Raw genomic sequence first — 57,671 nt, 5'->3', positions numbered from 1 at the left:
TATTTGACTGGCTTTGCTGAGCCTGAGGCAGTTGCTGTCATTGAGACCTTCGAGGACGATGACTATAGCTATAGTCTTTTTTGCCGTGAACGTAATCGCGAGATGGAAATCTGGAATGGTTACCGTGCCGGCATTGATGGTGCAATTGAAGACTATGATGCAGATGAAGCATATGCAATTGATCTGCTTGATGAAGAGATTATTGAAAAATTATTAAATAAAGAGCGTCTTTATTATCGGATTGGGCACAATGCTGAGTTTGATGCACGGGTTAGCCAGTGGATTAAAAAAACAGATGACGAGCACCGACATGAGAGTGCTCCAGCTCAATTAGTACAGCTCGACCGTATTGTCGATGAAATGCGTTTAGTTAAGTCACCACAAGAACTTGAGCTGATGCAAATTGCTGCAAAAATTAGTGCCGAGGCACATACACGTGCGATGCAAATGGTACGTCCGGGGATGATGGAATATGCACTTGAAGCTGAGCTGAATTATATTTTTGGACAAAACGGCTGTGTCCCGTCTTATAACAGTATTGTTGGTGGTGGTGCTAATGCTTGTATTTTGCACTATGTTGAAAATAATAAGCCATTAAAAGATGGTGATTTAGTCTTGATTGATGCAGCTTGTGAATATGAGTTTTATGCATCGGATATTACCCGTACTTTCCCAGTAAATGGCAAATTTAGTGCTGAACAAAAAGCCTTATATGAAGTTGTATTGGCTTCTCAATACGCAGCCATTGACGCAGTTCGTATCGGTAACTCTTACCGTGAACCTCATGAAGTTGCAGTCAAAATTTTAACTGAAGGCTTAGTTAATTTAGGTTTGCTCAAAGGTGATGTTAATGAACTCATCGAAACCGAAGCGTACCGTCAGTTTTATATGCATGGCACAGGTCATTGGCTAGGCATGGATGTACATGATGTCGGGTCTTACAAAAAAGGTGAAGACTGGCGTCAATATGAAGAGGGTATGGTTGTTACAGTTGAACCTGGTTTATACATTGCGCCAGATGATGAAACTGTAGATGAAAAATGGCGTGGTATTGGTATTCGTATTGAAGATGATGTGGTCGCAACGTCGAAAGGGCCACGAGTTTTAACTGCTAATGTGGTTAAAGATATTGCAGATATTGAACATTTAATGGCGCAAGCTAAAGCATAATTAAACGTATTCGCCAAAGGAGCAAAACTCGATGCAACAACAAGTGATTATTGTAGGTGGGGGTATGGTTGGTTTGAGCCTTTCACTCATGCTAGCGAAGGCCAATATTGCAGTAAAGCTATTGGAAGCTGTGAAATACCCAAACTATGATGATCAAAATGTTGCCCCTTACCATTCGAGTTTTGATGCACGTAATACGGCTTTATCACGTCGTAGTGTGCAAATTTATCAGAAGCTAGGGTTGTGGGATGCATTACAGCAACATGCTACTCCAATTTTACAAGTTCACATTACTGAGCAAGGCAGTTTTGGTAAAGCACGTTTAATCGCAGAACAAGAAAAAGTCGAAAGCTTTGGGCAGGTGATTGAAAATGCTTGGCTTGGTCGTGTGCTGTTAACTCAAGTGCGTCAGCAACCTTTGATTGAGTTGATTGATGGCGTACAGGTTACAGCTTTAACTCAAGATGCTGAACAAGTACATATTGAAGCTCAGCGTGGTGAGGAAACCTTAAAGCTTGACTCAAAATTATTAATTGCAGCTGATGGACGTGATTCTTTTTGCCGTCAAGCAATTGGCGTCGGTGTTGATGTCCATGATTATGATCAGGTTGCAATTGTCACTACGGTACAAACTTCAAAACCGCATGAGCATGTTGGTTTTGAGCGTTTTAGTGCATTAGGGCCTTTAGCTTTATTGCCTTTACCTGGTGAGTACCGCCGTTCGGTTGTATGGCCTGTGAAAAAAGGCACCGAAAATGAATGGCTAGGCGAAGAAAATGACCAACACTTCTTAAGTGCCTTGCAACAAACCTATGGTGACCGAGCGGGTAAATTTGAAAAAACGGGAAAACGGTTTAGCTATCCACTTTCACAAGTGCTTGCACATAAACAAGCTGTTGGTCGCGTTATTTTAATGGGTAATGCAGCGCATACAATTCATCCTGTTGCAGGACAAGGCTTTAATTTATGCCTACGTGATGCAGATGTTTTAATGCGTTATTTAGTGAATCAGTTAAGCACTTCTGATGATCTGGGTAACCCTGATAATTTACTTGCTTATGAACAAGCTCGTTTATCAGATCAGCAGCGAGTAATTAAGTTCTGTGACACTGTCGTTCGTGGCTTTAGTAACCAAAATCCATTCTTAAAATTAATTCGTAATACGGGTTTAATCGCATTCGATGTCATTCCGGGTGTAAAACCGTTGGTGGCTAACTATGCAATGGGGTTAAAAGCATGAGTGAAGTGTTGGATGTCGTCATTGTTGGTGGTGGATTGGTTGGTGGTTTAACTGCTTTATTACTTGCGCAAGGTGGCGTACAACCCACAGTGCTTGATGCGGCTCCTGTACTTGATGTTGAGAAAACATTAAGCGTGATGAACCCGCGTGTTTTAGCGCTTAGCCAAGCGACCATTCATTTGCTTAAAACGGTAAATGTTTGGGATGATCTTGCGCGTCAAATGCCTTATACAGGCATGCAGGTCTGGAACCTCAATGGCTATGGTGAAATTAATTTTGGCCATGAGTCCATACAAAGACCAATGCCGGAACAAGCGTTAGGTTCTATGGTTGAACCGAGTGTATTAAATGTTGCCATTCAACAAAAAATGTTGCAGCAGCTTACAGATTACCGTACTCAAGTTCGTGTTACTCGTATTGAGCAGGGTGTTGGATGTTGGCATATTCAATTGGCAGATGGTACTACGCTTAAAACTAAACTGCTTATTGGTGCAGATGGCGCGAATTCGTTCGTACGTGAACAGGCTTTTATTGACCTCGATGTACTGGATTACAAACAAGCAGCGATTAGCTGTGCTATTCGAACTGCAAAACCCCATCATTATGTTGCCCGTCAAATTTTCTTACCTACAGGACCTTTGGCATATTTACCTATGGCAAGTCTTGAAGAAACTGAAAACGGATACTGGCAATCCATTGTCTGGACATTACCAGATGATTATGCCGATGAATATTCAGCTTTAAACGATACTGCGTTTATGCAGCTTTTAACTCAAGAAAGCCAACACATGTTGGGTGAGGTGTTAGAAGTTCGTTCCAGAGCACAGTTTCCACTCAAAGCTCGCGCTGCAAAACAATATGTAAAAGCAGGTTTAGCTTTGATTGGTGATGCCGCACATGTGATTCATCCACTTGCTGGACAAGGGGTAAATATTGGCTGTCTTGATGCAGCAGTACTGTGTGACGTGTTGCTTCACGATTTAAGCCGTGGTGTATGGGCACATGAACAAACTTTAATGCGCTATGAGCATCGCCGTAAAGGTCAGAATGATGCAATGATGCATAGCATGTCGGCAATTGGTTGGCTTGAAAGTAGTGAATTATTCCCAATAGTTTGGGCTCGTAATATGGGCCTTAAGCAAGTTGAGCAGATTCCGGTTTTAAAAGATAAATTTATGCAACAAGCAAATGGTTTAGGGGCTTTACAAAGTACCCGCTATAGGCATTAAAATATTTACTGGGCCTATACTCTACTAAGCGAATTAAATGCCAGTAGATATTTTTTGAACAATCATTTATATATCATTACCAATTTGGTCATAAAAGATACGGAATTGACCAAATTGGCTCTTTGCTAAATGCAAAGAGGTTGCTAAATTTCTGAGGTCTTGGGACCATAGCAATGATGCAATAAAAATCATTCTGGGGAGTGTGAAATGTCAGATATCAATGATTATGAAGATGCAGAAGATTCTGCTGTAGATGAAGATGAAGCGAAAGCAGCAGAAAGCGGTGCAGCTGATGAAGAAGCAGGCAGTATGAGTGATACTGATCTTGCTGAGGCAGAAACGCTGACTGTCACTGCTAAACAGAAACAGCGCCAAGCGCTGGAAGATGAAATCGCTGCATTTTTAGCTCGGGGTGGGAGAATTACCGAAGTTCCTCCTGATGAACATAGCGACCATTAATCTTAAAAAAGCATCACATGAGTGGTGCTTTTTTATTTGTATGAATTTACCAAAACAGGTTTAAGAAGAGCTTTGCAGTTCTTTTAAAATCCCACATTCATCTACTGTTCGATTGGTAGAGCAGTGCTGTTTTAAATCAATTAAAGATTCTTTTAGAAGCAATAATCGTTCAATTTTTTCTGATACTTCATTTAAGTATTTATCTACTAAATTATCAATTTTCGTACATGCCTGTTTAGGCTGAGTTTTCATTTCTTTTAACGTTTTAATATCACTGAGTGAAATATCTAATTCACGGCAATGCTTAATAAACAATAGGTCGCCAAGTGTTTGCTCGGTGTAAACACGATAGTTATTTTCTGAACGTTGGATACGATCAAGTACACCTACTTTTTCGTAATAACGGATCGTATCAATGGGGACATCCGCTTTTTTTGATAATTGACCAATAGAAAGACTCATAAGGCTTGACTCTGGAGCTACTCAAGGGTTTTTAATGACTATAAAAGAGTTTTAGAGGAAATGAAATGGCTGGATGTGGTTGTGCTTCAACATGTTCTCCTTCAAAGAAGGTGAGTCCACGATTTAGAAAAGCGCTATGGATTGCACTTATCATTAATGCATTGATGTTCGTAGTGGAAATCTTGGGTGGTTACAAAGCCCAATCAGTTTCATTATGGGCAGATGCTTTAGATTTTGCCGGAGATGCAGCAAACTATGCGTTATCGTTAGTTGTTCTTTCGATGAGCTTATATTGGCGTGCAACAGCGGCATTAATGAAAGGAATAACGATGACAGCTTTTGGCATTTTTGTCATTGGAAAAGTGGTCTGGTCATATTTTCATGGTGTTCCACCTGAACCTATGGTGATGGGCGCAATTGGCGTGATGGCTTTAATTGCGAATGTTTCAGTCGCGCTTATGCTCTATGCATTCCGTGATGGAGATGCCAATATGCGTTCTGTCTGGTTATGTAGTAGAAACGATTCTATTGCCAATGTTGCTGTAATTTTAGCGGCGGTTGGGGTATTTGGAACAGGCAGCGTATTTCCCGATTTATTTGTTGCCTTTGTCATTGCCTACTTAGGTGTATCTTCTGGTTATGCTGTTATAAAGCAATCACAGCAAGAAAGAAAACAATCAAAGCTGGTGTTGGGTTCTCAAGCATAATTTTGAGCACATAAAAAGTACCATTTAAACATGGTACTTTTTACTGTTTTAAGTGAACTAGATGAGAAGCGATATTGCGATACTCCACATAACGCAACCAATAATAAAGTCTAAAATTTTCCAAGCTTTTGGATTGATAAATAATGGTTTTAATAATCTTGCGCCATAGCCCAAACTGAAAAAGAAAATCCAAGAGGCAACAATGCTGCCCAAAGCAAAACTAACTTTGTCTTCTAGTTGGGTTGCAACTGAACCAATCAGAACGATGGTATCTAAATAGACATGTGGGTTAAGCCAAGTAAAGGCAAGACAGGTCACTAGGGCTTGGGTTAAAGTCTGTTTCTGGCTGCTATCAAGTTCCATACTCTGGGTGGTCTTAAATGCCGCATAGAATGCTTTCGCACCGTAGACGAATAAAAACGTTGCTCCTAAATATTTAGCGACCATAATTAAAATTGGTGATGCTGTCATAATTTCGGCAAAACCTAATACACCAAAAGCGATTAGAATCGAGTCGGACAGCGCACAGATTAAACATAACCAAAATACATATTGCTGTTTAAGGCCTTGTTTTAAAACAAAAGCATTTTGAGCGCCAATTGCTACAATAAGCCCGCTACCAATACCGAAACCTTTAAAAAATATACTAAGAGAGAACATAACAGTAAGGTGAAAAAATCAGTTGGGGGAATTATCTGACTTTTTCTTAAGAAATAAGTAAAATTAAGAATATTTAGGTTTGGATAAAAAAAATTTAGGTTTGATATGTTAGATAGCAAACAATGTGAAGCCTTTCTTGCAGTAGCAGAAGTGGGAAGTTTTGATGCGGCAGGAGAGTATTTATATATTACTCCCTCGGCAGTATCCTTGCGCGTGCAGGCTTTAGAAAAGTATTTAGGCCAAATTTTAATTATACGTGGGCGCCCATGTGTACTCACACAAGCTGGGCAAACGCTACTACAGCATTTACGTCATACACGATTAATGGAGCAAAACTTATTACAAGGTTTGATAGGTAAATCATCTGAATCAGAGTTCTACAAAATTGCTCTTGCTTCAAATGCAGACTCATTAGCAACTTGGTTACTACCTAGCATTCAACAAACGCTTTTTAAAGAAAAAATAGTATTAGAACTAAAAATTGATGATCAATCTCACACGCATACTTTATTAGAAACAGGACAAGTCAACGCCTGTATTTCGGCAGAAGAGCAGGTCATGTCAGGCTGTTTAGCTCAACCACTCGGAAAAATGCGTTATAAAATGTTGGCTTCGGCTGAATTTGCTGCTGATTGGTTTAAACATGGCGTAACCCGAGAAACTTTAAGAAATGCACCAGCTGTAATTTTTAACCATAAAGACCTTATGCATTCAGAGGTATTACTAAAATATTATGGCTTGTCTTTGCAAAGTTATCCCTATAGTTTTATTCCCGCAACAGATGCCTTTGTGAAAGCGATCCAATTGGGTTTAGGATATGGCATGGTGCCCGAGCTTCAGGTTCAATCTTTACTAAGCAATGGAACTTTAGTGGACGTTATACCTGAAGCTGAGTTCGACATTCCGTTATATTGGCACCATTGGAAAAGACAGTCTAAACAGTTAGATGTACTGACAGAGACAATTGTGCAGTCAGCGAAACACATATTGAGATAGTCTTTACATCTTTCTTCTTAAATGACGATTCGAAATATGCTGAATATAAAACTCTATATCTTGTTCTGAGTAACCTAAAAGCTGTCCAACTTTTCGGTCAAGTTCTATGCATTTTTCAAAATTAGTTTCTTTGAATAAAGTTTCAATACACATCATGAGTTCATTTAAATCTGCTAATGATGCATCTTTATAGATCAGCATAATTGAAAATGGTAAAGGTAGAGAAGTTTCAATATCTTTACTCAGCATAGATAAAGTACCTTGTTCGAGATACTTTAAAAAACTGACAGGTAGGATTTCATAAAAATAAGCAATCGGTTTCTCGCCTGAAAGTAATAATTCTAGCTCTTGCCCTTCTTGAGGGCCAAGTTTGCCAATTTGTTCAGTTATATTAGTACTCTTATTCTTATATTTTATTATGTAAAATTTAGGCCTGGTGATGACACAGACTATTCGTCATCACCATACTTAATTAAAAAATTACGATTGTGTTAACTCAAGCGCACGTTGATAAGCGACTTTCTTCTTAATTCCTGTTAAATCGGCAGCAAGTTGAGATGCTGCTTTAACAGATAAATCTTGAAGTAAACGCTTTAAAAGTTCATCTAGTTTTTCTTGCTCTAGATCTGTTTTTGCAGCTGCACCACCCACAACGACTACAATTTCACCTTTTTCTTGGTTATGGTCATTTTCAATGAAGCTGACCAAATCTTTTAACGTCATTTTTTTGATGGTTTCAAAGGTTTTAGTAATTTCACGTGCAAACCCTACAGGACGGTCTTCACCAAATACCTGAGCCATATCTTTAACAGACTCTAAAATACGATGAGGTGCTTCATAAAAAATTAAGGTCTGGGTTTCGTTTTTTAGTTTTTCTAATTGAGAAATACGTTGTGAAGCTCGAGATGGGAGAAAGCCTTCAAAGCTAAAACGATCACTCGGTAAACCTACAGCACTTAAAGCAGCAATCGCTGCACATGCACCCGGCACAGGAACGACTCTAATACCATGCTCTTGAGCAGCACGGACTAACTTAAAACCAGGGTCACTGATGAGCGGTGTACCTGCATCACTAATTAAAGCAACGCTATCGCCAGCAAGTAGTTTTTGAACTAACTGCTCAATTTTATTGCTTTCATTGTGGTCATGACATGCAGTAAGTTGAGTCGATATATTATAGTGTTTAAATAATTGTGCTGATTGGCGAGTATCTTCGGCAGCTACAATAGAAACTGATTTTAAAATATCAATTGCACGGAAAGTCATATCATCTAAGTGCCCGATTGGGGTGGCTACAACAAATAACTGAGCACTCATTTGGTTTTACTCCGTACAGATAAACAATTTTAATGGGGTAGTTTACCCGAAATTATGATTTGGGCGTGAACAATGTCTGCTAGCTTGAGCTTTTCGAAAATGATCTGATTTTCATTTGTTCAATTCAGATCTGATATGGCCGATGAATTTAAGAAAATAACTTACGCATAAAAACATCTAGAGCTATTTTTTAATTTGGGGGAATAAAAATGTTATTAGCACAGCAGTTGGGGAAATGGGCAGAGCAAACTGCGTTAAACCTTTTACAAGCACAAAACTATGTGTGGGTCACAAGTAATTACCATTCACGCCGTGGCGAAGTTGATTTAATCGTCAAAAGAGGGCAAGAGCTAGTTTTTGTTGAAGTAAAAGCACGCACTATAGGAAATTATGGGCAGGCTTGTGAAATGGTAACGTGGACAAAACAGAAGAAAATTATCAAAACTGCGATGCGTTTTTTACAGCGCTATCCATCTTATCAGGATTTTTATTGTCGTTTTGATGTGATTTGTTTTGATTTTCCACAGAAAATTGCAAAAACAGTACAGCAAGACTTTTCAAAATTCCATTATGATCTGCAATGGATCGAAAATGCATTTACTTTGGATTAAGAGTTCATTACTCTTTTGAGCAAATTTAAGTCTGATGCTTTATGATCAAGCCAAGAAATTGATAGGAGTCTGGTGGAGTGTTAAAACGTATTGCTGTAACAATGCTTTGTGTCGCAAGTTTATCAGGTTGCGCAAGTTTTATTTCTGGTGGAACAGGCACAGCTCCAGTGGGCACAGATAGCGGTGTCCGCAGTTTGGGCCAAGTATTCATTGACTCTTCAATTAAACGTACAGCCAATATCAACATTTATAAACTTGATCAACGTTTCAAGCAGTCACGTATTAATATTGAAAGCTTCCATAGTACAGTTTTATTAACTGGCCAAGTGCCAGACCCGTACTTGAAACAATTGGCAGAAGACAATCTTAAAGCCATGAGTGATGTGAAAGCCGTACATAACTATATTACGGTGGGTAACAAAGTTAGCTACAACACCATCATGCAAGATGCAGGTGTAACAGCAAATACACGTGCTCTTTTAATGAAGGCACCTGTGGTTTCAGATAGTAAGGTTTTGGTACATACCGAAGACGGCGTACTTTATGTAATGGGACGTTTAAATACAGCTGAAATTAATGATTTAAATAGCGTCTTACAAAACGTCGGTAACGTTACCAAAATTGTTACTTTAATTGATAACGTTGATTTGGCGCCTGCACCAGCCGCAAGTACGGGTAGTGCAACAACTACACCGATTATTAATAACGTCATTGCTCAACCAACAGTTCAAACACCTGTTGCAATTGATCCTGACCAAACAGATCCTGCTTCGACTGCACAGTAATATATGAATCTGATTGAACAACTACAAAGCAAAATTGAACAGGCGCGAACTCTCTATAAAGAGTTCCGCCTGTATGATTTGGGGAGTTTTGCTTTAAACCGTTTTACGCCAAAAGATGGTTTTGAACAGGTTCCAAATATTCGTTATGGCCTAAAGCCTCGCCACCGTTTGGATGTTTACCGATCTGTTAAAAAGCTAACTCATCAACCTCTCATTGTTTTTGTGCATGGTGGGGCTTGGCAGCATGGTAATAAACGAGATTATCTTTTTATTGGTGAGACATTTGCCAAAGAAGGTTATGACGTTGCTGTTATTAACTACCAGTTAGCGCCTAAAAATATTTTCCCAAGTTTTGTTGATGACCTGACTCAGGCATTGAATTATTTGCATCAAAACCAAGGGAAACTGGAAATTTCTACAGAAAATATTGTACTTATGGGGCATTCAGCAGGGGCATTTAATGTGATGTCTGCTGTTTATCACCCTGATTCAACTAAAATTGAGTGTTTAGGGAAAATTAAGGCAATAATCGGTTTAGCTGGCCCCTATCATTTTGACTATAAAGGTGACCCACTGGCCGAAGATGCTTTTGATCAAAGCACCTCTTATAAAGAAGTCATGCCATATTATTTCGTTAATCAAAATAATATTAAACATTACCTTTTGATGGCTGAAAATGATCAGATTGTAAAAAAACACAATACTTTAGATATGGATCAAGCGCTTAGAGAGAAGGGTAATCACAGCCATATCGCCGTGATTCCTAAAACTGGACATATTACAATTTTGGCCAGTCTCTCTAGTTTTATTAGTCATTATTTTAGGACTAAAAGAACGATCTTACATTTTCTTGAAGAAGTGTTTTAAACGAGAATATCGCTTAAAACACAACAGATTACCCAGCTTGGGTAATCTGCATAATCATTGAATGAGCAATACTACCTTTAAATGGAATTTCAGGTAATTGATCAATCTTGAAGAATTGTGCATCTGCAATTTCTTCTTCTTGCAGCTTAATTTCACCAGACTCATATTCTGCTCGAAACGCAACCATAAGGTTACTCGGGAAAGGCCAAGGTTGACTTGACATATATTGAACATTTTTGAGTCTTAGGCCTACTTCTTCAAAAGCTTCACGTTGTACCGCTTCTTCAAGAGTTTCACCAACTTCAACAAAACCTGCAATCAAACCATACATATTGGTTTTATTGTGGACTGACTTCGCCAGTAAGATTTCATCATCACCTCGAGTAATGACGGTAATAATGCACGGGTTTACACGAGGATATTGGTGATAGCGACAAGATGGGCACACCATTGCATATTCAGTTGGATGAACTTCTGTCGGATGTCCGCAGTGACTACAAAATTTATGATTGCGTCGCCATTCAAGTAACTGTACAGCACGGCTCGCTTGCAAAAACTGTTCTTTCGACCAACTTGTAATGAGTTGGCGAATTGGAACCAGTTGTAAGCCTTCTGGTATAGCTTCCTCAGCAAGCAAGTCACGTGCAATGACCTGCTCATCATGAGTGAAAAGTAAATCACTTGCTAACTTTTCGACTTTGGGTAGTTGAAGGTTTTGATCAACCAGTAATTGTTGATGATGGAAAATATAAGCAAGTGATAATTCAGACATTAAGCTGCCTTTTTTTGAAGTTGTTGACTACTCGACAATGCTACATTAAACATGGATTGTAGAACAGGTTGTTTATTTTTTAAATTGTCAACCAACATGTCAAGGCCTGCTAATACGTTAAAAATACAGTGAATTTGTTCTGTATTAAACGGCTGGTTTTGTTCAAGTTGTTGTTGAACAAATTGAGCAGTTTGAAGTAAAGCATCTTGTTGAATTGTACTTCCTAGAAATTCGGCTGCGCCAGCTAGCTCTTTTAATGAACCTGCAATTGCTTCAATATTTTGTGTCTGATCATTTGCATACAATGTAAGGCTCTGACAAATAAAATCAATTAAATTTTTTGTCTCGGTGAGTAAGGCTTGATGTGCCTCATCAAGACGATCTAAAGAAATATTTGTATTGTTCACATTAAGCTGTAAACGACTAGACGTATATTGGCGTACCAAAATACCAATTGAGTTCATGGCAGACAAAATGCTGTCCATAAGCTGCTGAGCATAGTTTTCATTACTTAATATATTGAGCTGACTTAAACTATTTGCCTGTTGAGAGAGTTCAGATGCAGCTTCATCAAGATTAAGCAGTTTAAATGTATAGGCTAATTGCAAAAGGCTCGTTTGTAATTGTTGTGCTTTTTCAGTCGACATATTTTGATAGTTATATTCAATATCGTTACGCACTTTGTTCATTTCGTTCAATATTAATTGGCTGACTGTGTGCATAGTGTCAAAGTCAGGCCCATAAAGATGACGGCTTAAAACGAGCAATTGAGTGTCTGTAGGTATTTCTTCACCGATATGGAGTTGGTTGCGAATATGGTGAGCAACCTCATCTTCTTGAGCGATAACTATACTTAAAATATCTGCAAGTGCAGCCAAATCAGGCTTAAAAGTTTCAGGGCTTGTTAAGAACTGACCAATATAACTTTCAATATTAATGAGTACACGTAGGCGTGAATCATTTAAAAGCAGGTTATCAATATGGCCGAAAGCATAATTTACGAGTTGCCAATATTGTTGGCTTGGCTGATGGTTTGCCATGCTGACCAAATAGGTCCCAATAAGTTTAAAAGCTTGAAAATTATGATTAGCTTCTGTCTTGTTTAAAAATTGATGTAGAGATAGCTTATAGAGTTGATGGATAAACTGAGTTTTTTCATTAATCAATACTTCTGGTAATGGGAGTTCAAGCGCAGTATTTGCAAGTAAAGGAGCAATCGCTTGTCCAGAAGATGTCAGTGGTTTATTTAAAGCTAATTCTAAATTGTTTAATGTATTAAGAAGAAACTGAGGTACTTGTAATTCACGCAAACAGATAAACTCAATATACCGTTTTACCATGGTCGTGCCTTCACTCAGTGCAACCACATCATTGGTATTAATTTGCGTTGGTTTCGCAATAATTTTTTGCATCAGCTCAGTTGAATATTGAGTGATTTTTGCAAGATAGGGGATATCAATTAAACGGAGGACTTGAGTGCATTGCTTAAATTGTTCTAATGCATCATCAATACCGAAAGGGAGTGTTTGTTCCTCAATTAAAGTACTTACTGCGCCTTCAACCAGTTTTATTGAACGATCAATTTCATGTTTAATGATGAGTAAAGCTGTTGGATCGAAATGAATCGAAGTATGCTCAGACATAAACGTTCCCCTTTGCAAAAAAAATCAATTGTTATATTCGTAGTGCTCGGTAATTTGAGCTAAAAATCTATGTGACTAATATAACTTAACTTACAAAGGGGAAAAGCTAAAAACGCTAAAGAATCAAAAATTTATTTTGCAAAAAGGCAAGGTTCTCCATGTTTTTTCTCAAATTCTTTGACCCAAGTCTCATGTGTATTTAGCTCTTCTTCGGAAGGAAGAATAACGGGTAGTTCAATTTGAACTCTGGTTTTATTTGCTGTGTTCAGGCTATTTTCACTTTGAGATAAGGCATCTATATCAAAAGAAACCTGTCCACCTGTCATTGCTAGGTAAACATCTGAAAGAATTTCAGCATCGAGTAAGGCACCGTGGAAAGTACGGTCACGTGCTGGAATTTCATAACGTCTTACGAGGGCATCAAGCGAGTTTTTTTGTCCTGGATGTTTGCTTTTCGCTAAAGCTAAAGTATCTGTTACCTCACATACTTCAGAAAGCGCAGGAAGGCCAGCGCGTCTAAACTCCATATCAAGGAAGTTCATATCGAAGGTCGCGTTGTGGGCAATAATCTCTGCGCCTTTTAGATAATCAAAGAGCGTATCGGCAATATCTGCATAGAGCGGTTTATCTTTTAAGAAATTATCACTGATACCATGGATATTTTCTGAGTCGCCCACTGGTTTTTGCGGGTTAATATAAATATGAATCGAGCTACCGGTGAGTTTCCGGTTAATCATTTCAATGGCGCCGACTTCAATAATGCGGTCACCATCTTGGAAATAGAAACCAGTGGTTTCTGTATCAAGAATCAGTTGTCGAGGCCCTTGTAATTGTAATTTGGCTTCGGTCACAACAACCTGAGGGTGAATGTTATTGATTGGCTGCTTACTTTCTGGCTCAGCAGCTTTAACTTCAATAACTTCTTCTTCCACAATAATCATCTCAACTTCTTCGGGCTGTTCAAGATCAATATTATCTTCTTCTGTTACTTCTGCTATATCAAACCCAAAAGGGTCATCAAGTAACCAATCCTCTTCAGGCTTTTTTATATCTTGCAGGGCAGTTGCTTGAACTGTTTTTTTTTGCAGGGCAGTTTGATCAGCTCCGATATTTGCAAGCTCATCGGCCATTTCGTTGCCTGCATGTCCAGCATGGCCTTTAATCCAATGCCACTCAATATTTCGACCGGCACAGACGGCATCTAATTTTTGCCAAAGGTCAGGATTTTTTACATCCTTCCAGTTTTTCTTTTTCCAGCCATGAATCCATTCAGTAATTCCTTGCTTCACATAATTTGAATCTGTCCAGATAATTAAATGAGCATCGGTTGGGCAAAATGAAACACCTTCAATAGCAGCAGTGAGCTCCATGCGGTTATTGGTTGTATCCGGTTCACCGCCAAATAATTTATGTTCACCCTGCTCGGTAATGACATATGCGCCCCAACCACCTAAACCCGGATTGCCACGACATGCACCATCAACATACAGTGTGATTGTTTGAGACATAAATCGAAACCTAAACTAAAAGAAAAAGAACTGAATATGGTGTATTGTATACGCAAAAAGTTCGGTTCCATCGTAACAAAGCAAGGTTTTTTTAATTTCTTGTAACATTTCCATGCAAATGACATCAAATTATTGCCTTGTCTATCTTGCACGCTTTAATACAATGGCATCGAAGACCTAGGGTTTGTGGCCAGACCCCAAAAAATATTACGCGAGTTGTTTGGAAGTTTTTATGTATAAACCAACCACATTTGTGTGGCAGCCATCTGCGGCATCATTGTTCAAAATTACCGTACTTAGCTCTGCTTTAGCTGCGTTGGGTATTACAACAGGCTGTTCATCGACTCCGCAATCTGCAAAAACCTCTAAATCGAAACAGGTCAGCGGTGCAGGTTATTTAGATGCAAGTAGTCTTGACTCTTTGGAAGACTTACTTTCAGCAACCGATATGCGTGCTGTAGAAGGTGATCGTCTGCTTATTTTAAAGCATGGTGATGTCTGGAAGCGTATGTCTGTTGGTTTCAAAATGGACTTGAATCACTGGGATTCACGTATTGAAGCTCAGCGTAGCTGGTTTATTTCTCGTCAGCCTTACCTTGATCGCTTGAGTGCTCGTGCCAGTCGTTATTTGTACCATACTGTGAAAGAAGCAGAACGCCGTGGATTACCGACAGAACTTGCATTATTACCTGTAATTGAAAGTTCTTATGACCCAGCTGCAACAAGTAGTGCAGCAGCAGCGGGGCTATGGCAGTTTATTCCAAGTACTGGTCGTATTTATGGCTTAAAGCAAACAGGTATGTATGATGGGCGTCGAGATGTCGTTGAGTCGACTCGCGCAGCTTATGAATTTTTAGGAAGTCTCTATAATCAATTTGGTTCTTGGGAACTTGCTTTGGCGGCCTATAATGCTGGCCCGGGACGTATTCAACAGGCGATTAACCGCAACCAAGCTGCGGGTTTACCGACTGACTATTGGTCATTAAAATTACCTCAAGAAACGATGAACTATGTTCCACGTTTCTTAGCTGTTGCTCAAATTATTAAAAATCCAAAGGCTTATGGTGTAGAACTACCGCCAATTGCAAATAGACCCCATTTCCGTGAAGTGACTTTATCAGCACCTTTAACATTAAATGAAATTGCTTCTACAGCAGGATTAAGCCGTGCAGAACTTTATGCATTGAACCCCGGATATCGTGGTGAAGCAGTAGACCCTGCGAGTCCAATGCGTATTTTGATTCCAGCAGATTTAAGTCCTTCAATTGATAATAAATTAAGAGGAACAAAATCGGGTGGTGGCTCAGGCTGGTGGGCAAATGTAACTTCACCGTCTACCCCTACAACGGTTAGTCCTTCTACTACAGTAACAACAAAAACAACACCAACAACACAAGTTCAGCCAGTTAAACCTTCTTCACCGGTGAAGAGTAGTTCAACTGCTTCAAAATCTACACCACGTGGTTCTGATGCGTTAGCTGCATTTGCAGCATCGGCAGATGTACCGAGTGCGCCGCGTATTCCTGTAGCTGTGACTAATGCAGCTAACATTAAGCAGCCTGTTAAGATGGAGCCACCAATTTCGGCTTCTGAACGTGAAAAGATTTTAGCTGCTGTTCGAGCTGAAGGTGCAAAAGAAACTGTAGATCAAGCTTTACAACCGCAAGCAACTCAAGCCGAGAAAGATCAAGTCGTTGCTGAGTTAAAAGCAATTGCGCCGCAAGGAACTGAAATTGTCGATCCTTATGATGGCAAAATTAGGTTAACTGCAATTCAGACGAGCCAGTCAGTTGCAGAGCAACAAGGTAAAGAGGTAAGTAGAGGTTTTGCTTATCCAAAAACTTTAGCTGAAGACGCGACTGTAGCTAACTCTGAAGATGGGCAACGTAATAAAGATAAACCTTATATCAGAACTGATACTGATGTCGTAGTTGTACAGCCTAAAGGTAAGCGTAGTACGTATACAATTCAGCCAGGTGACACTTTAGCCGTTATTGCCATGAAGAATGGTGTGAACTGGCGTGATGTGGCTAAGTGGAACCAGATTGATCCAGAAAAGACTTTGTTTGTAGGAACTAGTCTTTATCTCTATGATGCTAAACAACAAGAAACTCAAAGTACTTCGAAAAGTACGGCTAAACCAGATGTGTATGTGGTTCAAGCCAATGATAGCTTAAGCGGTGTCGCTAACCAGTTTAATTTGTCAGTAAAGCAATTAGCTGAATATAACGATTTATCAATAACGGATGGTTTATTTGTTGGACAAAAACTACAGCTAAAAGAGCCGAAGAATAGTCGCTCAAGTGCTAAAGCAGAGCCAAAAACAGTTCAAGCAAATGCGCGACGTATTGCAACTAAGAGCTATACCGTCAAACGCGGCGAATATCTTAAATTGATTGCAGACCGTTATGCACTATCTAATCAAGAGCTTGCTGAATTAACACCTGGTTTAACTGCTGGTAGTAACTTGATGGTGGGCCAAAAAATTAATGTGCCTACTCAAGATATTTCTGTAGATACAGTCGCTGATACCAAAATTTCTAGTAAATATGAGAAAGCGACGCTAAGTACTTCTTATAAAACAGAAAGCTATAAAGTGCAGCGTGGTGATACTTTATCAAGCATTGCAAGCAAATCTAAAATTAGTTTAGCTGAACTTGCCGAGTTAAATAACTTGAAGGCGAGTAGTGGTGTTCAGCTTGGGCAAACTTTAAAAGTACCTGCTACTAATACTGTTCCAGAACAATACGTTGTACAGTCGGGTGATAGCTTAAATGCGATTGCGAGTAAATATAACCTGCAAACAGGCTATTTGGCTGACTTAAATGGTTTGTCTCGCAGTGCTGGTTTACGTGCTGGTCAACGTTTAAAACTCACAGGTACAGTTGAAGAAGAAGCACCAACTAAGCCTTCTAAAAATACTAAAGAAGAAACACCTGAGAACTACACAGTTAAATCTGGTGATAGCTTAGGTAATATTGCTAACCGTTACCACTTACAGTTGGATTATCTTGCTGCATTGAATGGTCTTTCACGTAACAGTAGTGTTCGTGTAGGGCAACGTTTAAAGCTAACAGGTGATGTGCCTACAGTAGAGACAGCTAAAGCTGATAACAAGTCGTCAACTAAAACAGTTGCGGCTGGTAAAAACACTGAAAGATATACTGTTAAATCTGGTGAGTCTTTAAATAGTATTGCGAGCCGTGCGGGTATTTCAGTGCGTGAACTTGCTGAAATGAATGCATTAAAAGCGAGTGCTAATTTACAGCGCGGTCAAAATATTGTGATTCCAAAAACTGTTGTGGAATACAAAGTGAAGCGTGGTGATACGTTAATTGGCCTTGCCAGCAAATATGGTTTAGAAACCAATTTATTGGCTGAACTGAATGATTTGACGCCGTCTACTCAGCTTCGCATTGGCGATGTCATTAAAGTGCCTAATTTGTAAAATAATTAGTAACTTATGCATAAATCATATTTTCAACTGAGTCTGCTAGTCGGGCTCAGTGTCGTTTCTCATGCTGTTTTTTCTGCACAGCAAACCACTTCATATATAGCGATTCATTCCAAGCCTAAATATTTGGGAATGATGGCTATGCCATATGCAAACCCTAATGCACCTAAAGGTGGTTTGTTAAGTCAGGCAGCTCAAGGAACTTTTGATAACCTCAATAGTATGAATGGTAAGGGGAATGCGACAGAAGGTGTTAATTATCTTTTTGATACTTTAATGACCCAATCGCTAGATGAAGTCGGGGTTTTATATCCTCTTTTGGCAGAGAAAGTTACGTATGACCCAGAAAAAACGCAGTCTGTTACTTTCTATTTAAACCCTAATGCGCGTTTTAGTAATGGACAGCCAGTCACTGCGGCAGATGTTAAATTTAGTTTTGATGCATATCAGAGTAAGTCCAATTTAGGTTTGCAGATGTACCTTGCTGATTTGGCAAAAACAGAAGTAATAAATGCCCATCAAGTAAAGTTTAGTTTTAAGTCTACGCATAATCCTAAAATGCCTTTTATTTTGGCAACCTTGCCGATTTATTCAAAAACAGATTGGCAACAAAGAGACTTTAGCCGAATTACTCTACAACCTATTGTTGGCTCGGGACCTTATGTGGTTGAACGAGTTGATGCAGGTAGAAGCATTAGTTATAAAAGAAATCTGAATTATTGGGCAAAAGATTTGCCTATTAATAAGGGGCGCTATAATTTTGATCGTTTAAAATATGTCTATTATCGAAATTGGGATATTGCTTTTGAAGGGTTTAAATCTGGGCAATACACCTTGCATGAAGAAACTAACCCCAAAAAATGGGTAACAGATTATCGTTTTCCGGCAGTAAAAACAGGGTTAGTTACTCAATATAAGTTCCGTCACCATAACCCCATCGCCACCGAAAGTTATGTCTTTAACACACGACGAAAACCCTTAAATGATATTCGTTTTAGACAAGCCTTAACCTATGCCTATGACTTTGAATGGCAGAATAAAGCTTTGTTTTATGGTCAATATCAACGCCTTCAAAGTTATTTTGAAAATAGCGAATTGGCTGCAACGGGTCAGCCTTCGAAAACTGAATTAGCAATATTGAAACCATTGCTGCCTAAGTTATCTCCAATAATGCAAAAGGGTGTTTTAGCAGATTGGAAATACCCAGTGTCGGATGCGAGTGGATTTAACCGTCAAAATTTATTAATTGCGCGGCAGCTGCTTATAGAGGCTGGTTATAAAGTTAAAGATGGGCAGCTATTTACGCCTGAAGGGAAAAAAGTTCAGCTTGAGTTTTTAATTCAACAAGATGGTAAGCAACGAACATTAATGCCCTTTGTCCGTAATCTTAAAAAACTCGGTGTTCAAGTTAATTTACGTCAAGTCGACGCTCCTCAATATTTAGAGCGCACCCGCCGTTATGACTTTGATATGACTACGATCAATCTGCCGCAATCTCTTAATCCGGGCAATGAGCAAACTCAGTTTTGGGGGAGCATCGCGGCAGTACAAGATGGAAATTATAATTATGCGGGTATTCGCAACCCCGTAATAGATCAGGTCATTTTAAAATTAGTGGCAAGCAAAAATCGTGAACAACAGATTATTTATACTCGTATTCTCGATCGATTACTGAGGGCTGGTTATTATCAAATTCCGACCTATGGTAAAGGTGAAAACTGGTATGCTTATTGGAATATGTATCAACAACCTAAAACTAAACCAGCACTTTCGTCTGGAATAGATTATTGGTGGAGTGATGCAAACAAAGCCAAAAAAGTTGCTAAATATTTACATCAACAATAAAAAGCACCTGCCATAAAGGAAATCCTGTTATATGGGTTCATATATTCTCAAGCGACTTCTTTTAATGATTCCCACATTGTTTGTCATTTTATTGATTAACTTTGTGGTTGTGCAAATTGCACCGGGGGGGCCAGTTGAGCAAGCAATACATCAAGCTGAAGGTGATTTGGGAATTGGACGTGCATTAAGTGCAGAGACTTATTATCAGGGTGCTCAAGGTTTAAGCCCTGAAATGGTTGAACAAATTAAGGCGCAGTATGGTTTTGATCGATCTGCTCCGGAACGCTTTTTCCTCATGTTAAAAGGCTATTTAACTTTAGATTTTGGACAGAGTTTTTTTAAAGATAAACCAGTCGTGCAATTGCTGTGGGACAAAATGCCTGTTTCTATTTCGCTTGGGCTGGTAAGTACTTTTCTGATTTATTTAATTTCTATTCCGCTTGGTATTAAGAAGGCCAGACAGCAAGGTTCATGGTTTGATCGCTCCACTTCGTTAGTACTTGTGGTGGGATATGCCGTACCAAGTTTTGTATTCGCTATTTTGCTTGTGGTTTTTTTTGCAGGCGGCTCTTATTTTCAATGGTTTCCATTACAAAATCTTGTGTCAGATAATTTTCATCAACTCAGTCTTTGGGGCAAAGTTACCGACTATTTATGGCATATGACTTTGCCACTTATTACGATGGTATTAGGCGGTTTTGCCAGTTTAACGTATTTAACTAAATATTCGTTTTTAGAAGAACTCAATAAACCCTATGTTTTAGCTGCTTATGCAAAAGGATTGAATAGCCAGCAAGTCTTATATAAGCATGTATTTCGTAATGCTATTTTAGTCGTGCTCGCAGGGCTGCCAGAAGTATTGGCAGGTATTTTCTTTGTGGGTAATCTCTTTGTAGAAATTATTTTTCATTTAGATGGTGTGGGGTTGTTGGGCTTTGAAGCCATTCTCCAGCGGGACTATCCTGTTATTTTTGGCGTCTTATTTTTCTTTACTTTATTTAGTCTAATCTTACGTCTCATTTGTGATGTGTTGTACCAATGGATTGATCCTCGGATTCACTTTGACGCACAAGGAGGCAAATAATGTCTTTGATTGTGCGCACACGGTTACAACGTTTTAGACAACATAAATTAGGTTGGGCCAGCTTTATTTTATTTAGTCTAATTTTGCTTTTGTCATTAGCTGCGGAGTTGATTGCTAACGATAAGCCCTTACTAGTGAAGTATGAAGATTCCTATTATTTACCTGTGTTTAATACATATCCAGAAACGACGTTTGGTGGCGTGTTTGAAACAGAAGCAGATTATAAAGATCCGGCTGTGCAAGAACTTATTCATGCTCAAGGATGGGCAGTCTGGCCACTTATTAAATTTTCATATCAAACTCCCAATTTAGATTTAGCAGTTCCTGTGCCATCACCACCCTCCAAGCAGAACTGGTTAGGAACTGACGATCAGGGTAGGGATGTTCTTGCCCGTATTCTCTATGGTTTAAGAGTATCTTTACTTTTTGGTTTGGCCTTAACTTTTTGTTCCGCTTTGTTTGGCATTACTGTGGGCGCCATTCAAGGTTACTATGGCGGTTGGGTAGATTTATTGGGACAACGTTTGGTTGAAGTCTGGAATGGCTTACCCATGCTTTTTATGGTCATGATTTTGGTCAGCATGTTTGTTCCAAACGTATATTGGTTGTTTTTTATTATGTTGTTTTTTGGCTGGACAGTTTTAGTGGGGATTGTCAGGGCAGAATTTTTAAAAGCTCGCCAGCTTGATTATGTTCGTGCTGCTCAAGTGTTAGGAGTGACTGATCGCGTTGTTATTTTTAAGCATATTTTGCCGAATGCAATCAGTTCGAGCTTGTCCCAATTACCATTCATTTTAACAACTAATATTAGTGCCTTAACTGCTCTTGATTTTTTAGGCTATGGTTTACCACCCGATGCAGCATCGTTAGGGGAGTTATTGCTACAAGGTAAAAATAATTTAGATGCACCATGGCTAGCGATTTCAGGTTTTTTTAGTCTGGCTATTGTTCTTTCACTTTTAATTTATATTGGGGAGGCTGCTCGTGATGCTTTTGACCCAAGAAAATAATACAAATGTTACTTCTGCATTGTTGAAGATTGAACATCTTTCGATTCAAACGCTAGATCAAAAGATTTTGTTAGAAGACCTTAATGTGCAGCTTAATGAAGGGGAAACACTGGCTATTGTGGGCGAGAGTGGTTCAGGTAAATCGATTAGCTGTTTAGCAATCATGGGCTTACTACAAGAAAAATTAGAAATAACAGGTCGCGTTTGGATTGGTTCCCAAAATATTCTTGAGCTAGATGAAAAAGCTCAATCCAATGTCCGTGGCCAACAAATTGCCATGATTTTTCAAGAACCTGCCACGGCTTTAAATCCACTACATCAGGTTGAAAAGATTGTAGGTGAAAACCTTGTTTTATTAGGTTTGAGTAAAAAGGATGTTCGACAACAAGTCATTGAGTTACTCACAGATGTCGGAATTAGTGAGCCAGAACAGATTTTAAAACGCTATCCGCATGAGCTTTCTGGCGGTCAAAGGCAACGTGTCATGATTGCCATGACATTGGCACTGCAACCCAAAATTTTGATTGCTGATGAGCCGACTACAGCACTTGATGTAATTTTACAGATCCAGATTTTAGAACTCTTAAAATCTTTACAATCAAAATATGGAATGGCACTTATTTTAATTAGCCATGACTTAAATTTGGTACGTCAATATGCTGATGAACTGGTTGTATTGCAACGTGGGTGTGTTGTAGAGCAAGGTGAGCTTAGCCAGATTTTTGCAAATCCTAAATCCGCTTATACACAGCAATTATTAGAACATGATTTTGGAAATGCAGAATCTCTTGAAATAGAAAATAATATTTTGTCCGTTCAACAACTCAGCGTGCAATTCCCAATTAGAAAAGGTATTTTCAATCGCGTTCAGGGCTATGTGACTGCAATAGAGGGTCTAAGTTTTGATCTTGCTCAAGGTGAGTCACTTGGGGTCGTTGGTGAAAGTGGCGCTGGAAAGTCATCTTTGGCTCTGGCTTTAGTGCGGCTCATTAAAAGTGAAGGGCGGATTAATTTTTTAGGACAAGATTTGAATCAGTTGGCTCCCAAAGCTTTACGTTTGGCGAGATCTGATTTCCAACTTGTATTCCAAGATCCGTTTGGTAGTTTGAACCCCCGAATGACGGTTGGGCAGATTATTGCTGAAGGTTTAAAAGTAAAAGAAGTATTGAACAGTCAGATTCCAGAGCAAGTTAAATCTGTGCTTAATAAGGTTGAACTGCCTGAAGATTTTCAACATCGTTACCCACACGAACTCTCTGGAGGACAACGTCAACGGGTTGCTTTGGCAAGAGCTTTAGTGATTCAGCCGAAACTTTTAATTTTGGATGAACCCACTTCTGCATTAGATCGAACCACGCAAAAAGCTATCATTAAGCTTTTACGCCAATTACAGAAAACTGAACATTTGAGCTACATCTTTATTAGCCATGATCTAAATATAGTCAAATCGTTGTGCCATAAAGTCATGGTATTGCGCCATGCACAAGTTGTTGAATATCAGAAAACTGAACTGTTGTTTTCTAAGCCTAAAACTGAATATACAAGACAATTAATTAAAGCAAACTTTTAAATTAAATCATTAATCAATTGTTTTTAAATGGAATAATTTATTTTTGATTTTTATGCAAAAAGTTGCATATTTTTATATTCTTTAAAATTGACATATGCTATTGTCAGTTATCGATTATGACTTGACATGCCCTATAACTCATCTAAATTAGAGTAATTGCTCTAAAAACTAAAAAGAGATTAACCATGAACCAGATTGCTCAACCCATCACAATTCGCAATACCACATTCAAAAACCGAATTATTAAAGGTGCAATGAGTGAGGCGCTTGCAAATTATGAAGGTCAACCAAATGACTTACATTTAGGCTTATATGGGGCATGGGCAAAAGGTGGGCTTGGCTGTGCAATCACAGGCAACGTCATGGTCAATGTGGGTGCAAAAAATGAACCCGGTGTTGTTGTTATTGAAACCGAACGGGATTTAGAGCGCTTAAAAGAGTGGGCAGCATTAGGTAAAAAATATGGAATGGTGCAGTTGATTCAATTGTCCCACCCAGGACGTCAGTGTCCAAAAGGATTAAATAAAGAGACTGTCGCGCCGTCAGCAGTACCATTTAGTCCAGCTTTAGCGACTATGTTTGGAACGCCACGTGAATTAACTCATGATGAAATTCTAGATATCATTAATCGATTTGCAACCGCTGCACGTATTTGTGAAAAAGCAGGTTTTGAAGGGGTGCAATTACATGGTGCGCATGGGTATTTGATTAGTCAGTTCTTATCACCTTTAACGAATAAGCGCACAGACCAGTGGGGTGGTTCAGTTGAAAACCGTACACGCTTTTTATTGGAAGTTTATAAAGCTGTACGTGAAGCAACTTCCGAGAATTTTATCATTTCAGTCAAACTGAACTCTGCCGATTTCCAACGTGGTGGAATTACTGAAGAAGATGTGATTTCAGTATTTAAAGCGATCGATGAAGCTGGCATTGATTTGATTGAGATTTCAGGCGGCACTTATGAAGCACCTGCCATGGCTGGGGCTAAAGCTGACAAGCGCAAGACAAGTACAATTGCTCGTGAAGCATACTTTTTAGATTTTGCTGAAAAGATCCGCCAACACGTTAAATGTAAACTCATGGTGACAGGTGGATTCCGTACTGTAGAAGGAATGAATGCAGCACTCGCAAGTGGGGCTTGTGATTTTATTGGTATTGCGCGTCCGCTTGCAGTTGAGACTGATTTAACAGACCGTTTAATTGCAGGGCAGGACGTACGCTACGCAGTAAAACCAATTAAAACAGGCCTACCTTTTGTCGATAAAATGGCAATTATGGAAATTATTTGGTATGCCGCTCAATTTAAGACCATTGGTAAAGGCAAAAAGCCAAATCCAAAACTTTCACCACTAGTCGTCTTTTTTAATTATGCCAAAGGCAATATTAAAGCTGTGGTAAAAGGTCGCGTGAATTCACGTAAATCTGCATAAATTAATTACCATGCAATAGTCCAGTAAGCGTTAAATGTAGAAGCAGACCATTGACCTTTAATTAAAGCATTCTTAAAGGCAGGTCTGTTTTCTATTTGGGCAAGGTAACGTTGTATATGTTTAAACTGGCTGTAATTTTGTGAGCAAGCCAGTAATGGAAACCACATCAAAATATCAGCAATAGTAAACTGATCTCCAGCAAACCATAAGTGATGCTCTAAATGTTTATCAATCATGTTCATTTGTCGTTGTAATGATTGATTGAGATAGCCTTGATCAAATCCATATTTTAAAAGTTTAGGAATGAAACGGATTGGAAAAGGTGTACGTTGCGCAATTTGGTGAAAGATTTGTTTGAGTACCAAATCGGGAATGAATGTCGCCTCACAATAATTTTTCCAATAATAAAAATTTTGGAGATGCTGGCTTAATAAATTGTTCTGTCCCAATTGGGGATGTAAATGAGATAAGTAATCTAAGATTGCTGAGGTTTCAGCTAAGATTGAAATCTCTCCTTTTTCAATGATTTCGATAGTAGGAAATTTTGATAATTGGTGGGGTGAGTTTTTATTTTCGTCTACATCTGAATGATATTTAATAATGAGCTCATAATTGAGTCCTAATTCTTCTAAAAACCAAATAATGCGTTGAGAGCGTGAATTTTGTAGATGAAATAATCGAATTTGCATGTCATGTTCAAATTATAGTTTTGATCTACTCTTAGTATAGGACAGAAGACAACTTAAGTATAATAAAGTATTTATAAATCAAAAGATTATATTTTTATGAGAGAAGATCAATAAAAAGCCACTGCCTTAAAAATGCAGTGGCTTTTTAGAGTTTGACATCCTTATGGGATTAGAACTTGGGTTATCTCCGTGAAAGGATTTTTATATTTTCAAGTTAGAACGTATAGCTCATGCCAAACTGAACGGTACGTGGTTCGCCCGGATAAGCATATAAATTAAAGGCACTTTCATCATAAGTTCTATCAAAAATATTCTTCAAATCTAAGTTAAGACGAAGTTTTGGTGTTGCTTGATAATAAGAAACTAAATCTGTAACCGCATAGCCTTTCATTGTGTAGGTACTATTGGCTGTTTGTCCTGCACGCTTATCAATATATTTTTGATTAACCCCTAGACCTAAACCTTGTAAAGCTCCACCCTGAAATTCATAAATATTTAAAAGGTTAAAACTGTTCTTTGGAATATTGGCTAAAGACGTTCCTTTTTGCAAAGTGTTGTCTTTAATCACTTCAGCATCTGTATATGCGTATCCACCAATAATTTTCCAAGCAGGTGTAATTTGCCCTGCAATATTTAGCTCAATACCACGACTACGAACTTCACCAGCAGAAACCTTATAGGCTGAATCAATAGGATCGATAGTTAATACATTTTCTTTTTCAGCATAAAAAATAGCAGAGTCAACCGACAACATATTGTCTAATGCTTGCCATTTAAAACCTAACTCGTAAGCGATGCCTTCTTCAGGGTCAAAACCTTCTCCATTGCGACTAGCGCCAGTGTTTGGTTTAAATGATTTTGCAGCATTACTGTAGATTGAAAGATCATCACGGGCTTTAAAAACTAACCCTAAACGGGGAATAAAGGCATCATGACTGGTATTCCAATTTGTAGTATTCGGTAATAGGTTTTTATAGTCATGCTCATAGTGCTCAAAGCGTAAACCCAATAAAGCACTTAAACGTTCATTTAAATCGATTTGGTCTTGTACAAAAATGGCTGTTGTTTTTAAATTTTCACGATCATGGGTGGTCACACGATTAAGTTCAGGTAGAGGTTGTCCTAAAACAGGATCATTAATATTAATAGGGTAGCTACCGATATCTCCACTTGAGCGAATAATATATGACTTGTAATCATAGTTTTCATATTCAAGCCCAGTCACCAAGGTGTGTGCTAAACCTAAAAGTTGGAAATTACCAGTTAGGTTAATTTGTGCATCAGTGTCTTGCCATTTTAACTCACGGTAGTTGTAATTTCGGCCTAAAGTTTCGCCGTCATTTTGAATGCCATTTGCTTCTACTGCATAGCCATGCAATTTGCCATTTAAGTATTGCACACCCGCATTGAGCTTCCAGTCATTTCCAAGGTCATGTTCGACTCGTAATTGAGTCATGTTGTTATCATTGTAGATTCGGTTGTTATATTTACCTGTTTCCCACAAATAGGTTTCTGGTGAACTGTTAAAAGACTTTTGTGTAGGATAACGAGTATGCCCACGGTCAAGCGGATGCTGGTTGCGTAAAATATCGGCTTCAAAAGTGACTTTAGTAGCGTCAGTCGCTTGCCATTGAATGACTGGAGCAATTCCATAACGTTTGGATTCGACATGGTCACGATAACTATCACCACCTTCTGCAATCACATTTAGGCGATAACCGATATTTTCTGCATTTGGTATCGTACCTGTAGTGTCTACAGTGGTACGGTATAAACCTTCACTGTTAAGCTGAGCACCTAAAGTGGTTTGTTGCTCAGACTTCGGTGTTTTAGAAATTAAGTTAAACGTACCGCCAGGATCACCACGACCATATAAGCTAGAAGAGGGGCCACGTAAAACGTCTATACGTTCAATTGTGTTGCTATCTGGTGCATTTGGATAACCACGGTTAATTGGGAATCCGTTACGATAAAATTCACCACTGGTGAAACCACGAAGGTTAAAACCAGTTAAGCCTTGACCACCAAAGTTATTCGCTCGTCCAACGCCACCTGCTAAATCAAGGGCTTCAATTAAGCGTGTCGCACCAATATCTTCAATTACCTTTTGAGTTACAACACTCACTGATTGTGGCGTATCTTTTAATGCAATTTCACTACGTGTTGCGCTACTCGAGCTATCGACTTTGTACGTTTGGTCAGATGCTTGTTGAGCTTTAATTTTAATGGTAGCAAGAGTCGTTGAAGAACTATCTGTTTCTGCAAAAGCAGTTGATAAACAGCAGATTTGAGCAATGCTTAGGGAGAGGAGGCGAAGCTTAAGATCCATTTAAAACCTGTTTGATAATAAATATCAGTATAAAAATAAGAATTATTATATTGTAAATGTGTGTAAAAGAAATATTGAATCAGTGATATTTAAATACAAATGTATTTTATTTGAAAATAAGAGGGGTTAAAAAATAAATAGAATGTTAAGAAAATAAAAAGAAATTTTATAAGAATAGAATAATGGCGTCCCTACGGGGATTCGAACCCCGGTTACCGCCGTGAAAGGGCGATGTCCTAGGCCTCTAGACGATAGGGACGTTGAGGATGGCGGTATCTTAAGAAGCCGCCACCAAACTGTCAAGTAGGTAAGGAGACAGTTTGTTCAAAATATAGCAAAACAGTTCAGCAGTTTTCTGAGTATCGTATAAAGCAGAGTGTGCTTCTTTACCATCGAACTCAATTCCAGCTTGAATACAGGCTTTGGCAAGGACAGTTTGTCCAAACATAACAGCACTTAAAGTAACCGTATCCATGACTGAAAAACTATGAAATGGGTTCTGGTTTTTTGTGCTTGTACGAGCAATCGCTGCTTGAACAAAACCAAGATCAAAATGGGCGTTATGACCAACCAACACTGCATGGGTACAATGTTGTTGTTTACGAACGTCATTGACTGATTTAAAAATACGGCGTAATGCAGTTCGTTCATCTTCAGCCATTGCCATACGCATTGGATTGAATGGATCAATACCAATAAAGTCTAGCGAACGGCGGTCGAGGTTAGCCCCTTCGAACGGGTTAATGTGTGCATGAAATGCTGGACCAGGGACAAATTGCCCCTGAGCATCATACACAATTGGAATGCACGCAATTTCTAGCAATGCATCTGTCTGGGCATTAAAACCTGCCGTTTCAACGTCAACAACAACAGGTAAGAAGCCACGAAAACGTTGGCCAATGACCGGGACAGAGGTTTCTTGTGTCACACTTTTCTCCATTGCAGCGTTTTCCCGGCATGCAGCGGGATAATTTTTTGATCATCTAAATAATCAAAAGATTCTGGTACAAGATTATCTTCTTTTACCAAGGTAATAGTAGAAGTATTACGTGGTAGACCGTAAAAGTCTGCACCAAAGTGGCTTGCAAAGCCTTCTAGGCGTTCTAATTTGCCTACTTGGTCAAATGCTTGGGCATAAAGCTCAATTGCATTTGGTGCACTATAACAGCCCGCACAGCCACACGCATTTTCTTTTGCATCTTGCGAGTGCGGTGCACTGTCTGTACCTAAGAAAAATTTAGGATTACCACTCGTTGCAACTTCAAGCAAAGTTGTTTGGTGTGTTTGGCGCTTTAAAATTGGTAAACAATAGAAATGCGGTTTAATACCACCGACCAGCATGTCGTTACGGTTAAATAATAAATGCTGAGGCGTGATTGTTGCAGCAACATTACGGTCATGTTCTAAAACAAAATGAGCCGCATCGCTTGTGGTAATGTGCTCAAGCACCACTTTAAGTTTTGGAAACTGTTTTAAAAGCGGGTTGAGTACTTCATCAAGGAAACGTTTTTCACGGTCAAAAATATCGACGTGGTTATGAGTTACTTCACCATGAAGTAGTAACGGAACTTGATGCTCTTCTAATTGCTCAATAACTGCATAAACCTTACGAATGTCACTTACACCGTTATCAGAGTTGGTGGTCGCACCCGCTGGGTAAAGTTTAATTGCATTTACATGTGCAGATTCTTTAATTTTACGAACTTCGTCTGGGGAGGTGAAGTCAGTAAAATAAAGCACCATACGTGGGTCAAAATTGAGACCCTCTGGAACATGAGCAAGAATACGTTCACGGTAAGCCAATGCTTCTTCCACAGTTTTTACTGGCGGAACAAGGTTTGGCATACAGATCGCACGAGCAAACTGTTTAGCCAAATCAGGTACGGTACGTTTTAATGCTAAACCATCACGTAAATGTGCATGCCAATCATCTGGCTGGAGCAGGGTAATAGAGTCCAAGGCAGTTCAAACTTCGAAATAAAACAAATGATAATCGATAAAGTGTGAAAATGGTAACGAGAATTACGGACAAATGGCAAAATAAAGCGCAAGAGGCGTTAAAAAATAATGTTATATTTTGTTAATGTGTAAGAGGCAGGAAACGGGTAGTGGTAAATAGGGGAAATGTACATGAATTACTCAAAGCAAAAGAAGAAATAGAATATCTGGTAACTTTACATACCCATCGTTATGCCAATACACCTTTGCCTCATCAATTAGAAAAAAAATTCTGGTGCTTAAATCTTGAGCGAACAAAACAAAATATCTCAAAATTTTTAGCAAGTGGTGTTCTAACCTATCTTATTTTTATTTTGCTAGCGCTACCTACAGACTATTTGGTGATAGGTGTACCTTACATAACTTGGGATTTTATTTACTGCATATTAAGTGCAATTAATATTGCCGGTGCGCTACTGTTATTTTGGGTTTTTGCCAAGTTTAAAAAACTCTCTGAATATTTTTATATTGCTGCGTGCGGGATTGTATTTTTTACCATTATTGTCAATGCAATGTTGCTTCTTAGTGTAGGAAATATCGCCCTTAAAAATCAGTCGATGTTACTACTTTCTTTTTTATATATGCTTGGCTTTATCTTGAGCGGTATAAAGCCTTTACATATGCTTTATGTCGGTTTGATCGCAGCCATTTGTGTTTTTTCTCTATTGATTTTATTGCAAGCAAATTGTGACTATATTGCTTTGGGAAGAGCACTGTTTGGGAGCTGTATTTTAGGTTTTTCAATTAGCACGATGCTCACATCTAGAGAAAGAAGCCTTTTTTTAAATAATCAGCTTGCTGAGCTTAACGAACAGATTTTACGTATTGAGGCATCTGAGTTGCTTCATTTAAGTCAGCAAGATGCGCTCACTAAAATTTCTAATCGACGCACTTTCGATGAGATGTTCGACTTTTTTTACTATCGGGCAAAGCAAGAACAACGTCCATTGGCAGTTTTATTTATTGATATCGATTTTTTTAAAAACTATAACGATTTTTATGGGCACCAGATGGGGGACAAAGTCATCTCATCTATTGCCTCTGCAATTAAAAATTCGATTCGTCATGTTGATTTTGTTGCCCGTTATGGCGGAGAGGAATTTGTGGTTCTTTTACCAAAAACTCCGGCTCAAGGTGCATATGCTGTGGCTGCCAATATTTATAAAGCTATAGAACGTCAAGCGATTCCTCATGCTGCATCATTAGTTTCTAAGCATGTGACCATTAGTTTAGGTTTTACTGTTTATACGGAAGGCTTAAGAGTAACTCAGGAAAATTTAATTCATGCTGCCGATCAAGCTTTATATCGGGCAAAGGAGCTTGGACGTAATCAGATTTATTATCAGCCTTTGCAGTTACCAGAAATTGCTTAAGCTCAAACGTTTAAAATAAAAAAGCCACCTTTGTAGGTGGCTTTTTTATGAGCTAAGAAAAATTATTTTTTCTTGCTATCGAGTTGTGGCACAGCAGAACCTTGACCGATTGAAAGCAAACCAGCATCTGTATAGATCTCAAGTTTTGCACGTGTATCGGTAATGTCGAGGTTACGCATAGTCAACTGACCAATACGGTCCATAGGCGAGAACATTGAATCGCCTTTTTCCATTGTTAAACGTTCAGCTTCGTACGTTAAGTTCGGAGATTCAGTATTCATGATGGTGTAGTCATTACCACGACGAAGTTCAAGCGTAACTTCACCAGTAACCGCTTTAGCAACCCAACGCTGTGCAGTTTCACGCAACATAAGTGCTTGAGAGTCGAACCAACGACCTTGGTAAAGTAAACGACCTAAACGTAAACCGTTAATGCGGTATTGTTCGATCGTATCTTCGTTGTGAATACCAGTAACCAAACGCTCATAAGCAATATGAAGAAGAGCCATACCCGGTGCTTCATAAATACCACGAGATTTCGCTTCGATAATACGGTTTTCGATTTGGTCAGACATACCTAGACCATGACGACCACCAATACGGTTTGCTTCAAGAATAAGCTCAACCGGATTGTCAAAAGTTTGACCGTTTAATGCAACAGGCACACCTTCTTCAAAGCGTACAGTCACTTCTTCTGGTTTGATTTCAACTTCATCTTTCCAGAAAGCAACGCCCATAATTGGGTCAACGATTTTGATACCAGCATTTAAGTATTCAAGATCTTTTGCTTCGTGAGTTGCACCCAACATGTTTGAGTCAGTTGAATACGCTTTTTCTTTTGACATTTTGTAGTCAAAACCGTTGTCGATCAGGAACTGTGACATTTCAGCACGGCCACCGAGTTCATCGATGAAGTTTTGATCTAACCAAGGTTTGTAAATTTTAAGATTCGGGTTGGTCAACAAACCATAACGATAGAAACGTTCAATATCGTTACCTTTATAAGTTGAACCATCACCCCAGATGTTTACGTCATCTTCTTTCATTGCAGTAACTAACATTGTACCTGTTACTGCACGACCCAATGGAGTCGTATTGAAATAAGGAACACCACCTGTACTGATATGGAATGCACCACACTGAATTGCAGCAATACCTTCGAGCGCAAGTTGTAAGCGGCAGTCAATTAAGCGAGCTTTTACAGCGCCGTATTGTTCTGCTTTCTTTGGAATTGCATCGTAGTCATCTTCATCAGGCTGGCCTAAGTTTGCAGTGTATGCATAAGGCTCTGCGCCTTTTTGTTTCATCCACAATAGAGCAGCTGAAGTGTCTAGGCCTCCGGAGAAGGCAATCCCAACTTTTTTGCCTACTGGTACATGCTGCAAGATAGTTGCATTATCAGTCATTGCTAATCCTAACATTTATAAAAAAGACCCCGTGTAGGTGGTCTCGAGAATTCTGAATGGCGGCTATTGTAGCACTATTCATGGTGCTTTTTTTGGCAAAAAAAGCATTAATTCACTCGTTGTGATATGAAGTTTTAATTTCATAAAAAATCTAAGCGTATTTATAGAATGATAAGAGGTGAACGAAGTATTGTTGTCCAAATAAGAAAAGACTTTTAATGACTTAAAAAGAAAATAGGATGAATATGAAGTGTCATCATTCTTGGCGTGATTATGCAGTTTTTATTATATAAATTGGAGAAAGAACCAGATTTCATTAGTGTTATTAAATAAAAGCAATACGATTGGTTTTTATGGATTGACCATAAGCTCCAATAAATTTCTTTACTGGGTCATCCAAAAGCGGAAAAAAAGTATTAAAGTACTATGCAACAAGTTGCAAAAAACTATTGGGACGCAGCATGACAAGTTACGCCAATCTATTAAAACCATTACATTTAGGCTTTACCACTATTAAAAACCGTGTGGTGATGGGATCCATGCATACGGGCTTAGAAGATCGTTTCTATAATTACCCAAAACTAGCTGCTTATTTTGAAGAGCGTGCCAAAGGTGGGGTTGGCCTGATTGTGACTGGTGGTATTTCACCGAACCGTCAAGGATGGTTAGCACCTGCTGGTGGGACCATGAACAGTCTATTTGATGTTCCTCAGCACCGTCTGGTAACGCATGCTGTTCATAAACATGGCTCTAAAATCTTAATGCAAATCTTGCATGCAGGACGATATGGTTACCAACCGTTCGTTGTGTCTTCAACAGCCATTAAATCTCCAATTTCGCCATTTAAACCACGCCAGCTTTCTGAAAAAAATATTCTTAGCACAATTGAAGATTATGCACAGTGCGCCGACATTGCCAAAAAAGCAGGTTATGACGGTGTCGAAATTATGGGTTCTGAAGGTTATTTAATTAACCAGTTTTTAAGTAGCCACGTAAACCAACGTACTGATCGTTGGGGCGGTGAAATTGAAAACCGTATGCGTTTTCCGGTCGAGATTGTTAAGGCTATTCGTGCAAAAGTTGGCGAGAAATTTATTATTTGTTTCCGCTTGTCTTTACTCGACCTTGTGCACGATGGTAATACCATGCAAGAAGTCGTGATTGTTGCCAAAGCTCTAGAAAAGGCAGGTGTAACTTTATTAAATACCGGCATTGGCTGGCATGAAGCCCGTGTTCCGACCATTGTAACGTCTGTGCCTCGCGCAGCTTTTGTCGATTACACGGCTCATGTAAAACAACATATTTCTATTCCGATTATTGCGTCGAACCGTATTAACATGCCTGAAACTGCTGAAGAAATTTTGGCAAGTGGTAAAGCAGATATGGTTCAAATGGCACGTCCATTATTGGCCGATGCTTTTTGGGTAAATAAAACAGCGACTAACCGTGTTGATGAAATTAATACCTGTATTGCTTGTAACCAAGCCTGTTTAGACCATGCTTTTAAAAATAAGCGTGTGTCTTGTTTAGTGAACCCGCGTGCAGGTCATGAAACTGAACTGGTCTATTTAAAAACCAAGCAGCCTAAACGTATTGCAGTTGTCGGTGGCGGGGTTGCGGGTATGTCAGCAGCAACCGTTGCGGCGAGCCGTGGTCATGCGGTTACTTTGTTTGAAGCGACTTCAGATGTGGGTGGTCAGTTCAACTTTGCCAAGGTAGTGCCGGGTAAAGAAGAGTTTCACGAAACGATTCGCTACTTTAAAGTCCAACTCGAAAAAACAGGGGTGGATGTACGTTTAAATACTCGCGTGAACCGTGAGCAGCTTGAACGTGAAGGTTTTGATGAAGTGATTGTTGCAACAGGTGTAATCCCTCGTGCACTAAAAATTGAAGGAAGCAATGCACCACAAGTCCTTTCTTATGCTCAGGTTTTAAAAGGCGCAGAAGTTGGACAAAAAGTTGCAGTGATTGGGGCAGGCGGTATTGGTTTTGATGTGTCTGAGTTTTTACTTAAACCTCCACATCAACCACAGCCTCAACCTTTAGCAGATTGGCAACGTGAATGGGGGATAGACCCAAATCCTGACTATATTTCTGAGGGAGGCATACAACCTGCTCAGATTGAAGCTCCAGTTCGCCAGATTTATTTACTGCAACGTAAGACTACGCCATTAGGAATTGGTCTTGGCAAGACTTCAGGTTGGGTACACCGTGCACAGCTTAAAAAGCATGGCGTGCGTATGCTCCGTGGTGTGCAATATAAAGCAGTCACTGATGAAGGTCTTTGGATTGAGCATAATGGTCAAGACCAGCTTTTACGTGTCGATACGATTGTGGTGTGTGCGGGTCAAGAGTCTGTAAAAGACTTGATGCCAAAAGAAGGTGAGTCGACTATAGCGAACTACTACATTATTGGTGGTGCAAAGCTCGCAGCAGAGCTAGATGCGAAGCGTGCGATCAAAGAAGGAGCAGAATTAGCTGCTCGATTGTAATATTTGATGAAACAATACCCACTTGAACACAAAGCGATGATTTTTTTCTTGAATAAAATGAATAAGCTTTGTATTCTTACGCACATGGAAGCGTGGCAGAGCGGTTTAATGCACCGGTCTTGAAAACCGACGAGGGTGTGAGTCCTCCGTGAGTTCGAATCTCACCGCTTCCGCCAAATTCGAAAAGCCCCTGTGAAAGCAGGGGCTTTTTTTATGTGTATATTTTTTAGTACTTAGAAACTCATATAAAAATTTGGATTGGAATAGTCAAAATAAGAATAATTCAGATGGCTTTGGGTAATAGATAAATTTAGTTTGGGTTGAGCTCTTACAGAACAAATCCTTGTGTAAATGTACTGTAAACCTACTTTTTGATCTTATTCTTATTCTTATTCTTATTGTTTATAGTCATGATCATCCTTTTGATTGAGATTATCTTGATCTGTCATGGGGTGTTTGGTAGGTGATGCTGCTTTTCGCCTGTTTGAGCTTGCAGTAGTTTCCTGACTATTCTTAATGAAGATATTCTGTGTCTTTTAAAGTGTATGTTTACTCAATATATTCACAGATTGCGACACTTTCAAAAAGAATATTTTCTTTTTAATAGCTATCTAATACTTTTATTAATGGAACTTTTCCCGTTGGAAATATAATCAGAAACCAGTCTGGTTTATCTTGAAGGTTAATGTTAATTCACTGAAATGTTATATTTTTTCAAGCAAAATGATAGCAGTACGTTGTACAAAGGGACATAAATGATGACTAATTAAAGTCAACGATGAATTATTCACTTAAAGTACCTAATAAGATTCAGCCAAGCCACTACTAAGATGTAGGGACTTGGGGAAAGAAATAGTTTGTTATTTCAACAAATAATAAAATTTTTAATCAAGAATTTGATTAAAGAGAGCGACCACCATCGACAATAATTTCAGAACCAATTGTCCATCTAGATTCGTCTGACGCTAAATATAATACTGCACTCGCAACTTCTTGTGGTGTACCGAAACGACCAAATGGAATCGTTGCAATGATATCTTTATTCAATTGTTCACGATAAGCATCAGGAATACCAAGCTTATCGTATAATGGAGTATCCACTGGACCGGGGCTGACAGCATTAATTCGAATACCACGATTAATTAGTTCACTTGAAAGTGTTTTTGACATATTCAATAAAGCTGCTTTGGTTGCACCGTAAACTGATGAGTTGGGTGCACCGAGATGAGCGCTTACTGATGTATTAAGAATTACTGAAGCTGGATTGGCAAAGACTGGTAACAATGCTTGCATTAAAAAGTATGGTCCTTTGACATTGATATCAAAAGAACGATTAAACATTTCTTCTGTCCATTCTTCAATTGGAAGCCATACCGATATGCCTGCATTCAGAAAGGCGACATCTAACTTTCCATAATGATTTTGAATGGTTTGTGCTAATTCCCTCTGTGCGGTGATATTAGATGAATCTGCTTTTAAGACTAAAACTTCGCTTCCAAGCTCGGACTTTGCATTTTCGATTGATTCTGGGTTTATACCAGTAACGATTACTTGTGCACCTTCAGATAAAAAGTGTTTTGCTGTTTCAAGACCAATACCACTTGTACCGCCTGTAATGAGAGTGCGTTTTCCACTTAATCTAGACATATAGGTTTCCTTTAGATTTTTTAAGATAGGTTTATATGTTGACCGATCGAATACAAACTATATATTCATGTAAAAAACTTGATAAGATATAAATATAGAATATATTTCATGCTTAAATTGCATGAATAAAGGATGATTTATGGATAGATTACTGCTCATGACTTGTTTTGTCCGTGCTGTTGAGACAGGAAGTTTTTCAGCTGCAGGGCGTGATTTAGATTTAGGTCAACCAAACGTTAGTCGTTATGTCGCAGCACTAGAAGAGTATTTAAATACTAGGTTGCTTCAGCGAACTACTCGTAAACTTTCTCTTACTCCTGAAGGAGAAAGCTATTATCTTGAAGCTAGACGTATTCTTGACGCAGTGGAAGAATCAGAATCTTCATTTAAGGGCAATATTGTTCCTTCAGGAGTTTTACGTGTTGCATGTCCTACTGCGTTAGCACATACATTTTTAGTGCCACATTTATCTAAATTTTTAGAGCTCTATCCAGAACTAACGTTAGATTTACAGTTTAATGATCGTTATGTAAATTTGGTTGATGAAGGAGTTGAGTTGGCGATAAGGATTGGGCATTTACAAGATAGTTCCATGCGTGCTCGGCATCTAGGATCATTTAAGCGAGTATGTGTCGCGAGTAATCAATATTTGGCTAAACATGGTATTCCTATAATACCTAATGATTTGAGTAAACATGATTGTTTGGTTTATACATTATTGTCGACAGGTACAACATGGCAATTCCACGATAAGGATGTATCAGTTTCAGGTAGGCTTCGAGTAAATTCTCCTGAGGCTATTCGGGAGTGTGTTAATGCTGGATTAGGAATTGCTTATGGGCCAAAATGGCTATTTGAAGATGGTCTAAAAAGTGGCAATTTACAGTTAATATTAAATGACTACGCACCGCCCCCTGTTCCCATTCAAATAGTTTATTTAGCTGGTCGATTTCTTCCTAAAAGGGCTATTGCTTTCATGGATTTTGTAGCTGAAATATTTGAAAAAACTTCTGCATTTAATACTAGATAATAAAAACACTAAGACAAAATATAGATATGATTTTGCACATAATGAAATTCAGTGAATGCTGAAATTATCTCATGAATCATGTCTTGTTATTGTCATACTTTTAAAATACATATTGTAGAATATTCCGATACTAATAATTTGCTCTTAAGGCAGTATTAGTATCAACCGCATTATAAAACTAACCCCTTTACTTAACTTGCAAAGTAAAATCGATCTTGGTATGTACTGAATTTAAATTAATAGATATGGATAATTCATGAATTTAATAAATCACTGTAGTAAGTTCTTTCTTGTAGTTTTTCTTATGATGAATCTTTCAAATACATATGCAGCAAAGATACAGGCTGTAGATGCTGAAGTGCACGAGAGTGCTGTAGACGCAATGGAAGCAGCTGGAGCAGAAGCTGTAGAGGTTGGTGAAGAAAAGGCTGCATGCCGTGCTGACGAGGCTTGTGATGTTGCATCTGCTGTTTCTGAGGATGAAATGTATGGTGGAATTCAACAGGAATATGTCGTAAAAGGCTGTAAGGTAACAATCTACAATGATGGACCTGTGAAAATGGTTAATATAAAGACGGATCAACCATGTGATGCTCCACTTCCTAAAGATCATAAATTCACTAAATAGAACTTGTAGAGCCTATAAATTATTTTGCCTGCGCCTTTTAAAACCAATTATTGGAATGAATTCGAGAAGCCTTCGGTCATCAAAGGGCTGGAGGCTTAATTTATACAATTTATGCTGATTGCACATTACAGAAATTAGCCCAATCCTCCCTTATCGCTTACGTTTTTCAAGATAGGCTCCACATAAATAAGCAGCTTCCACTCCATCTTTCTGGTGAATGTGCTGAACAAATTCTGCTAATTGATCATAAGGTAAAGATGGGTGAGGGAGTATTAATAATAAGGGCTTTTTTTATCTGTATTCTTTAGCACATAATAAATATAAATTATGAGTTTTATATTTAATAAAATATTATGAAAAATTTAGATGGCTTACTCAGCAGAATTCAAGCAGATACATTGAGTTTAGTTACTCATAGAGATGGTGCTTCTGTATACAAAGCACAAACTACTCAAGGAGAGGTCTTTGTAAAAGCGTATACGCGTAAAGTAGATAATGACAGATATTGTGAAATATTGGATGAGCTTGCGGCGTTTTCACTAGCTCCAAAAGTATTAAATAAATTTGAATGGGAAAATTATTTTGTTATTGTAATGAGTGCGTTAGAAGGGCAGCCAGTCAATAACATATTAAAAAATTGCTCAAGAATAGAAAAACTATTATTACTAAAATCCGCAGGATCAACTTTAGGAAGCTTTCACCGAACGATTAATTCTTCGCGTTTATTTGAGATGAGATTTTGGCAGGCGCGAGATAGCGCTTCGAAGAGTCCAATTTTATGGAATGAACATTTGGAACTAATGATATCAAAGTGGATGTCACGTGTTGATCCATTAAAACCAGATTATCAAGAATTTAGTTATGAGTTGAGTGAGCTGCTTTTATATTGCAAAGATTTACGGGAACCAACTCAGTTTAGTCTCTTACATTGTGACTATATTAGCCGCAATATTCTTGCAAATAGCAGTAATAAAATTTCGGGTGTTTTAGATTTTGAGGCTGCTCGTATTGGCGATGCAGTTTATGATTTAGCGAAGATGGTTTGGGTTGATATAGATTTCTCTGATTTAGAGTTAAGAAATGCTTTTTTACGAGGGTGGGAAATGACTTATGGGGATGTAGTACCTCAAAGAGAATTCCTATGCTATGTAGGGATTCAATGTCTTGCAGCAATAGCATGGACAGATAAAAATAAGCCTATTGAGGGTAATACTATCTTTAGAGCTTCGGCAATTAGAGCATTAAGAATAGTATTAAATGAGTTACGAACAGGTTTTTAGTAAATTCCTAGTTCTATAGCTACTACTAGTTTTTAATTGAAAAAGTTTTATTAGAAATTCTCAAAAATCTTTTTGAAAGGTGATAATCTTAAAACTAAAATTAGAAAAAATGCATCAGTTTTCAGATAATGCAACTAGGGGAATTAAAGCTATTAGTTCGGCGTGAATATGTTTTATAGGTTCAATTATGATAGTGAAAAATAAACTACTTAAGTCTATTTTATGAAAAAATCTGAAATGAACAAAATTTTAATTGAAAGAATTTCATTGGAAAGTCTGAGAAAAATTTTAAATGAAAATAATGCTTATGATTTAGATATTTTTGAAGATGTTAATTCTCTAGTTTTTAAATTTGATAATATTAGAGTAGATGCTGATTTATATGAAGTATTGGTTTATGTTTGTAAGATAGATATTTTATCTTTGGATAATTTGAAAATAGCATATTATAAGACTGTTTTTGATATGGATTATAATATTGTTGATGATTTTTTTGTCTCTCTAACAGATTGATCTGTAAATAATTTATTCTTATCTTCTCAATTTTATATACTCATTAACTAAGATGAACATCTCAAAACTATAATTTTATATTTTGTAGTTAATTGCACCCTCATAATGGTCAATGTAAAAACGGATCAACCATGTGATGCTCCACTTCCTAAAGACCATAAATTCACTAAATAGAATTTGTAGCACCTATAAATTATTTTGGGTGCCTTTAAAAAAAAGTTTTAGTAGTTAGAAATCCATATAAAAATTTGGATTGAGTTAGCCAGATTTAGATTGCAGCTTAATTTTATATTTCATAGTGTCTTGGGACTGAATCCTCATTTTCTACTATTTAATCTTTAGCATGCTGTTTTTTCTCAAAATCATGAACCATTCGAATACGCTCTTCAGTTGCAGGATGAGAGGATAGAGTATCAAGGACAGCTGTAGATAGTTTATTAGTTGAAGATTCTTCTTGAGAAGTTGGTGGGGTGGACTGATTTTTTTTATCGATACCTTCTTCTGTTGTATCGCTTAAACGTTGTAAGAAATTTGCGAAGTGCGAGACTTCGATATGTTTCCTATCCATTAGCTGTAAAGCATATAGATCGGCTTCGGACTCAAATTTACGTGAGTAATTTGCACCAATCATAGCAGCCGGTAATGACGTAAATAAGTCTGAACTATCTCCTGTCATTGCAATGTATAAGATACTTAGGCCTAAACTCGTTAACCCTTGTTGTAAACTATGGCGATAAACCAAATGGCCTTGTTCATGGGCTAATACGCCTAAGATTTCCTGATTAGTATGTGCCATTTTGATCAGTTCATCTGTGATAATAATTGTATTGTTGGGTAGCGCTACAGCATTTGCCCCTAATTGATCGCCTTTACGGAAGACTAATTTGGCTGGTCTGTTTTCAGCAACAGTATTCAAATACTGTTTAGTAATTTGGTCTTTTTGAGCTTGTGCTAATTGGCTGGGTGCAGTCCAATTATTTAATACATAATTCTCGGCTTCATCACCTAGTTTCTTTAAAGTATTCTCAGGTAATTGAAAAGCAAGATAATGGGATGTAGCTGGAACCCCCCATTTGACTAGACTGATCGCGAAAGTAATCACAAAAACTACACTAAAAAGAATAAGAGCTGGAGAACGTTCAAATTTCCAGATCGAATGTTGAACCTTTTTAGTTGCATAATTAAACCATTCAGGTAATGCACTATGAAATTCAATCCGTGCATCATCAGATAATTCAATCACTGGATGTAACTGTCCCAGCGCACCAATCAATTTCATATCAGTATATTGATAATGACGCTGAAGTTCTAATTGCTCACCATACCGAATGAGAACTTCAGATTCAGATTGAGCTGAAATCTGACCACGGTATGGTTTAGACACTATGCCATCATAGAAAATGATATCTACTGCTTGGGACATAAATTATTAAACTCAAATTATTATAGAGAGATGTCAATATCAAAAATATCACTGATTTCTTCAGCTAAAGCACTTTGTTCTTGCTGAGCGAGATTCATCATTTGATCTGGATCATCTAATAAAATTAAACTCATCGATTCAATCTGATATTTGTGAATACGAACTGCAGCCCAAGCAGACATTAAGCCTATGGTTAAGATTTTTACAATCCAGTTTGAAGCTACAATCCATGCAAAACGCCATTGATTACAGTCTGTTTTAAATTGACTGTTTCCAACTGTAGTATTGTTCCATGTCGTAATAAAAAGACGTGCAGCAATTAATGGATAAATAAATAATCCAATAAATGCATATACCATAAACATTCCGAAGACTACAGCGTTCGGTGAGAACCCAGAAATTGTTCCTGCAATACCAAAGTAAATGATTGAAAAAATAGCAATTATACCAATTGCAATAAAAACTGGTATATAAACTGCAGCCATATAAGCAGACCATTTCGCGTTTAATTTAAAATTTAATTGTCCGGCATATAAGTTGTTAAGATAATATTTTTTATATAGCCAAATAGCTACAGGCGTAAAGATTCCTAATGTGAAAATATATACCAATATACTCAAAAGGAAGACTTTATAAGATTCTTTTATCGTTCCACCAAAATAAAAACGTGCGTTGCCGAACTTACTATTTCTTGCAGTAAAACGTAAAGTAGCGCGAATTAGCCAAGGTACTGCTGTATATAGTGCAACTAGTCCAACCACAGTCGCAATCATTGAATACTGTGATGAAATTGCAAATACTGCGTAAATTCCTAATGCAATCAAACGTCCAATCAAAATCTTGGTTGGAATGCCTGTAAAATCAAAGCGGCGTTCAAAAAATTCTGTATTGCCATAGAAATAGCGTAAACGACGAACTTTAGCCCACGGTGCATATAAGCTTAAAGTAATAATAGTCAAAAGAATATTAACGATCCAGATTCCAAAATATTCTGAGGCTTTACCATGAAACTTAAAATGATAAATTCCTGATTGTGAAATTGGTGGGGGCGTAATATTTTGATCCTCATTCAAATTTTGAGGAGATGAGGGTAAAGCTTGTTCTTGCATTTTATTCTCTTTATTGAAACTAAATGATCTTGATTGAATGTAATAGATAATTAGAAAGCTATTGAGAACATTATATATTTTTTATAAATTGAAAGAAATAGAATGAAAAGCAAACAACACTTTACTAGCATCTTTTTGTTGAATTGTTCAGAGCAAAAAGCTTATCGCGAGAAGTATACATAATAGGTTTAAAGGGATATTGGTGCTTTATTGCGATTGTAAATTTAGTAGTAATTCTAATTTGAACTGAAATTTTTCTGCATCATTCATTTCATCAATTACAATATTTTATATTCTAATTTTACCTGTTGAAACTAATATATCTATATAAATTTCAATCCCGTTAAAAACCCCTCTTTAACAATACCTCACCCATTATTTACCCTTACTTTTTAATGATCTATTTTAAAACAAATGTCGTTTTGTGTGCTTGACTGTAAAAGGGTAGAGCACTATCCTTTGCCTGCTGGCCACATTGCCAGTCGGTTGTCGCAGACCGTCTCATAGAAGCATTAAAGGTTTTATACTTTTAGTGTGTACACCCTCGCGCCCCCTCTACGGTGGAACGGGAGGGGGACACCCTCGGGTGTGCTGGATCTATGACCAGTCTGCGAACCCCCTTTCGTTCTGCCACCATAATTTTAATGTTTTGGCAGAACTCCCTATAAAAAGGAGTTGGCTTTGCATATTCATCATTTCTTGGCAGCCTTTGCCAAAGTCTATATCGACACAACTTAAACTTTTAGAGCAGTTTGAAAGTCACTAGGCTTTTCAGACTTTAATTCGTCTCAACCAAAAACTTAATCAACAATAAAACTTGAGATGTGCCAAGCACAGTCTTTACGGCTTTGCTATGCCTTTTATTTGCTCAAAAAAGTATCTCATTTATACACAACAAAAATTTATTTTAAAACGGTAAAACTATGCCACATTCAGATCTTCCATTTCGTGCTTTAAGTGTGCTTCATACATCCCGATATCTTTTTAACAATTATGGCTTTCACAAAGTCGGGGTCGACCGAATTATTGAGTCAGCAAAAGTTCCCAAAGCCACTTTTTATAATTACTTTCACTCAAAAGAACGCCTTATTGAAATGAGTCTGTCCTTTCAAAAAGATGGTCTTAAACAAGAAGTACTTTCAATCATCTACGTTCAGAAAGAATTAACTGTAATTGAAAAACTTAGGAAAATTTACTTTTTACATACAGATTTAGACGGGCTTTATCATTTGCCTTTTAAAGCTATTTTTGAAATTGCGAAAACACATCCCAAGGCGTATCAGACCGTAATTGACTATCGAAATTGGCTAATCAATGAAATCTATAATTTGCTTTTAATAACCAATTCAAATGCTTCAAAACAAGATGCGCACATGTTTTTGTTTGTGATTGATGGGGCAATGGTTCAGCTTTTAGATCGGAACAAACCAGATGAAAGAGAAAGGCTTTTAGATTATTTTTTAATGCAGTTTATTTAGGGCAAATGAATAACTTAAATGACACAGCTTATAGATAGATTGTTTTAATCAGGATTTTTGATTTTTTAAGCCAAACAGATCGTTTGGCTTTTTTATTTCTAGAGTTTAACTTCTATTTATTCAGACTCATTTAGGTCACGTTCACGACATGACAATTCATAGTAGTTCCCTTTAGGTAATGAACTGATTTTAAACCCATAGTAATCACTATCTGGCTCCTTAGGGCTAATATTACATTGATTAGTTTTTGCAAATTGTTGAATCAATTTCAAGTTAGATGTTTCTTTAAAAACAGCTCCCCAACCTTCGCTAACACAACATCCCACATATTCAGACATATATTCATCTGAGATTAGTACAATGTTTTGCCCCATAAATTGATAAGGCTTTTTTAACTTGTATACATCATTATAATCTGCTCTTGAAATATTGGCTTTTTTTGCTATAAAGCCTTGTTGTTTAAGTGTTTTAAAACTTAAAAAATCCTGATTACCAGTACCAAGTCCTCGATACACTGAACTATTATCTGCTGCAAAACTATATGAGCTGAGAATGCTAAGTAAACTAAAAAATAATATTTTTTTCATTTTAACTTTCAGAAGTTATATTAGCTCGCAATTCTTTCATATGTTTTTAGTAGCGTAAAGTGAATTGCTCATTTTGATTGCACATAGAAATGTTCCTAGAGTAGTGTTCGCACTCAGCACTAATAACCTAGTAGTCGTATCAAACATTGCTTGATTTATCCTGATACTTTTTAGATTTTAGAAAAAATAAAACGCTATACGATTCCTATAATCAAATATTCATAAAATAAAAATGTGGTGTGATATAAAATTTGTCTTTTATTAAAAAACTTAATTTAAGTAAGAGTAGTATTTTTACTCAATGGTTAAATTGCTGGATTGTTTGACAGTCTTTTTGTATATAATATGTATTCTTTATATTTTGTAACCATTATAGAGTAAACATGAAAAAAATATTAATCATTACTACTTTGAGTTCTTTCAGTTTAATTGCGTGTTCAACTACTGAAACTTCAAGAACGATCCAAAGCCCACAAGTAGCTGTAGCTACATCTCAAATTAAATATACCGGAGTAAAAGCTCCAGTTTCTATTGGTAAATTTGATAATCGCTCTAGTTATATGAGAGGTGTTTTCTCTGACAATGTAGATCGTCTAGGTGGGCAAGCGAAAACTATTCTTGAGACACATTTACAGCAAACTGGTTATTTTACAGTTTTAAATCGCGATAATTTATCTGAAATTAAACAAGAAGTTGGTTATAGCAATACAAGCCAATCTATTAAAGGCGCGCGTTATGTCATTACTGGTGATGTATCTGAGTTTGGTCGAAAAGAAGTAGGCGATCAGCAATTATTTGGTATTTTAGGTCGCGGTAAAGAGCAAGTTGCTTATGCAAAAGTTAACTTAAATGTTGTTGATGTAAAAACATCAGAAGTTGTGCATTCCGTACAAGGTGCAGGTGAATATGCATTAGGTGCTCGTGAAGTATTAGGTTTTGGCTCTACAGCTTCTTATGATTCTACTTTAAATGGCAAAGTACTCGATTTAGCTGTTCGTGAAGCAGTTAATAATCTTGTGACAGATATTCAAAATAACCGTTGGTCAGTTCAATAATTTTGGATATGTGTTAAATGAAAAAAATTCTTTTAAGCAGTTTTCTTGCTATGGGATTGGTTGGTTGTGCTGCTGGTCCTCAGCCTTTATATAATTGGGGAACTTATACTCATCAAACCTATTTGATGTATAACGCACCTGAAAAAGCTACACCAAGTGCGCAAATCACAAAATTAGAAGCTGAGATTGAAAAAACTAAAGGCAAGGGCTTAGCTGTTCCACCGGGTTTATATGCTCATTTGGGATTGTTATATTTACAAGAAAATAATTCTCAAAAAGCAATCGAGTATTTCCAGCTTGAACGTCAAGTATATCCAGAGTCTACAGTTTTAATGGATCGTTTATTGCAAAAAATGAATGCGAATGGTGGGTATACAAAATCATGATTAAGAAATTTTTAATTGCTGGTTTGGTTATTTCTAGCCTTGCATTTACAGGATGTGCTGTTACTCCACCGCCTAATAAAGATATTACAGCTTATAAAGCGCATATGCCAAAATCAATTTTGGTATTACCGCCAGTCAATGATTCGCCTGATGTAAAAGCGACTTATAGTTATTGGCCTACTGTGGTGGCGCCTGTTGCAGAAGCTGGCTATTACGTTTTTCCAATCTCTGTTGTAGACAATATGTTTAAAGAGAATGGTGTTACTAATGGCAGTGATGCTCAGTCTATCTCACCTCAGAAATTACAAGAGATTTTTGGCGCAGATGCTGCTTTATATATTCGCATTAAAGAATATGGTTCTAAATATCAGGTGATTCAAAGTGTCGCGACAGTAAGTGCTGATGCAAAGCTCGTTGATTTAAAAACTGGAGATGTGATTTGGACAGGTGAGAAAAAACTTGTTCAAGCAAGTAATGATGGCAACGCGGGTTTAATCGGAATGGTCGTCGGTGCTTTAGTTGAACAGATTGCTGGCAGCTTTAATGATCGGGCTTATCCATTATCAAGTATGGTAAATACTCAACTATTTACTCCGACTACTTATAATCCTGGTATGGGATTGTTATATGGCCCACGTTCACCGAAGTATCAACAAGATGGTGTTGTAGCTAAGTAAATTAAATTCTTAGCTAAAGTGTTAATTTATTGAAAATAGGCTGCTTCATATATTAATTATATGGAGCGCTATATAAAAATTATTATTCCAGATGGTTTATAAATTTTTGGTTAGGCAGGAGAGCTAGAGCAACTAGTTCTCCTACTTAATTTGATCTACTTCTTTTGTTTAAAACGGTATTTACATTTTAGGCAGCGGTAATCCTGAAAAATGTTCTTATCGATCATCACGCCAGCTTTTTTACCAAAAATATTACCGACCACACCGCCAGTAATTCCTGCACTAATTGCACCGACAAAAGTTCCTACAGTTCCGCCAACAATCACACCTAAAGGACCAGCAATCGTACCAATAGCTGCTCCAACAGAAGCGCCAGTTGCTGCACCACCTACAGTACCTGCCGTTGTGCCAGCAGCTGTCAGTAAAACACCGCCAGTTGTTCTAAGTAATTTGTCATGGTCACGTGCTTCAACTTCTGTAGAACCACACTTAGGACATTGCAGAGTTTTTTCCATAAAATTTCCTGTCTTTCATCATTGAGTGACACAGTTGACGGCGCTAAATCAGTAAAGTGGGTAAAGAACCTGTCTTACGATGGAGTGTCTTTTGCCTATTGAGTGATTGCAACAATAAACTGGTCTGCTTTGATTTTAGCTGAACATGAGCACAAATATTTATAGATCATGTAAACACTTGTACTTTAATAATTATCTCATTAAATACCAATGTTTAGAATGACTAAGGGTTACATATCAATGTGCCTAGCAGAGAACCATTCAACAATGATGAATAGAATGTGAATGGTTTTTCGAGTAGATTTTCTGAAGTTACTTAGGGAGACGAGCTGTTAAATAATAAAAGGCTTATCCTGTTTGAATAAGCCTTCTTTGAATATTAGAGTGCTTTTTTCCAACTTAAAAATTTATATAGCCCAAACATGAAAGTGATCCAGATCGGAAGTAAAATCACCGATTTTTCAAATCCTTGAGTCCACATAATATATAAAATCATGCCAATAAATATCAAAACGATATAATTACTTAAAGGCGAAAATAGCGCAGGGAATTTGACAGCTTTACCTTCAAGTTTCATCGCACGTTTAAATTTTAAATGGGTAAAGCTAATAATGGCCCAGTTTAAAACCAGTGCAGCCACGGCCATATACATGAGATAGCTTAAAGCTTGTTCTGGTACGAAATAGTTAAGTAATACACAACCAAAAATCAGAATAGAAGAGAAGATAACGGCAGCTTTAGGAACACCTTGTTTGCTCACTTGTGCAAAAACTTTTGGAGCATGGCCCTGTACTGCAAGCCCATATAACATACGGCTGTTGGCATACATGCCGCTGTTATAAACCGAAAGTGCAGCAGTCAAAATAATAAAGTTGAGTAAATGTGCCGCCCAACCAATACCAAGTTGGCTAAAAATCATCACAAATGGGCTTTTATCTAAACCACCGAGGTCAAGCTGATTCCACGGAATAAGTGACATAATGATGGCAAGCGAAGCCACATAAAAAATCAAGATTCGAAAGATGACTTGGTTAATGGCTTGTGGAATACTTTTTTCAGGATTTTCGGCTTCAGCAGCAGTCATCCCAATCAGTTCAATACCGCCAAAGGCGAACATTAAAAAGGCGAGCATATAAAACAGGCCCGAGAACCCGTGCGGGAAAAATCCGCCATGCTGCCATAGGTTTGCAAAGCTAGCTGTAGAGTCGCTACCCGCTGTAAGCAGTAAATATAGACCAAAAACAATCATTGAAATGACAGCAGCGACTTTAATAATGGCTAACCAAAATTCAGATTCACCATAAAATTTAACATTGCCCAAGTTCAAACATGTGACTAGAACAAAGAAAAATAAAGCTGATATCCAAGCGGGAATATGGGGCCACCAGTAATGCACATATTTAGCGACCGCTGTTAGTTCTGTCATTGCAACCAGAATATAAACAACCCAATAGTTCCAGCCCGATAAAAAACCTGGGAATCTTCCCCAATACTTTTGTGCAAAGTAACTAAAGGAACCAACCACAGGTTCTTCTACAATCATTTCACCCATTTGGCGCATAATTAAAAATGCGACCAAACCAACGATGGCATAACCTAAAATGATTGAAGGACCAGCGGACTGGATGACTTGTGCAGAACCTAAAAATAGTCCTGTACCTACAGCACCACCCATAGCGATTAACTGGATGTGACGATTTTTAAGTCCACGTTTTAATTGGGAAGATGAGTTGCTCAAAATATATGCGCTGAATTATAAATCTGGCGCTATTGTAATAGATTGGTTAGGGATAACCTAGTTTGAAAAGGATTTTACTCAGTTAAATAAAAAAGGATCCGTACAAAGCTATACGAATCCTTTTTCTGAAAATTAGTGGTTCTATAAATTAGAAAGACACCATTTTGCCAGGGTTTAACATTGCACCGATTCCATACATGCTTTTGGCTAATGGAATGACAACGGGTGCAAGGGTACGGCCAAACATAATATTTTGATGGTCAATTTTAGATAACATTTCAAAGTCGTTAGATTGCCCAACAAAATCACTTGCGATGGCTTTACCAATGCGTACTGTCTGTGCAACGCCGTGACCGCTCCAGCCGTGAACAGCATAAATCGGGAACTTATTGCCAAACTTACGGCTATCAACTGCACCATTCACAGTTAAATCAGTAGTTCCACTCCAAACAAAATCCATCTCTAGATTTTTAATTTGAGGGAATACTGTATGAATTCGGTGCTCTAGATAATTTAAAGTTTTCTCTGGCCCCCAACATGTTCCAGTACCTTGACCACCAAATAGTAAACGGTTGTTAAACACGGGGCGGTAGTAATCAATTTGGAACTGAGTGTCATAAACCGGATGTCCAAAGGGAAGAAGCTCTTTTGTATCAAGCTCTAGCGGAGCAGTGGTTGCCACATAGGTATAAAACGGAATAGTCGTATTGTTTTGTTCAGATAAAAGTTTAAATGAAGCATGATGAACAGCTAAAACTACAGATTTTTTAGCTTTTACGACTGCATTGGCTGTTTGAACATAAATACCATCTGGTTTTTCTTCTATCGAAATGACTTCTGTTTGCTCATAAACAGAACCGCCGTTTTGGCAAAAGCCATAAATTAAGCCACGGTTCAAAGCTAAAGGATGAATTTGTCCACCCAACTCATCAATTAAACCGCCCGTATAATAATCAGACTTAATATAGTCCATGAGTTCGTGTTTACCCACAATGCGGGTATGGTCTTCACCTAAATATTTTCGTGCATCGGCACCTTGGGTCAGACCCACTAAATGTCCTTCATGAACGGCGGCAGTAATGTGACCATATTTTCGGTCAAAGTTAAGTTTGTATTTTTCCGAGATGTCATCAATGAGTTGCATCGCTTCTGTAGAGGTAAAATGCCAAAGTTTTTTTGCATCTTCATAACCTAATCGATCGGCCATTTCTTGAGCTTCCCAGCGTGCCAAACCAGGGGTAAGTTGTCCGCCATTTCTGCCAGAGGCTGCACTACCAATACGATTTTTTTCTAATAAGACAGTATCTACACCTTGTTCAGCTAAATGTAAGGCTGTCGATGAACCTAATAAACCACCACCAATAACAACCACATCGCATTCTAAATCGACTTTTAAACTGTCAAATGTATGCCAATCAGAAAGTGAGCTTTCATAGTAGTTCGCTGGATTATCTACCGATGTTCCTTCTACTGTTGTTGTGTCAAATTTTGCATGTTTTGGATTTAACCAGCTCCATTCTTTACCCACTTGTAGAGATTTACTTGGTTTATATTCCACGTCTTTTAAAAACTGGGGTTTAGAAATAATGTTCATGATGAATTTCCTTAAAAATTAATAAGCATTACTAATAGCAATACTTTGTTTTTTAATCGTTTTATAGATAAATAGAAGAATGCCTAAAGATAACCAGAAACATCCGAAAGTCAGTGAGGATGAGTCAAGGTTAAGCCAGAGACAAATAATGCTGATGACTGATATAAGCGGCAAAAATAGGTTTAGAAATTTATTTTTAAACCCTGAGCGCTGTTTATCTTTAATATAAAATTTCATAAAAACTGAGAAGTTTACGGCTGTAAAAGCGACCAGAGCACCAAAGCTAATGAGACTGACGACTTGTGCTAAATCTAGAAAAACCGCGGACATCGAAATAAGACCAACAAATAAAACCGAAAAAAATGGTGTACCTAAGGAGATATGAATTGTCCCAAAATACTTTTTGGGAAAAATATTGTCAGTGCCCATTATATAGAGTAAACGTGAAGCACTGGCATGAGAGGCAAGGCCAGAGGCGACAGTGTTCATAATTTGTCCGCATAAGAATATGGACTGGAAAAAAGCCCCGCCCACATAAAGCACAATTTCAGGAAGCGCTTCAGTAGGGTGCTGGAAGCGAAGATTATTTGGAAAATAAAGCTGGATAAACCAAGCGGCGGTAAAGAAAATGAATCCACCAGCAAGTGTTGTTAACATGACTGCTCGGGGAATATTTTTGGTGGGTTGTTTGGTTTCATTTGAAAGCGTGGTAACAGCATCAAAACCTAAAAATGAAAAGCACAAAACTGAGGCACCCGCAACGAGCGGTAGTATAGATTGGTGCTCATGCCAGAGGGGAGCCAAGGTAAGCACATGCTCATAACCTTGACTCGAGCCAATGCCCTGAATCACTAAATAGACAAAGATAACCATGAGTATGATGGGTGCAAACACAAACAACAGGCTTAAATTGGCCAGTAAGCGAATACGGAAACAGTTCACTAAGGTGACTAAGCTCGCCGACACAAGCACCCAAAACCAGTAAGGCAGACTTGGAATGAGGGCAGTGAGATAAATTGCGGCAAGCAAAACATTAATGAGTGGTAATAACAGATAGTCGAGTAGGGAGCACCAACCGACAAAAAAGCCACTTTTAGGGCCTAGGCTTTCAGCAGTATAGCTATATGCCGAGCCTGATTTTTCTGAAGTTTTACTGAATCTTGCATAGCTCCAAGCGGTGAGTAACATGGCACCAAGTGCGAGTAAATATGCAAGTGGCACGTGACCATTGGTAATTCCAGAGACAATGCCGAAAGTATCAAACACTGTCATTGGCGTCATGTAGGCAATACCAATAATCGTGACTTGCCAAAGAGACAGTTTTTTTAAGGAAGACGTTTTATTTTCCATGTCATTTCAACCTCAAATTTCGTTGTTTTGCTTTTCATCCGGAAAAGCGATGCTATTTTTGAGCCAAAACTTCCCCAAGACCTGAATGAGCAAGTCTGTTTGAAGAAAGTTTGAACAAAAGCCAGAGGCTTTAGGTGCTGTTTCGCTTTGGTGATGCCCTAAAGCAAGGTCAAATATTTAGTATTTTTGACTTTGCTCTAGATAACGACCAATTGAAAAGATTGACACGGTTGTGAGAGAACCTGCTCGGGGCTTTGTCCTCTAAATAGTGTGCCTGTCCTGATGGTGACGTCATTTGACGTAATGACTCGAGAAGAATCGTTGATCACGATTGCTTTTTGTTTAATGTTTTTAAGCTTCGGCATAAGAAGTTTTTCGAGTGCGGAAACTAAAATGTCGGTGGCAATCACACCGATAAATTGATCACGAATCATGACCGGATGGGCAAGGGTGATGGTATATGCACCATTACAAATATAATCGACATAAGGTCCATGGATGCACGGACTTTTATTTTGAGCAGGTTTATGGAACCACTCAAAAGAGCGAAAATCTAAAAATCGCTGAGCATTTTGATAGTTTTCAAGTTTGGCTTGTTGTAACTGATCTTCTTTTTTATACCACCATTCGAGTGTCCAATAATCTTGTTCTTCTTGCGTTGCAGGACTATAACTTGCAAAGCCGATACCTTGACTGTAATGGCTTTCCTGTAATGCCTTTTTAATTTCTTTTTGCAAAGCTGAACGTTCTGAACCTGAAAGCTTAACGTCTTTTGTTTTTTCAGGTTCATGTTTTGACAGAATTTTGCTCGCTTTAGCCGCCAGTTTTTCTGTAATGGCTGTCGTTTCCTCAACCACCGTCTTTAACAAATTTTGAAGCTCTTCTATATCTAAATGTTGGGTCATTCCTATAACTCCTAAAATTCCGTATTTCTCACTCGATATTTGATAAGCGCTCTGTTTTATTATTTTTATTCGATAGATAACTTATATCGAAGCATTTGGTCTGTTAGCATCGAAATAATTTTTCGTGCTTGAATAACAGCATCATCTTCATTGCCTTGAACAAAAGATGATAAAAGTTGGTGGTATTGCGCGACGACCAATTGATGAAAATGATCATCTTGATAAAGCACTGCGATGAGCGGAGCCCATTCGGCTTGTATTGTTAACTCTTGATTTGCTAGTCGAGCTGATTGGGCAAAAGAGGTGAGAGTGAGCAAGCAACGTAAATCAAGCTGGGCACGAGTGTCTGCTTCAACGGCTTGTTCAAATTGTTCAATAAGCTCTTTGATTTTGCCCAGTTCATATTCAGTGGTTCTTTGTGCTGCCAAATAGGCACCATGGCTTAAAATTGCACTATGAAATTCACCTAGATCAGCAAGATATTCATTTGAAGCTTGACGCAAAGGATGTTTGTTTAAGAGTAAGTCGGAAGGTAACTCACAAACAAAACTTCCGCCGTTTCGTCCGCGTCGTGTATCAATCAGACCTTTTACCCGTAAAGTATTTAACGCTTCACGAACGGTAATCGGTGACACTCCCATTAAGCGAGCTAAATCCGCCTCGTTAGGAAGTTGTTCATTGCTTTTGAGCAATCCAGAGATAATTGCATTTTCCAAGCGTTCAACAACTTGTTCCGAGCGAGTTGCCTGAGCGATAGGTGCAAAAATTATCGTATATGCTGACATGGCGAATTCTCTAAAAGCTAAGTCAGTGACTTAGCTTAATGAAACGGATAAATGATTAAAACACGCCATATTGATGGACTGCCTGTTCATCTTCAGGCACAGCCGGTATTGCATCCCAAAGTTCAACAATTTTGCCATTATCTACACGCCACAATTCAAAATAGGCATGTCGATTTCCAGCAATATTTCCTTCAGAATGTGTCAATACAAATTGACCATCAGCAATGGAGCGATGAGTTTTGGAGTATACCAAACCTTGCCCTTCATTACGGATATTGTTCAAAAAATCAATTACTGCCTTAACGCCATCCCCAATATCTGGGCTATGCTGAATGAACTGATCGCCGTGGGTGTATTCTTTAAATGCTTCGTAATTGCCATCAATTAATGACTTCTTAAAGAAAGAGGTCACAATCTCACGATTTTCCTCTGGGTCATGGTGAGTTACGATTTCGGTTGGACCATCTAATTGTGTTCTGCCACTCACATTCGGAGCTGCTTCTGCTACCAGTCCATCCCAATGTTCTACAATTTTGCCGTCTTTCACTCGGTAAATATCAAAGCCAACTAATGGGTTTTCATCTAATCCCTGAAAGCGCCCATGAATTGCAACCAAGTCACCATCTGCCAATACTCGCACGGCTTCATGTTGCATGTCGGGGCAGTCTTCTACCAGTTGGCGAAGACCTGAAATACCGTTGGCAACCAGTGGCGAGTGCTCAATAAAGTCTTCCGAAAAATAACGGTCTAAAGCAGTAGTGTCATGTAAATTAAATAACTCGTGGTGCGCCTTACTCACAAAGTCTTTCATTTCTTGTTTATTCATTTTGATCTCCTTTCAAATCTGATTTTTATTATTCATTTGAACTCATTACATGTTTAACGCGAGTATATTCTTCAAAACCGTAGCCTGATAAATCTTTACCATAACCTGATTTTTTGAAGCCACCGTGTGGCATTTCTGCAGTTAGAGGAATATGGGTGTTAATCCAAACGGTTCCGAAATCAAGTTCACGAGACAGGCGAGTTGCGCGTGCATGATCTTTGGTCCAGACACTTGAAGCTAGGCCATATTCAATGTCGTTGGCTTTTTCAATGGCATCATTTTCATCTGTAAATTTTTGAACAGTAATGACTGGTCCAAAAATTTCATTTTGAATTGCTTCATCGTGTTGTTTTAAACCACTAATCACAGTTGGTTCAAAATAGAAGCCTGGACGATCGGCTTGCTTGCCACCAGTTTCAACTTTGGCGTGAGCAGGTAAGTTGTCAATAAAGGTTTTGACATTCTTTAATTGATTAGCGTTGTTGAGTGGACCATAAAGTGCGTCTTGATCATCTGGTTCACCAAAACGTGTATTTTTTGCCGCTTCAATTAATTTACCTAAAAATTCATCGTGAACTGCTTCAGCAACAATTACGCGTGTTGCAGCAGTACAGTCTTGTCCTGCGTTGAAGTAACCTGTTAAAGCAATCATTTCAACCGCTTTATCGATGTCGGCATCTTCAAAAACAACAACAGGTGCTTTACCACCAAGCTCAAGGTGGGCTTTCGCTAAATTTGCAGCAGCAGAAGCTGCAACTTGTAAGCCTGCACGAACCGAACCTGTAATAGAAACGAGCGCAGGTGTTTTATGCGATACAACTTTTGAACCCACCTGAGCTTGGCCTAACACTACATTAAATGCGCCTTTAGGGAAAAATGGTGCGGCAATTTCTGCAAGCAAAAGTGTGCTTTCAGGAGTGGTATCACTTGGTTTAAGCACCACAGTATTACCAGCTGCTAAAGCAGGCGCAATTTTCCAGACAGCCATCATGAGTGGATAGTTCCAAGGTGTAACTTGGCCCACTACACCGACTGGTTCACGGCGAATAGAAGAGGTTAAACCTTCTAAATATTCACCTGAAGCTGTGCCATTGAGTAAGCGGGCAGCGCCTGCAAAGAAGCGAACCTGATCTGCCGATGCACCCACTTCTTCAGATGCAATTAAGTGTTTTAATTGACCCGTATTACGACTTTGCGCCTCAATTAAACGCTCTGCATTTGCTTCAATCGCATCTGCTAGATTAAGTAACGCTTTTTGACGCGTTGAAGGTGTACTGCGTCCCCAAATTTTAAATGCTTCTTTTGCAGCAGCGTAAGCAGCATCCACTTCTGCCTCGGTTGCGTTAGGCGATTGACCATAAACTTCGCCAGTCACCGGACTTACCAAGTCGAAATAATCATTTCCTTTGCTAGCAACATATTCGCCGTTAATAAAGTGTTTTAGTTGAGTTTTAGCCATTTTTTATACCTTGTCCTTAGGTTTTAACATATAACATATAAGACTATATGTATTATGTTTTAAATTTTCTGTCAAATGCTTTGATGAGGGGAGTGAGCGAAAAAAGTTTGAATTTAAGTCAAATTAGATTTTAAGTTTTTGATTTGATTATTTAAAAAAAGTTAAAAATTTATTGAAGTTTTTTAGAGCAGGTTCATTGTCGTAATAGTTTTGTTGATTTGACGAAAGACAATAGAAGAATTTTTCTAATCGAGAGCAGCTTGATGAGCCAAACCTTATGCTTAGCTCATCAATTTTTCGTTCTTATGATTTGAAATTAAAGTGAGTTATCAGGTCTTATGACTCGCAAGCAGGATGCTGGTTTCACTGTTATAAATACCTGAAATGTTCCTGATTCTTTCTAAAACTTTGTCGAAGTTTTCTAAAGTGTCAGAACGTAGCTCGACCAAAATGTCCCATTTGCCATTGGTTTTATGCAAACATTCCACGGCACTTTCTAGGCGTAATTCTTTAATCACAGACTGCGCTTTGGTCCCTTCGACCATAATGCTCATCCATGCGCGGATGACATTTCGTTCTGCATTGGGTTTAAACCGTACCGTATATCCAGTAATGATGCCCGAAGACTCTAAATACTCGATTCTCTTTTTGACCGTTGCTCTTGAAACGTGAACTTTTTCGGCTAACTCGGTAACAGACATCCGTGCGTTATCTTTAAGCAAACCTAAAATAATTTGATCAATGTTATCCATATTGTAATTGTCAATTATCAGATTGCTAAAAAATAATTCATTTTTTACTGAATTACAAATTTTGTGAATCAATTTGATTTTGAATAATAGGGTCATCAACTAACCCTAATAATTTTAATTTAATGGACTAGATAAGATGAATAATTTTGCAGTTTCTCGTAGTGACTTTAACGAGTGGATGGTTCCAGTTTTTGCACCAGCAAATTTCATTCCTGTACGTGGTGAAGGTTCACGTATCTGGGATCAAGAAAATAAAGAATATATCGATTTTGCAGGCGGGATTGCAGTAAACGCATTAGGTCATGCGCATCCAGTGGCAGTAAATGCTTTAACAGAACAAGCAAAAAAACTTTGGCATGTGGGCAATGGTTATACAAATGAACCTGTTCTACGCCTTGCAAAACAACTCACTGAAAATACATTTGCAGACAAAGTTTTCTTCTGTAATTCAGGCGCTGAAGCGAACGAAGCGGCACTAAAACTTGCACGTAAAGTGGGTTTAGACAGTGGTGTTGCTGGCAAAAGTGGCATTGTGGCATTTAAAAATGCTTTCCATGGCCGTACGTTATTTACCGTTTCAGCAGGCGGTCAACCTAAATATTCACAAGACTTTGCACCGCTTCCAAATGGTATCAACCATGTTGCCTTTAATGATTTAGATGCAGCAAAAGCGGTGATTAATGAGCAAACATGTGCGGTTATTGTTGAGCCAATCCAAGGTGAAGGCGGCGTTATTCCTGCTGACATCGAATTTTTAAAAGGCTTACGCGCACTGTGTGATGAGTTTGGTGCCTTACTTATTTTTGATGAAGTACAAACTGGTGTAGG

At 38.2% G+C, this 57,671-nt stretch carries 51 protein-coding genes, 2 tRNA genes and 2 pseudogenes (1 of these 55 running past the window's edge); 28 read left to right on the top strand and 27 right to left on the bottom strand.

Going from position 1 to position 57,671, the window contains the following annotated elements; all coding sequences use genetic code 11:
• The 4 genes from pepP to BMW38_RS09665 form a co-directional block, all read left to right on the top strand.
• Positions 1–1,170, top strand: partial view of a Xaa-Pro aminopeptidase gene (gene pepP / locus BMW38_RS09680; protein WP_092707531.1) — the 3' portion only. 150 nt of this gene lie to the left of the window's left edge; 1,170 of the gene's 1,320 nt are visible here — the last part of the coding sequence; its start codon lies off the left edge, out of view; it ends in the stop codon at positions 1,168–1,170.
• Between the two features lie 31 nt (positions 1,171–1,201).
• Positions 1,202–2,410: an FAD-dependent monooxygenase gene (locus BMW38_RS09675; protein ID WP_092707529.1), complete on the top strand. Its 1,209-nt coding sequence runs from the start codon at positions 1,202–1,204 to the stop codon at positions 2,408–2,410.
• Entirely contained in the window at positions 2,407–3,639 is a 1,233-nt protein-coding gene (locus BMW38_RS09670) for an FAD-dependent monooxygenase (RefSeq protein ID WP_092707527.1), read from the top strand. Before BMW38_RS09675 ends, BMW38_RS09670 begins: the two co-directional genes overlap by 4 nt.
• Positions 3,640–3,846: 207 nt before the next feature.
• Complete coding sequence (locus tag BMW38_RS09665) at positions 3,847–4,098, top strand: hypothetical protein (RefSeq protein ID WP_003652849.1); 252 nt, start codon at positions 3,847–3,849, stop codon at positions 4,096–4,098.
• A gap of 60 nt (positions 4,099–4,158) precedes the next feature.
• Here BMW38_RS09665 and BMW38_RS09660 read toward each other — a convergent pair whose 3' ends face one another.
• The gene (locus tag BMW38_RS09660; protein ID WP_092707525.1) at positions 4,159–4,560 is read right to left on the bottom strand and encodes a MerR family transcriptional regulator; all 402 of its coding nucleotides are present in this window, start codon (positions 4,558–4,560) and stop codon (positions 4,159–4,161) included.
• A 65-nt stretch (positions 4,561–4,625) separates the two neighbouring features.
• Between BMW38_RS09660 and BMW38_RS09655 the strand changes: the two genes are divergently transcribed.
• Positions 4,626–5,267: a cation transporter gene (locus BMW38_RS09655; protein ID WP_092707523.1), complete on the top strand. Its 642-nt coding sequence runs from the start codon at positions 4,626–4,628 to the stop codon at positions 5,265–5,267.
• Between the two features lie 57 nt (positions 5,268–5,324).
• On the opposite strand, the gene BMW38_RS09650 is transcribed toward BMW38_RS09655, so the two are convergent.
• Positions 5,325–5,927, bottom strand: coding sequence for a LysE/ArgO family amino acid transporter (locus BMW38_RS09650; protein ID WP_092707521.1), 603 nt, complete (start codon positions 5,925–5,927; stop codon positions 5,325–5,327).
• Positions 5,928–6,032: 105 nt separating this feature from the next.
• Between BMW38_RS09650 and BMW38_RS09645 the strand changes: the two genes are divergently transcribed.
• Positions 6,033–6,923 carry a LysR family transcriptional regulator ArgP gene (locus BMW38_RS09645; protein WP_092707519.1) on the top strand — a complete coding sequence of 297 codons (891 nt, stop codon included), beginning with the start codon at positions 6,033–6,035 and terminating at the stop codon, positions 6,921–6,923.
• A 3-nt stretch (positions 6,924–6,926) separates the two neighbouring features.
• Here the strand turns inward: BMW38_RS09645 and BMW38_RS09640 are convergent, their stop codons facing one another.
• Complete coding sequence (locus tag BMW38_RS09640; RefSeq protein ID WP_092707517.1) at positions 6,927–7,313, bottom strand: hemin receptor; 387 nt, start codon at positions 7,311–7,313, stop codon at positions 6,927–6,929.
• A 90-nt stretch (positions 7,314–7,403) separates the two neighbouring features.
• Positions 7,404–8,240: a 16S rRNA (cytidine(1402)-2'-O)-methyltransferase gene (rsmI, locus tag BMW38_RS09635; protein WP_092707515.1), complete on the bottom strand. Its 837-nt coding sequence runs from the start codon at positions 8,238–8,240 to the stop codon at positions 7,404–7,406.
• 209 nt (positions 8,241–8,449) lie between these two features.
• Between rsmI and BMW38_RS09630 the strand changes: the two genes are divergently transcribed.
• The 3 genes from BMW38_RS09630 to BMW38_RS09620 all read left to right on the top strand — a co-directional run bounded on the left by BMW38_RS09630 (position 8,450) and on the right by BMW38_RS09620 (position 10,503).
• Positions 8,450–8,851 carry a YraN family protein gene (locus BMW38_RS09630; RefSeq protein WP_005042129.1) on the top strand — a complete coding sequence of 134 codons (402 nt, stop codon included), beginning with the start codon at positions 8,450–8,452 and terminating at the stop codon, positions 8,849–8,851.
• Positions 8,852–8,928: 77 nt separating this feature from the next.
• The gene (locus BMW38_RS09625; protein ID WP_003652832.1) at positions 8,929–9,636 is read left to right on the top strand and encodes a BON domain-containing protein; all 708 of its coding nucleotides are present in this window, start codon (positions 8,929–8,931) and stop codon (positions 9,634–9,636) included.
• A gap of 3 nt (positions 9,637–9,639) precedes the next feature.
• Positions 9,640–10,503 (top strand): alpha/beta hydrolase, encoded by an 864-nt coding sequence (locus BMW38_RS09620; RefSeq protein WP_092707513.1) that lies wholly within the window; start codon positions 9,640–9,642, stop codon positions 10,501–10,503.
• A gap of 28 nt (positions 10,504–10,531) precedes the next feature.
• On the opposite strand, the gene nudC is transcribed toward BMW38_RS09620, so the two are convergent.
• The 3 genes from nudC to dnaQ form a co-directional block, all read right to left on the bottom strand.
• A complete protein-coding gene (nudC, locus tag BMW38_RS09615) occupies positions 10,532–11,275 on the bottom strand; it encodes an NAD(+) diphosphatase (RefSeq protein WP_004641863.1) in 744 nt (247 codons plus the stop codon).
• Complete coding sequence (locus BMW38_RS09610; RefSeq protein WP_092707511.1) at positions 11,275–12,918, bottom strand: chemotaxis protein; 1,644 nt, start codon at positions 12,916–12,918, stop codon at positions 11,275–11,277. The genes nudC and BMW38_RS09610 overlap by 1 nt, the downstream gene beginning before the upstream one ends.
• A 131-nt stretch (positions 12,919–13,049) precedes the next feature.
• Entirely contained in the window at positions 13,050–14,426 is a 1,377-nt protein-coding gene (gene dnaQ, locus BMW38_RS09605) for a DNA polymerase III subunit epsilon (protein ID WP_092707509.1), read from the bottom strand.
• A gap of 232 nt (positions 14,427–14,658) precedes the next feature.
• Here dnaQ and BMW38_RS09600 point away from each other — a divergent pair, with 232 nt between their 5' ends.
• The 6 genes from BMW38_RS09600 to BMW38_RS09575 all read left to right on the top strand — a co-directional run bounded on the left by BMW38_RS09600 (position 14,659) and on the right by BMW38_RS09575 (position 24,819).
• The gene (locus tag BMW38_RS09600; protein ID WP_092707507.1) at positions 14,659–17,874 is read left to right on the top strand and encodes a LysM peptidoglycan-binding domain-containing protein; all 3,216 of its coding nucleotides are present in this window, start codon (positions 14,659–14,661) and stop codon (positions 17,872–17,874) included.
• A 15-nt stretch (positions 17,875–17,889) separates the two neighbouring features.
• Positions 17,890–19,725, top strand: a complete 1,836-nt coding sequence (locus BMW38_RS09595) for an extracellular solute-binding protein (protein ID WP_213031135.1) — start codon at positions 17,890–17,892, stop codon at positions 19,723–19,725.
• 31 nt (positions 19,726–19,756) lie between these two features.
• Entirely contained in the window at positions 19,757–20,809 is a 1,053-nt protein-coding gene (locus BMW38_RS09590; RefSeq protein WP_213031134.1) for a microcin C ABC transporter permease YejB, read from the top strand.
• Positions 20,809–21,819, top strand: a complete 1,011-nt coding sequence (locus BMW38_RS09585; protein WP_092707505.1) for an ABC transporter permease — start codon at positions 20,809–20,811, stop codon at positions 21,817–21,819. The genes BMW38_RS09590 and BMW38_RS09585 overlap by 1 nt, the downstream gene beginning before the upstream one ends.
• Positions 21,794–23,389: an ABC transporter ATP-binding protein gene (locus BMW38_RS09580; RefSeq protein WP_092707503.1), complete on the top strand. Its 1,596-nt coding sequence runs from the start codon at positions 21,794–21,796 to the stop codon at positions 23,387–23,389. Before BMW38_RS09585 ends, BMW38_RS09580 begins: the two co-directional genes overlap by 26 nt.
• A 185-nt stretch (positions 23,390–23,574) precedes the next feature.
• Positions 23,575–24,819, top strand: a complete 1,245-nt coding sequence (locus BMW38_RS09575; RefSeq protein ID WP_004641875.1) for an NADH:flavin oxidoreductase/NADH oxidase family protein — start codon at positions 23,575–23,577, stop codon at positions 24,817–24,819.
• Between the two features lie 5 nt (positions 24,820–24,824).
• Here BMW38_RS09575 and BMW38_RS09570 read toward each other — a convergent pair whose 3' ends face one another.
• From BMW38_RS09570 to pyrC, 5 genes are all read right to left on the bottom strand, one after another.
• Positions 24,825–25,508, bottom strand: a complete 684-nt coding sequence (locus BMW38_RS09570) for a glutathione binding-like protein (protein ID WP_092707501.1) — start codon at positions 25,506–25,508, stop codon at positions 24,825–24,827.
• Positions 25,509–25,722: 214 nt separating this feature from the next.
• The gene (locus BMW38_RS09565) at positions 25,723–27,837 is read right to left on the bottom strand and encodes a TonB-dependent siderophore receptor (protein ID WP_092707499.1); all 2,115 of its coding nucleotides are present in this window, start codon (positions 27,835–27,837) and stop codon (positions 25,723–25,725) included.
• Positions 27,838–28,020: 183 nt separating this feature from the next.
• Positions 28,021–28,096, bottom strand: a tRNA-Glu gene (locus BMW38_RS09560).
• A gap of 18 nt (positions 28,097–28,114) precedes the next feature.
• Positions 28,115–28,777: a ribonuclease T gene (rnt, locus tag BMW38_RS09555; RefSeq protein ID WP_004641888.1), complete on the bottom strand. Its 663-nt coding sequence runs from the start codon at positions 28,775–28,777 to the stop codon at positions 28,115–28,117.
• Positions 28,762–29,796, bottom strand: a complete 1,035-nt coding sequence (gene pyrC, locus BMW38_RS09550; RefSeq protein ID WP_092707497.1) for a dihydroorotase — start codon at positions 29,794–29,796, stop codon at positions 28,762–28,764. The genes rnt and pyrC overlap by 16 nt, the downstream gene beginning before the upstream one ends.
• Before the next feature lie 149 nt (positions 29,797–29,945).
• Here pyrC and BMW38_RS09545 point away from each other — a divergent pair, with 149 nt between their 5' ends.
• Complete coding sequence (locus tag BMW38_RS09545) at positions 29,946–31,208, top strand: GGDEF domain-containing protein (protein WP_092707495.1); 1,263 nt, start codon at positions 29,946–29,948, stop codon at positions 31,206–31,208.
• A gap of 62 nt (positions 31,209–31,270) precedes the next feature.
• Here BMW38_RS09545 and argG read toward each other — a convergent pair whose 3' ends face one another.
• Positions 31,271–32,629 (bottom strand): argininosuccinate synthase, encoded by a 1,359-nt coding sequence (argG, locus tag BMW38_RS09540; protein ID WP_080595329.1) that lies wholly within the window; start codon positions 32,627–32,629, stop codon positions 31,271–31,273.
• Positions 32,630–33,075: 446 nt separating this feature from the next.
• On the opposite strand from argG, the gene BMW38_RS09535 reads away from it, so the two are divergent.
• Together BMW38_RS09535 and BMW38_RS09530 are read left to right on the top strand one after the other, a co-directional pair.
• Positions 33,076–35,106: an NADPH-dependent 2,4-dienoyl-CoA reductase gene (locus tag BMW38_RS09535; protein WP_092707493.1), complete on the top strand. Its 2,031-nt coding sequence runs from the start codon at positions 33,076–33,078 to the stop codon at positions 35,104–35,106.
• 86 nt (positions 35,107–35,192) lie between these two features.
• Positions 35,193–35,282: transfer RNA gene (locus tag BMW38_RS09530), tRNA-Ser, on the top strand.
• Positions 35,283–35,715: 433 nt separating this feature from the next.
• On the opposite strand, the pseudogene BMW38_RS19715 reads toward BMW38_RS09530, so the two are convergent.
• Positions 35,716–35,793 (bottom strand): annotated as a pseudogene (locus BMW38_RS19715) (glutathione S-transferase family protein); the annotation flags it as partial.
• A 213-nt stretch (positions 35,794–36,006) separates the two neighbouring features.
• Positions 36,007–36,753: an SDR family oxidoreductase gene (locus BMW38_RS09525; RefSeq protein ID WP_092707491.1), complete on the bottom strand. Its 747-nt coding sequence runs from the start codon at positions 36,751–36,753 to the stop codon at positions 36,007–36,009.
• A gap of 139 nt (positions 36,754–36,892) precedes the next feature.
• Between BMW38_RS09525 and BMW38_RS09520 the strand changes: the two genes are divergently transcribed.
• From BMW38_RS09520 to BMW38_RS19605, 5 genes and pseudogenes are all read left to right on the top strand, one after another.
• Complete coding sequence (locus BMW38_RS09520) at positions 36,893–37,783, top strand: LysR family transcriptional regulator (RefSeq protein WP_092707489.1); 891 nt, start codon at positions 36,893–36,895, stop codon at positions 37,781–37,783.
• A gap of 304 nt (positions 37,784–38,087) precedes the next feature.
• Positions 38,088–38,411, top strand: coding sequence for a hypothetical protein (locus BMW38_RS09515; protein WP_092707736.1), 324 nt, complete (start codon positions 38,088–38,090; stop codon positions 38,409–38,411).
• A gap of 353 nt (positions 38,412–38,764) precedes the next feature.
• On the top strand, positions 38,765–39,691 hold the full coding sequence (locus tag BMW38_RS09510) for an aminoglycoside phosphotransferase family protein (protein ID WP_092707487.1): 927 nt from the start codon (positions 38,765–38,767) through the stop codon (positions 39,689–39,691).
• A 222-nt stretch (positions 39,692–39,913) separates the two neighbouring features.
• Positions 39,914–40,204: a hypothetical protein gene (locus BMW38_RS09505; protein ID WP_244524342.1), complete on the top strand. Its 291-nt coding sequence runs from the start codon at positions 39,914–39,916 to the stop codon at positions 40,202–40,204.
• Between the two features lie 99 nt (positions 40,205–40,303).
• Positions 40,304–40,378, top strand: a pseudogene (locus BMW38_RS19605) (hypothetical protein); the annotation flags it as partial.
• A 157-nt stretch (positions 40,379–40,535) separates the two neighbouring features.
• Here BMW38_RS19605 and BMW38_RS09495 read toward each other — a convergent pair.
• Together BMW38_RS09495 and BMW38_RS09490 are read right to left on the bottom strand one after the other, a co-directional pair.
• Complete coding sequence (locus tag BMW38_RS09495) at positions 40,536–41,627, bottom strand: M48 family metallopeptidase (protein ID WP_213031133.1); 1,092 nt, start codon at positions 41,625–41,627, stop codon at positions 40,536–40,538.
• Positions 41,628–41,647: 20 nt separating this feature from the next.
• Entirely contained in the window at positions 41,648–42,736 is a 1,089-nt protein-coding gene (locus BMW38_RS09490; protein WP_092707485.1) for a YjgN family protein, read from the bottom strand.
• A gap of 923 nt (positions 42,737–43,659) precedes the next feature.
• On the opposite strand from BMW38_RS09490, the gene BMW38_RS09485 reads away from it, so the two are divergent.
• Positions 43,660–44,214, top strand: coding sequence for a TetR/AcrR family transcriptional regulator (locus tag BMW38_RS09485; protein WP_092707483.1), 555 nt, complete (start codon positions 43,660–43,662; stop codon positions 44,212–44,214).
• 116 nt (positions 44,215–44,330) lie between these two features.
• Here BMW38_RS09485 and BMW38_RS09480 read toward each other — a convergent pair whose 3' ends face one another.
• Positions 44,331–44,801, bottom strand: coding sequence for a hypothetical protein (locus tag BMW38_RS09480; protein WP_092707481.1), 471 nt, complete (start codon positions 44,799–44,801; stop codon positions 44,331–44,333).
• A gap of 383 nt (positions 44,802–45,184) precedes the next feature.
• On the opposite strand from BMW38_RS09480, the gene BMW38_RS09475 reads away from it, so the two are divergent.
• From BMW38_RS09475 to BMW38_RS09465, 3 genes are read left to right on the top strand one after another with little or no spacing between them, the layout of a single operon-like run.
• Positions 45,185–45,856: a CsgG/HfaB family protein gene (locus tag BMW38_RS09475; RefSeq protein WP_005048277.1), complete on the top strand. Its 672-nt coding sequence runs from the start codon at positions 45,185–45,187 to the stop codon at positions 45,854–45,856.
• A gap of 17 nt (positions 45,857–45,873) precedes the next feature.
• Positions 45,874–46,242: a DUF4810 domain-containing protein gene (locus BMW38_RS09470; RefSeq protein WP_092707479.1), complete on the top strand. Its 369-nt coding sequence runs from the start codon at positions 45,874–45,876 to the stop codon at positions 46,240–46,242.
• Positions 46,239–46,919 carry a DUF799 domain-containing protein gene (locus BMW38_RS09465; RefSeq protein ID WP_045434453.1) on the top strand — a complete coding sequence of 227 codons (681 nt, stop codon included), beginning with the start codon at positions 46,239–46,241 and terminating at the stop codon, positions 46,917–46,919. The genes BMW38_RS09470 and BMW38_RS09465 overlap by 4 nt, the downstream gene beginning before the upstream one ends.
• Before the next feature lie 155 nt (positions 46,920–47,074).
• Here the strand turns inward: BMW38_RS09465 and BMW38_RS09460 are convergent, their stop codons facing one another.
• The 9 genes from BMW38_RS09460 to BMW38_RS09420 form a co-directional block, all read right to left on the bottom strand.
• Entirely contained in the window at positions 47,075–47,434 is a 360-nt protein-coding gene (locus BMW38_RS09460; RefSeq protein ID WP_004641933.1) for a hypothetical protein, read from the bottom strand.
• A 379-nt stretch (positions 47,435–47,813) separates the two neighbouring features.
• Positions 47,814–49,172: an amino acid permease gene (locus BMW38_RS09455; RefSeq protein WP_092707477.1), complete on the bottom strand. Its 1,359-nt coding sequence runs from the start codon at positions 49,170–49,172 to the stop codon at positions 47,814–47,816.
• A gap of 148 nt (positions 49,173–49,320) precedes the next feature.
• Positions 49,321–50,766 carry an NAD(P)/FAD-dependent oxidoreductase gene (locus BMW38_RS09450; protein ID WP_092707475.1) on the bottom strand — a complete coding sequence of 482 codons (1,446 nt, stop codon included), beginning with the start codon at positions 50,764–50,766 and terminating at the stop codon, positions 49,321–49,323.
• 18 nt (positions 50,767–50,784) lie between these two features.
• Complete coding sequence (locus BMW38_RS09445) at positions 50,785–52,116, bottom strand: APC family permease (RefSeq protein ID WP_092707473.1); 1,332 nt, start codon at positions 52,114–52,116, stop codon at positions 50,785–50,787.
• A 197-nt stretch (positions 52,117–52,313) separates the two neighbouring features.
• On the bottom strand, positions 52,314–53,021 hold the full coding sequence (locus BMW38_RS09440; protein ID WP_092707471.1) for a cache domain-containing protein: 708 nt from the start codon (positions 53,019–53,021) through the stop codon (positions 52,314–52,316).
• A 65-nt stretch (positions 53,022–53,086) separates the two neighbouring features.
• Positions 53,087–53,806: a FadR/GntR family transcriptional regulator gene (locus BMW38_RS09435; protein ID WP_004641942.1), complete on the bottom strand. Its 720-nt coding sequence runs from the start codon at positions 53,804–53,806 to the stop codon at positions 53,087–53,089.
• Positions 53,807–53,861: 55 nt separating this feature from the next.
• Entirely contained in the window at positions 53,862–54,632 is a 771-nt protein-coding gene (locus tag BMW38_RS09430) for a nuclear transport factor 2 family protein (RefSeq protein ID WP_003652774.1), read from the bottom strand.
• A 28-nt stretch (positions 54,633–54,660) separates the two neighbouring features.
• A complete protein-coding gene (locus BMW38_RS09425; RefSeq protein ID WP_056478623.1) occupies positions 54,661–56,091 on the bottom strand; it encodes a gamma-aminobutyraldehyde dehydrogenase in 1,431 nt (476 codons plus the stop codon).
• A 329-nt stretch (positions 56,092–56,420) separates the two neighbouring features.
• Entirely contained in the window at positions 56,421–56,843 is a 423-nt protein-coding gene (locus BMW38_RS09420; protein ID WP_002120489.1) for an Lrp/AsnC family transcriptional regulator, read from the bottom strand.
• Between the two features lie 136 nt (positions 56,844–56,979).
• On the opposite strand from BMW38_RS09420, the gene BMW38_RS09415 reads away from it, so the two are divergent.
• A partial coding sequence (locus BMW38_RS09415) for an aminotransferase class III-fold pyridoxal phosphate-dependent enzyme (RefSeq protein WP_139193535.1) occupies positions 56,980–57,671 on the top strand: 692 nt, incomplete at its 3' end.

This window comes from Acinetobacter sp. yr461 (genome assembly GCF_900110445.1).
Lineage (GTDB): Bacteria > Pseudomonadota > Gammaproteobacteria > Pseudomonadales > Moraxellaceae > Acinetobacter > Acinetobacter calcoaceticus.
Note: the sequence above shows the minus strand (reverse complement) of the source record. Positions and strands in the feature narration are given on the sequence as shown.

Coding starts and splice junctions, on each gene's coding strand:
- BMW38_RS09675 (WP_092707529.1), top strand. CDS start 1,202: ATGCAACAACAAGTGATTATTGTAGGTGGGGGTATGGTTGGTTTGAGC.
- BMW38_RS09670 (WP_092707527.1), top strand. CDS start 2,407: ATGAGTGAAGTGTTGGATGTCGTCATTGTTGGTGGTGGATTGGTTGGT.
- BMW38_RS09665 (WP_003652849.1), top strand. CDS start 3,847: ATGTCAGATATCAATGATTATGAAGATGCAGAAGATTCTGCTGTAGAT.
- BMW38_RS09660 (WP_092707525.1), bottom strand. CDS start 4,560: ATGAGTCTTTCTATTGGTCAATTATCAAAAAAAGCGGATGTCCCCATT.
- BMW38_RS09655 (WP_092707523.1), top strand. CDS start 4,626: ATGGCTGGATGTGGTTGTGCTTCAACATGTTCTCCTTCAAAGAAGGTG.
- BMW38_RS09650 (WP_092707521.1), bottom strand. CDS start 5,927: ATGTTCTCTCTTAGTATATTTTTTAAAGGTTTCGGTATTGGTAGCGGG.
- BMW38_RS09645 (WP_092707519.1), top strand. CDS start 6,033: ATGTTAGATAGCAAACAATGTGAAGCCTTTCTTGCAGTAGCAGAAGTG.
- rsmI (WP_092707515.1), bottom strand. CDS start 8,240: ATGAGTGCTCAGTTATTTGTTGTAGCCACCCCAATCGGGCACTTAGAT.
- BMW38_RS09630 (WP_005042129.1), top strand. CDS start 8,450: ATGTTATTAGCACAGCAGTTGGGGAAATGGGCAGAGCAAACTGCGTTA.
- BMW38_RS09620 (WP_092707513.1), top strand. CDS start 9,640: ATGAATCTGATTGAACAACTACAAAGCAAAATTGAACAGGCGCGAACT.
- nudC (WP_004641863.1), bottom strand. CDS start 11,275: ATGTCTGAATTATCACTTGCTTATATTTTCCATCATCAACAATTACTG.
- BMW38_RS09610 (WP_092707511.1), bottom strand. CDS start 12,918: ATGTCTGAGCATACTTCGATTCATTTCGATCCAACAGCTTTACTCATC.
- dnaQ (WP_092707509.1), bottom strand. CDS start 14,426: ATGTCTCAAACAATCACACTGTATGTTGATGGTGCATGTCGTGGCAAT.
- BMW38_RS09600 (WP_092707507.1), top strand. CDS start 14,659: ATGTATAAACCAACCACATTTGTGTGGCAGCCATCTGCGGCATCATTG.
- BMW38_RS09595 (WP_213031135.1), top strand. CDS start 17,890: ATGCATAAATCATATTTTCAACTGAGTCTGCTAGTCGGGCTCAGTGTC.
- BMW38_RS09590 (WP_213031134.1), top strand. CDS start 19,757: ATGGGTTCATATATTCTCAAGCGACTTCTTTTAATGATTCCCACATTG.
- BMW38_RS09585 (WP_092707505.1), top strand. CDS start 20,809: ATGTCTTTGATTGTGCGCACACGGTTACAACGTTTTAGACAACATAAA.
- BMW38_RS09575 (WP_004641875.1), top strand. CDS start 23,575: ATGAACCAGATTGCTCAACCCATCACAATTCGCAATACCACATTCAAA.
- BMW38_RS09570 (WP_092707501.1), bottom strand. CDS start 25,508: ATGCAAATTCGATTATTTCATCTACAAAATTCACGCTCTCAACGCATT.
- BMW38_RS09565 (WP_092707499.1), bottom strand. CDS start 27,837: ATGGATCTTAAGCTTCGCCTCCTCTCCCTAAGCATTGCTCAAATCTGC.
- rnt (WP_004641888.1), bottom strand. CDS start 28,777: ATGGAGAAAAGTGTGACACAAGAAACCTCTGTCCCGGTCATTGGCCAA.
- argG (WP_080595329.1), bottom strand. CDS start 32,629: ATGTTAGGATTAGCAATGACTGATAATGCAACTATCTTGCAGCATGTA.
- BMW38_RS09535 (WP_092707493.1), top strand. CDS start 33,076: ATGACAAGTTACGCCAATCTATTAAAACCATTACATTTAGGCTTTACC.
- BMW38_RS09525 (WP_092707491.1), bottom strand. CDS start 36,753: ATGTCTAGATTAAGTGGAAAACGCACTCTCATTACAGGCGGTACAAGT.
- BMW38_RS09520 (WP_092707489.1), top strand. CDS start 36,893: ATGGATAGATTACTGCTCATGACTTGTTTTGTCCGTGCTGTTGAGACA.
- BMW38_RS09515 (WP_092707736.1), top strand. CDS start 38,088: ATGATGAATCTTTCAAATACATATGCAGCAAAGATACAGGCTGTAGAT.
- BMW38_RS09510 (WP_092707487.1), top strand. CDS start 38,765: ATGAAAAATTTAGATGGCTTACTCAGCAGAATTCAAGCAGATACATTG.
- BMW38_RS09505 (WP_244524342.1), top strand. CDS start 39,914: ATGAAAAAATCTGAAATGAACAAAATTTTAATTGAAAGAATTTCATTG.
- BMW38_RS09495 (WP_213031133.1), bottom strand. CDS start 41,627: ATGTCCCAAGCAGTAGATATCATTTTCTATGATGGCATAGTGTCTAAA.
- BMW38_RS09490 (WP_092707485.1), bottom strand. CDS start 42,736: ATGCAAGAACAAGCTTTACCCTCATCTCCTCAAAATTTGAATGAGGAT.
- BMW38_RS09485 (WP_092707483.1), top strand. CDS start 43,660: ATGCCACATTCAGATCTTCCATTTCGTGCTTTAAGTGTGCTTCATACA.
- BMW38_RS09480 (WP_092707481.1), bottom strand. CDS start 44,801: ATGAAAAAAATATTATTTTTTAGTTTACTTAGCATTCTCAGCTCATAT.
- BMW38_RS09475 (WP_005048277.1), top strand. CDS start 45,185: ATGAAAAAAATATTAATCATTACTACTTTGAGTTCTTTCAGTTTAATT.
- BMW38_RS09470 (WP_092707479.1), top strand. CDS start 45,874: ATGAAAAAAATTCTTTTAAGCAGTTTTCTTGCTATGGGATTGGTTGGT.
- BMW38_RS09465 (WP_045434453.1), top strand. CDS start 46,239: ATGATTAAGAAATTTTTAATTGCTGGTTTGGTTATTTCTAGCCTTGCA.
- BMW38_RS09460 (WP_004641933.1), bottom strand. CDS start 47,434: ATGGAAAAAACTCTGCAATGTCCTAAGTGTGGTTCTACAGAAGTTGAA.
- BMW38_RS09450 (WP_092707475.1), bottom strand. CDS start 50,766: ATGAACATTATTTCTAAACCCCAGTTTTTAAAAGACGTGGAATATAAA.
- BMW38_RS09445 (WP_092707473.1), bottom strand. CDS start 52,116: ATGGAAAATAAAACGTCTTCCTTAAAAAAACTGTCTCTTTGGCAAGTC.
- BMW38_RS09440 (WP_092707471.1), bottom strand. CDS start 53,021: ATGACCCAACATTTAGATATAGAAGAGCTTCAAAATTTGTTAAAGACG.
- BMW38_RS09435 (WP_004641942.1), bottom strand. CDS start 53,806: ATGTCAGCATATACGATAATTTTTGCACCTATCGCTCAGGCAACTCGC.
- BMW38_RS09430 (WP_003652774.1), bottom strand. CDS start 54,632: ATGAATAAACAAGAAATGAAAGACTTTGTGAGTAAGGCGCACCACGAG.
- BMW38_RS09425 (WP_056478623.1), bottom strand. CDS start 56,091: ATGGCTAAAACTCAACTAAAACACTTTATTAACGGCGAATATGTTGCT.
- BMW38_RS09420 (WP_002120489.1), bottom strand. CDS start 56,843: ATGGATAACATTGATCAAATTATTTTAGGTTTGCTTAAAGATAACGCA.